This is a genomic window from Desulfomonile tiedjei (genome assembly GCA_016212925.1).
GTDB lineage: Bacteria > Desulfobacterota > Desulfomonilia > Desulfomonilales > Desulfomonilaceae > JACRDF01.
On sequence record JACRDF010000006.1, the window covers coordinates 1 to 57671 of the forward strand.

52 protein-coding genes (1 of these 52 running past the window's edge) are annotated in these 57671 nt (G+C 54.0%); 28 read left to right on the forward strand and 24 right to left on the reverse strand.

All coding sequences use genetic code 11. The annotated features are described in order from the left end of the window. Positions 1–583: 583 nt before the first annotated feature. Positions 584–1771, forward strand: coding sequence for a restriction endonuclease (locus HY913_02570; GenBank protein MBI4962137.1), 1188 nt, complete (start codon positions 584–586; stop codon positions 1769–1771). 427 nt (positions 1772–2198) lie between these two features. Here the strand turns inward: HY913_02570 and HY913_02575 are convergent, their stop codons facing one another. After that, the gene (locus HY913_02575; protein ID MBI4962138.1) at positions 2199–2702 is read right to left on the reverse strand and encodes a response regulator; all 504 of its coding nucleotides are present in this window, start codon (positions 2700–2702) and stop codon (positions 2199–2201) included. Positions 2703–3774: 1072 nt separating this feature from the next. Between HY913_02575 and HY913_02580 the strand changes: the two genes are divergently transcribed. Next, positions 3775–4509 (forward strand): hypothetical protein, encoded by a 735-nt coding sequence (locus tag HY913_02580; protein ID MBI4962139.1) that lies wholly within the window; start codon positions 3775–3777, stop codon positions 4507–4509. 315 nt (positions 4510–4824) lie between these two features. Here HY913_02580 and HY913_02585 read toward each other — a convergent pair whose 3' ends face one another. From HY913_02585 to HY913_02600, 4 genes are all read right to left on the reverse strand, one after another. After that, on the reverse strand, positions 4825–5382 hold the full coding sequence (locus tag HY913_02585) for a transposase (protein ID MBI4962140.1): 558 nt from the start codon (positions 5380–5382) through the stop codon (positions 4825–4827). A gap of 161 nt (positions 5383–5543) precedes the next feature. After that, the gene (locus HY913_02590) at positions 5544–6737 is read right to left on the reverse strand and encodes an ABC transporter substrate-binding protein (protein MBI4962141.1); all 1194 of its coding nucleotides are present in this window, start codon (positions 6735–6737) and stop codon (positions 5544–5546) included. A 220-nt stretch (positions 6738–6957) separates the two neighbouring features. Next, complete coding sequence (locus HY913_02595; protein MBI4962142.1) at positions 6958–8475, reverse strand: aromatic ring hydroxylase; 1518 nt, start codon at positions 8473–8475, stop codon at positions 6958–6960. 362 nt (positions 8476–8837) lie between these two features. Then, positions 8838–10058 (reverse strand): ABC transporter substrate-binding protein, encoded by a 1221-nt coding sequence (locus HY913_02600; GenBank protein MBI4962143.1) that lies wholly within the window; start codon positions 10056–10058, stop codon positions 8838–8840. A 236-nt stretch (positions 10059–10294) separates the two neighbouring features. Here HY913_02600 and HY913_02605 point away from each other — a divergent pair, with 236 nt between their 5' ends. After that, positions 10295–10828, forward strand: coding sequence for a PilZ domain-containing protein (locus tag HY913_02605; protein MBI4962144.1), 534 nt, complete (start codon positions 10295–10297; stop codon positions 10826–10828). A 66-nt stretch (positions 10829–10894) separates the two neighbouring features. On the opposite strand, the gene HY913_02610 is transcribed toward HY913_02605, so the two are convergent. Further along, positions 10895–11491: a PAS domain-containing protein gene (locus tag HY913_02610; protein ID MBI4962145.1), complete on the reverse strand. Its 597-nt coding sequence runs from the start codon at positions 11489–11491 to the stop codon at positions 10895–10897. A 579-nt stretch (positions 11492–12070) separates the two neighbouring features. Between HY913_02610 and HY913_02615 the strand changes: the two genes are divergently transcribed. The 4 genes from HY913_02615 (at position 12071) to hslU (ending at position 15940) form a co-directional block, all read left to right on the forward strand. Then, on the forward strand, positions 12071–12769 hold the full coding sequence (locus HY913_02615) for a hypothetical protein (GenBank protein ID MBI4962146.1): 699 nt from the start codon (positions 12071–12073) through the stop codon (positions 12767–12769). A gap of 197 nt (positions 12770–12966) precedes the next feature. Continuing rightward, complete coding sequence (locus HY913_02620) at positions 12967–13863, forward strand: tyrosine recombinase XerC (GenBank protein ID MBI4962147.1); 897 nt, start codon at positions 12967–12969, stop codon at positions 13861–13863. A gap of 151 nt (positions 13864–14014) precedes the next feature. Then, positions 14015–14557, forward strand: a complete 543-nt coding sequence (gene hslV, locus HY913_02625) for an ATP-dependent protease subunit HslV (GenBank protein ID MBI4962148.1) — start codon at positions 14015–14017, stop codon at positions 14555–14557. Between the two features lie 12 nt (positions 14558–14569). After that, the gene (hslU, locus tag HY913_02630) at positions 14570–15940 is read left to right on the forward strand and encodes an ATP-dependent protease ATPase subunit HslU (GenBank protein MBI4962149.1); all 1371 of its coding nucleotides are present in this window, start codon (positions 14570–14572) and stop codon (positions 15938–15940) included. Positions 15941–16366: 426 nt separating this feature from the next. Here hslU and HY913_02635 read toward each other — a convergent pair whose 3' ends face one another. The 3 genes from HY913_02635 to HY913_02645 all read right to left on the reverse strand — a co-directional run bounded on the left by HY913_02635 (position 16367) and on the right by HY913_02645 (position 20304). Next, positions 16367–16651, reverse strand: coding sequence for a hypothetical protein (locus HY913_02635; protein ID MBI4962150.1), 285 nt, complete (start codon positions 16649–16651; stop codon positions 16367–16369). Between the two features lie 310 nt (positions 16652–16961). Beyond that, positions 16962–17396, reverse strand: coding sequence for a hypothetical protein (locus HY913_02640; protein MBI4962151.1), 435 nt, complete (start codon positions 17394–17396; stop codon positions 16962–16964). Between the two features lie 106 nt (positions 17397–17502). Beyond that, the gene (locus tag HY913_02645) at positions 17503–20304 is read right to left on the reverse strand and encodes a hypothetical protein (GenBank protein ID MBI4962152.1); all 2802 of its coding nucleotides are present in this window, start codon (positions 20302–20304) and stop codon (positions 17503–17505) included. A gap of 45 nt (positions 20305–20349) precedes the next feature. On the opposite strand from HY913_02645, the gene HY913_02650 reads away from it, so the two are divergent. After that, positions 20350–21561, forward strand: coding sequence for an acetate kinase (locus HY913_02650; protein MBI4962153.1), 1212 nt, complete (start codon positions 20350–20352; stop codon positions 21559–21561). Positions 21562–21591: 30 nt separating this feature from the next. Here the strand turns inward: HY913_02650 and HY913_02655 are convergent, their stop codons facing one another. From HY913_02655 to HY913_02680, 6 genes are all read right to left on the reverse strand, one after another. Continuing rightward, complete coding sequence (locus HY913_02655) at positions 21592–22503, reverse strand: pyruvate synthase subunit beta (protein ID MBI4962154.1); 912 nt, start codon at positions 22501–22503, stop codon at positions 21592–21594. Between the two features lie 46 nt (positions 22504–22549). Further along, on the reverse strand, positions 22550–23737 hold the full coding sequence (locus HY913_02660) for a pyruvate ferredoxin oxidoreductase (GenBank protein MBI4962155.1): 1188 nt from the start codon (positions 23735–23737) through the stop codon (positions 22550–22552). Positions 23738–23949: 212 nt separating this feature from the next. After that, the gene (locus HY913_02665; protein MBI4962156.1) at positions 23950–24249 is read right to left on the reverse strand and encodes a 4Fe-4S binding protein; all 300 of its coding nucleotides are present in this window, start codon (positions 24247–24249) and stop codon (positions 23950–23952) included. 113 nt (positions 24250–24362) lie between these two features. Next, a complete protein-coding gene (locus tag HY913_02670) occupies positions 24363–24962 on the reverse strand; it encodes a 2-oxoacid:acceptor oxidoreductase family protein (GenBank protein ID MBI4962157.1) in 600 nt (199 codons plus the stop codon). Positions 24963–25127: 165 nt separating this feature from the next. Then, positions 25128–26009, reverse strand: coding sequence for a site-specific DNA-methyltransferase (locus HY913_02675; protein MBI4962158.1), 882 nt, complete (start codon positions 26007–26009; stop codon positions 25128–25130). 1006 nt (positions 26010–27015) lie between these two features. Continuing rightward, positions 27016–27216, reverse strand: a complete 201-nt coding sequence (locus HY913_02680; protein ID MBI4962159.1) for a 30S ribosomal protein S21 — start codon at positions 27214–27216, stop codon at positions 27016–27018. A 627-nt stretch (positions 27217–27843) separates the two neighbouring features. On the opposite strand from HY913_02680, the gene HY913_02685 reads away from it, so the two are divergent. After that, positions 27844–28026, forward strand: coding sequence for a hypothetical protein (locus HY913_02685; GenBank protein MBI4962160.1), 183 nt, complete (start codon positions 27844–27846; stop codon positions 28024–28026). Positions 28027–28205: 179 nt separating this feature from the next. Here the strand turns inward: HY913_02685 and HY913_02690 are convergent, their stop codons facing one another. Then, the gene (locus HY913_02690; protein ID MBI4962161.1) at positions 28206–28979 is read right to left on the reverse strand and encodes a 4Fe-4S binding protein; all 774 of its coding nucleotides are present in this window, start codon (positions 28977–28979) and stop codon (positions 28206–28208) included. Positions 28980–29159: 180 nt separating this feature from the next. Continuing rightward, positions 29160–29477 carry a hypothetical protein gene (locus HY913_02695; GenBank protein ID MBI4962162.1) on the reverse strand — a complete coding sequence of 106 codons (318 nt, stop codon included), beginning with the start codon at positions 29475–29477 and terminating at the stop codon, positions 29160–29162. Positions 29478–29772: 295 nt separating this feature from the next. Here HY913_02695 and gmk point away from each other — a divergent pair, with 295 nt between their 5' ends. Continuing rightward, on the forward strand, positions 29773–30339 hold the full coding sequence (gene gmk / locus HY913_02700; protein MBI4962163.1) for a guanylate kinase: 567 nt from the start codon (positions 29773–29775) through the stop codon (positions 30337–30339). A 9-nt stretch (positions 30340–30348) separates the two neighbouring features. Here gmk and HY913_02705 read toward each other — a convergent pair whose 3' ends face one another. The 5 genes from HY913_02705 to HY913_02725 all read right to left on the reverse strand — a co-directional run bounded on the left by HY913_02705 (position 30349) and on the right by HY913_02725 (position 35385). Beyond that, the gene (locus tag HY913_02705; protein MBI4962164.1) at positions 30349–31458 is read right to left on the reverse strand and encodes a trypsin-like peptidase domain-containing protein; all 1110 of its coding nucleotides are present in this window, start codon (positions 31456–31458) and stop codon (positions 30349–30351) included. Between the two features lie 106 nt (positions 31459–31564). Further along, on the reverse strand, positions 31565–32416 hold the full coding sequence (gene speB / locus HY913_02710; protein MBI4962165.1) for an agmatinase: 852 nt from the start codon (positions 32414–32416) through the stop codon (positions 31565–31567). A gap of 79 nt (positions 32417–32495) precedes the next feature. Next, positions 32496–33362 (reverse strand): polyamine aminopropyltransferase, encoded by an 867-nt coding sequence (speE, locus tag HY913_02715; protein MBI4962166.1) that lies wholly within the window; start codon positions 33360–33362, stop codon positions 32496–32498. Continuing rightward, entirely contained in the window at positions 33353–33826 is a 474-nt protein-coding gene (locus HY913_02720; protein ID MBI4962167.1) for an arginine decarboxylase, pyruvoyl-dependent, read from the reverse strand. The genes speE and HY913_02720 overlap by 10 nt, the downstream gene beginning before the upstream one ends. 299 nt (positions 33827–34125) lie before the next feature. After that, positions 34126–35385 (reverse strand): hypothetical protein, encoded by a 1260-nt coding sequence (locus tag HY913_02725; protein MBI4962168.1) that lies wholly within the window; start codon positions 35383–35385, stop codon positions 34126–34128. Between the two features lie 172 nt (positions 35386–35557). On the opposite strand from HY913_02725, the gene HY913_02730 reads away from it, so the two are divergent. The 7 genes from HY913_02730 to HY913_02760 all read left to right on the forward strand — a co-directional run bounded on the left by HY913_02730 (position 35558) and on the right by HY913_02760 (position 44463). Then, positions 35558–36742 carry a pyridoxal phosphate-dependent aminotransferase gene (locus tag HY913_02730; GenBank protein ID MBI4962169.1) on the forward strand — a complete coding sequence of 395 codons (1185 nt, stop codon included), beginning with the start codon at positions 35558–35560 and terminating at the stop codon, positions 36740–36742. Further along, positions 36739–37494 carry a 16S rRNA (uracil(1498)-N(3))-methyltransferase gene (locus HY913_02735; protein ID MBI4962170.1) on the forward strand — a complete coding sequence of 252 codons (756 nt, stop codon included), beginning with the start codon at positions 36739–36741 and terminating at the stop codon, positions 37492–37494. Before HY913_02730 ends, HY913_02735 begins: the two co-directional genes overlap by 4 nt. Before the next feature lie 274 nt (positions 37495–37768). Beyond that, a complete protein-coding gene (locus HY913_02740; protein ID MBI4962171.1) occupies positions 37769–39115 on the forward strand; it encodes a tetratricopeptide repeat protein in 1347 nt (448 codons plus the stop codon). A gap of 369 nt (positions 39116–39484) precedes the next feature. Then, positions 39485–41659, forward strand: coding sequence for a protein kinase (locus tag HY913_02745; protein MBI4962172.1), 2175 nt, complete (start codon positions 39485–39487; stop codon positions 41657–41659). 242 nt (positions 41660–41901) lie between these two features. Continuing rightward, the gene (locus HY913_02750) at positions 41902–43104 is read left to right on the forward strand and encodes a DNA cytosine methyltransferase (protein ID MBI4962173.1); all 1203 of its coding nucleotides are present in this window, start codon (positions 41902–41904) and stop codon (positions 43102–43104) included. Positions 43105–43112: 8 nt separating this feature from the next. Beyond that, positions 43113–44015 carry a hypothetical protein gene (locus HY913_02755; GenBank protein MBI4962174.1) on the forward strand — a complete coding sequence of 301 codons (903 nt, stop codon included), beginning with the start codon at positions 43113–43115 and terminating at the stop codon, positions 44013–44015. 1 nt (position 44016) lies between these two features. Further along, positions 44017–44463 (forward strand): very short patch repair endonuclease, encoded by a 447-nt coding sequence (locus HY913_02760; GenBank protein MBI4962175.1) that lies wholly within the window; start codon positions 44017–44019, stop codon positions 44461–44463. Positions 44464–44686: 223 nt separating this feature from the next. On the opposite strand, the gene HY913_02765 is transcribed toward HY913_02760, so the two are convergent. After that, entirely contained in the window at positions 44687–46669 is a 1983-nt protein-coding gene (locus HY913_02765; protein MBI4962176.1) for an ABC-F family ATP-binding cassette domain-containing protein, read from the reverse strand. Between the two features lie 114 nt (positions 46670–46783). Here HY913_02765 and HY913_02770 point away from each other — a divergent pair, with 114 nt between their 5' ends. The 6 genes from HY913_02770 to HY913_02795 all read left to right on the forward strand — a co-directional run bounded on the left by HY913_02770 (position 46784) and on the right by HY913_02795 (position 52042). Further along, on the forward strand, positions 46784–47575 hold the full coding sequence (locus tag HY913_02770; GenBank protein MBI4962177.1) for a tRNA 2-thiocytidine(32) synthetase TtcA: 792 nt from the start codon (positions 46784–46786) through the stop codon (positions 47573–47575). A 98-nt stretch (positions 47576–47673) separates the two neighbouring features. Further along, on the forward strand, positions 47674–48312 hold the full coding sequence (locus HY913_02775) for a riboflavin synthase (protein MBI4962178.1): 639 nt from the start codon (positions 47674–47676) through the stop codon (positions 48310–48312). 18 nt (positions 48313–48330) lie between these two features. Next, positions 48331–49545 (forward strand): bifunctional 3,4-dihydroxy-2-butanone-4-phosphate synthase/GTP cyclohydrolase II, encoded by a 1215-nt coding sequence (locus tag HY913_02780; protein MBI4962179.1) that lies wholly within the window; start codon positions 48331–48333, stop codon positions 49543–49545. Between the two features lie 110 nt (positions 49546–49655). Continuing rightward, positions 49656–50120, forward strand: a complete 465-nt coding sequence (locus tag HY913_02785; GenBank protein ID MBI4962180.1) for a 6,7-dimethyl-8-ribityllumazine synthase — start codon at positions 49656–49658, stop codon at positions 50118–50120. Between the two features lie 53 nt (positions 50121–50173). After that, positions 50174–50668, forward strand: coding sequence for a transcription antitermination factor NusB (nusB, locus tag HY913_02790; protein MBI4962181.1), 495 nt, complete (start codon positions 50174–50176; stop codon positions 50666–50668). A 42-nt stretch (positions 50669–50710) separates the two neighbouring features. Continuing rightward, positions 50711–52042, forward strand: a complete 1332-nt coding sequence (locus HY913_02795) for a hypothetical protein (protein ID MBI4962182.1) — start codon at positions 50711–50713, stop codon at positions 52040–52042. Here HY913_02795 and mtaB read toward each other — a convergent pair. Next, entirely contained in the window at positions 51993–53375 is a 1383-nt protein-coding gene (gene mtaB / locus HY913_02800; protein MBI4962183.1) for a tRNA (N(6)-L-threonylcarbamoyladenosine(37)-C(2))-methylthiotransferase MtaB, read from the reverse strand. The genes HY913_02795 and mtaB overlap by 50 nt on opposite strands. 163 nt (positions 53376–53538) lie before the next feature. On the opposite strand from mtaB, the gene HY913_02805 reads away from it, so the two are divergent. The 5 genes from HY913_02805 to HY913_02825 form a co-directional block, all read left to right on the forward strand. After that, positions 53539–54060 carry a hypothetical protein gene (locus tag HY913_02805; GenBank protein MBI4962184.1) on the forward strand — a complete coding sequence of 174 codons (522 nt, stop codon included), beginning with the start codon at positions 53539–53541 and terminating at the stop codon, positions 54058–54060. Between the two features lie 14 nt (positions 54061–54074). Further along, on the forward strand, positions 54075–55505 hold the full coding sequence (locus tag HY913_02810; protein ID MBI4962185.1) for an L-seryl-tRNA(Sec) selenium transferase: 1431 nt from the start codon (positions 54075–54077) through the stop codon (positions 55503–55505). A 127-nt stretch (positions 55506–55632) separates the two neighbouring features. Then, positions 55633–55776 (forward strand): hypothetical protein, encoded by a 144-nt coding sequence (locus HY913_02815; protein ID MBI4962186.1) that lies wholly within the window; start codon positions 55633–55635, stop codon positions 55774–55776. Positions 55777–55802: 26 nt separating this feature from the next. Then, positions 55803–56447, forward strand: a complete 645-nt coding sequence (cas5, locus tag HY913_02820) for a CRISPR-associated protein Cas5 (protein ID MBI4962187.1) — start codon at positions 55803–55805, stop codon at positions 56445–56447. Beyond that, positions 56437–57671: the 5' portion of a hypothetical protein gene (locus HY913_02825; protein MBI4962188.1), read on the forward strand. Its footprint extends 889 nt past the window's final position; the window shows 1235 of its 2124 coding nt (coding positions 1–1235); the start codon lies at positions 56437–56439; the stop codon falls past the right edge of the window. The genes cas5 and HY913_02825 overlap by 11 nt, the downstream gene beginning before the upstream one ends.

The following is a 57671-nucleotide window of genomic DNA, read 5'->3' on the forward strand; positions in this document are numbered from 1 at the left end:
GGTGACTGGTGCGGTGAGGACATCTACCGACACCACCCGAGAGAAATACCGGCAAAGGTGAAGAGCAGGCACTGACGGAGGCTGTACGCAACACGGCCGTACCCTCAGCAAGGAAACGATCCTTTCCTTGCAACAGGAGAGTTTTTTCCCTTGACAGAGGGCCTTTTAATGGGTGACCCCTTGGTCCTCCTGGATCATCCGGCGGACTTGCCACTGCGGAGGGCTTGGCGGATGCTCCGAAATCGGGGACACATTACCTAATGAGAGTTACGATCGGCAAATTGAGTAAGGTGTCCCCTGAATTCGCCGCCTTTTGAAGAAATGCTCGCCAAAGTCTGACATTCCAAGTTATTGATAGACCTTACAACCCACCAATTCTTCTATCGGCCGTCTTTCCCCTTTCGCTCTGGTTCCCAAAACCGAGAGGGTTGCGCTATGCCCGAAATCATTCCAGAGACTGTGCCCGCCGGCAAACCATGTGACTCCGGGAGGCGATTCGCTAGTTTCCCCAAAAAGAAGAATTCATGTTAAAGTAGGCCCATAAACAATCCCAAAGCGTCGGCCAAGTTGTTGGAGCGATCTAATGATAGATTTCACCGAGATTGACGCAAGGCAGGGTATACGTTTTGAACAGTTTGTCCAGGCCCTTCTCCGCGCGCTGGGCTGGACCATTGATACGGGCGCTGGCGTAGGGCCGGATGGTGGGCGGGACATAATTGCTACCCAGAATGAATCAACGGCAACAGGACGAAGCCGCAGCCTGCGGTTTGTAGTTCAGGGCAAGCACTACGCGGCAGGTGGACGAGCCGTGTCGCCGACTGAAATTGACCATTTTGACCTCATGCCGGCGAGGCATAACTGCGATGGCTGGCTTTTGGTCACTTCAACGCATTTGACTCGCAACGCGGTTGATCTCATTGAAGCGGCAAGAATAAATGATCCCAGACACGATTTCGACTATTGGGATAGTGGACACCTTCGACAGTTCCTGATGCGCGAAGAGTGTCACGGAGTGTTTGCCGAGTATCTACCCGCTAGCTATGCACGTTTTGCTCATATTCTCAGCCCGTCACCTGCGGAGATTAGATCACTCGCCAGTGAATGGCTCGCGGCTCGCAACGATCGAGGTGACTCATTTTCTTTCGACAATGACTCCGATAACTCGCTACTCGGCTTAGTGCTCAAACATGGACAAACACTACACGATCTTCGATCCCTTCTGGCGGACGAACCGCTGTCCGAAGAGTTTATGGCGGTATGGCAATCGATTCTTCGCCGTGGAACGGATAGGGCCCCGGGTGTGGTTCTTCTCAACGGGCTGCGCAGGCTTCAGCAATTGAGACAGAAAGGACTTCCTGAGCGTGCGCGTCATTGTCTAGTTTCTGCCGAAATCTCAATGATGTCTGAGCATCGTCATTACAAGCGACGTTACTGGGGCGAATTCGTGGTTTATAATGGCACTGCCCCGGAATGGACAGCGGTCCAGGCCACGACTGGGAATGCCTACATGCCGCCCCTTCAGCTTTGCGGAGCCCTGTTTGCCTTCTTCTGTGCCGAACCTGGCCAAGCTGCGTCGGGTCTTGTGCGCAGGGGGACTGTGTCGAGCATACCCTTCATGGGGAGCTTCTCTATCGAGTCGACAATTCCGCTGGAGGGCGCTTTCATGCCTCCACTAGACTTCGAAGTCATGACCGATCCGGGTAGCGACCCTGTAGTCATCGCGTGTTTCGGATTCAGTGAATTTCCGGGTCAATGGAACATGCTGGCCTAGGCAATTGATTCCAGAGACCTCTTTCTTCGGAGTGGCAGGGAAAACGAGGGCAGGGGTCAGATCTGCTCTTGGCTCATGTACATGGCCGGGCCATCACGCTACAGCTCAATGGGAGCCAAGAGCTGACCTGATAACCATAAGAAGGCGCCTCTGAGTCGGGGGATGTGCTATCCCCGACTTGCCGTTGACCAAAGCAGGCGCCCGATGGAAGTATATGCAGCGATTGATCTTCATTCAAACAACAGTCTCCGTGCGGTGGTGGACGAAGGCTTTCGGTGACTTTTTTGCGGAAGAGGTATCGAATGTGAGATGCGCACTTACGCGAAGAGCCTTTCTTCTGCTCGGATTATTGCCCGAGCTTCAGCACCGCACAGACCTACGGGACCGACCTGGCAGCTTACCCAATGTGCCAAATCGACAGCGTCGATTACAGGCCCGAGTATTCCTTGAGGAACTTTTTCCAGAACTCTTGCTCCTTTTTCTGCCAGTCTGTGCCGACGAACCTCTTGTCGTAGAAACCGCCCAAACGTTCAGTCCACCTCACCCACGGGTTCTTCTTGCTTTCTGACGCTTGGAGCACGTCCGCGACGAAGAGATCTATCTGGTGCATGAGTTCCTTTGGCGCAAAATAGGAGGCGCCTTCTCGGGCTGATCTGTCGAGGCTCTCTTCGGTCAAGGCGTGCGCGGTAAGCATAAGGGCAGGGATGCCCCTCTTTTTTGCTATCTCCAGCAATTCGAACCCTTTCACACCCATGATGTCGAGTACTGCGCAGTCATAGTCAATGGCCTCAAGCAACTTCTTTCCGTCTTCAAAGGTAGTAGCAGTGTCGATTTTGCACATTTCGAGCATTTCGGTCAGCACTTGCAGGACATCGGGCTCATCATCGACGATGAGTAACTTTTTGCCATAGAGAATCTTCTTGGTATCCATCGTTTCAGTCTCCTTAACAGGCCAAATTCAGCCTCGAAGAACTTATATTTCTATATAATAATCCACCCTGGCCTCCCCAGGGATTATGTACCACTTGTTATAGCAGTTCTCAAAAGTAATCGCGAAAATATGTATTGCACAAATTTTTCCCCTGAAAGGGGATTACCTTGAGTAGCCACGGGTGAAACCCGTGGTACGCAACCCCCACAACTAATTTCATACGGCCCTGGAGGGGCCGACCCCTCCGGGGCCGGAACCATGATTGCGGGGGCTCTTTCCCTGGGTTTCACCCAGGGCTACCCACGGCATTCCCCTTCGGGGAATCTTGGACAAAGGAGCAGCTTGCCGGAAGCAGCGTCCTGTTGACTGGCGCGTGGCACTGTCGCACAAGCCGATCCGGTCTGGCCGAACAACCACAAGTGAATCCGCGATTACCTTCGAGAACTACTGTAAGTTAGAGGTAAAGGGTAGGGGGCAGAGCTGCTCTTGGCCCATGTGTATGCCCGCACCGGCACTCGGCAGCTCAAGATGAGCCAAGAGCAACCCTGACCGCCTTTCCCAGGGAAAGACTATTCAAGGGTCTTCGCTGGGAAAAGCCATACCCCTTTGGGGACTAGGGCACCGGCGGTTCATGTTCCTGGCAAAATGGCATTGCCCCAGCCACGGGCGTTCCACAGACCTTGCAAAGTCCCCTCCTGACTGGATCGTCAATTCTGTTGCATTGCGCATATAACTCTTCGGCTTTTCTGGCTTCCGAGTCTGCTGTCTTTTTCGGTTCTTCCGTTATGTCGGCCATGCCTGCACCTCCATTGAATGGTCCTACCCTTTGGACGACGAAAACAAGCAAAAGGATTCCGATTTAGGCACGGTATTTTCGGAACCATTAGAAGTGGCGGCGGCCTTGCGGAAAACACTGCAATTCCCAATCAGAACGTGCTACAGAATTGTATGAGCGGACCCTTCATGTCCTAGGCGGTAGCTGAAGATGAGTCAAGAGCAGAGCTGACCCCATTCCTTTCGGTATTTTCCTTTAGAGTGGCTCAGCCCGACTGAAGGACTACGGATGTAGCACATGACTGAAGAAATCTTCTCCGATACGCTGGACGTAATTTTCAGTTCCTTTCTGCGACGATATTACACTTTGGCCGCTTTCAAAGGCGAATACTCGGAATATCAGGACCAGATTGCTGAAAGAGCGTACAAAGAATCTCTGAGATTAAGGGAGAAACCAGACCCCGAGGATTTCTTGAAACGTCATAAACACAAATTTAACCTGGCGAAGCCAATGTTTGTGGCAGAATTCCCGCCTCTCCTGTGGCGCTCAACTCTCATAATCTGCGTCTCTTGTTTTGAATTCTTTCTAGTAGACAGCATTCGTGCGGTGCTGCGCTACCAGCCCGATTCCATCAAAAATAATTGTAAGTCAGCGATAGATCCGGTTGAGTGTCAAATTTCCAAGGTGGATACTTTCCACAAGAGATTCGAGTTAATCACAAAGATGCCGTTCAATATTCAACTGCACTTCCCTGAGACTGAGCCGCCAGAGCCTTCCAAAGAGGATCAATTATACGAAATCCATGCCACAAGAAACCTCCTGGTGCACAACATGGGCATAGTGAGTCAGCGCTATTACAACGCAAGAGGATTCAGATGTTATGAAGTGGGTCAAGAGCGCCCGATTGATAATGACTATGTAAATACCTCACTGAACACACTTTACAATGTTGCTGGTCGCGTTTGGCTTGGACTTAGGGAACGATTCGCACCTGAACAGTTAAACAACGAAATCCGGCAACACCATGCATAATTAGAGTTACGATCCGGGAATTAAGTGAGATGTCCTCCGAATTAGCCCCCAATGGGGCACGCGACCTCTCCGATAATTTTCTGTTTGCGGAGGATTGGGTCTTTCGTAGGGGCGGTTCGCGAACCGCCCCTTGCGTGCCGCATACGTAGCCGTTTGTGAACCGCCCGCTGCACACCGCAGCCGCAGCCGTTTGTGAACTGCCGGAAATCAGGGCGCTTCTCGAAGCGCCCCTACAGTGGCCTCCTGTACCTCATGGTTCTGAGACAGCCTCCGCGAATGGCCCACACCAATTATGATCCGGGGCCTGCACCTCTGTTACCCGACACCATCCGGGTTCTCCGGGTCGTCTTGCCAGTGGAATGGATTTGCCTCGATATATTCTCGGATAGCGTTCAGCGATTTCTCGCTGCGGATGACGTGCTCGTAGTAGTTGCGCTGCCAGAGGCCCATACCAGGGCTTTTCCGGATTTCATTTATCTGCTTCGTGGAAACTGTCTTGAATGACCCGATCAAACGGCCCAGAGGTTTGCGCCGGGCCGCTGTAGGGGCGGTTCGTGAACCGCCCGGAATCAGGGCGCTTCCCGAAGCGCCCCTACACAGGCTGTCTCCGATCACGACAATGGCGTGCAGGTGGTTAGGCATCACCAACCATTCATCCAATTCCAGGTATTCATAATGTCGTTCGAGCCATTGCCATGTTTCAGCAACGATCTCTCCCAATTCATTCAATGAAACCTGCCCGTCCGATATTTCGCCCAAAACGGAGGCCCGGTCCGTCGTGCAAATCGTGACAAAATAGGCACCGGATTGCGAATAGTCGTAATCCATCAAGCGAATCGAGCGCCGATTGTGCCTTTCCGAATCATATTTCATTTGCGGTCGCTTTGGACAGTTCGTGGGGCCGTCGTCGCACCTGGTACGGCGCGGTTCGCGAACCGCGCCGTACACCGGTCTCCCGCACCTCAAGGTTCTGAGACAGCCTCCGCGAACCGCGCCGTACTTGAATCTTCAAGAAAACAAGCGCCGCGCCCAGGCTAGAACAGCGGCTTGAATAGTACGAACTTCTCCAGGGGCACGTGCTTGCCCTTTTCCGCTCTGCCTATCCTGACGGCGTTCTGGCCGTGGCGGCGTTCAGGACCGTATGTTATCGGAGCGCCTCCACCTTCGGGTGTGAAATCCTTGATCTTCTCCATGCCCTTGATAAAACCTTCCACGGTGAGATCTCGGCCCGCGTTTTTCAGACCTTCCACGAGCTGCATCATGGAAGTGGCCCCAAAAAGGCCCAGGTATTCCTTGCCTTTGATCTTCGGATCGTATTTCACGAGGATTTCAGCCACCTTGTCAGCTTCGGGCTCCACCCCCGGCATGCTCACGTTACCCGGAAGCGAAATATAGCTCCCTTCCCAAACATCACCCGCGAAAGTGTACATGATCGGATCACCCAGAGGGAACGAGAACAGGATCTTCGGCCGGTAATCGATCTTGGCGATCTCTTTGAGTATGAGCGCTCCATGGGTGGGCGTGGGATAGATCACCAGGGTGTCTGCACCTGATTCCTTGAGCTTCATCGCGTGTACCGCCAGGGCCCTTTCGCCCATCTCAAACGGGACGGTGGTGACGACTTCCGCCTTGCCGGGCATTGCGGCAAGGGCATCATTGAGGCCCTGCATAGCATTCTTGCCATAGTCGTCGTTCTGATAGAACAGGGCAATCTTCTTGGTTCCCAGCTTTTCCACCGCGTACTTGGTAAGGTGCACGGCCTCTTCCCGGTAGTCCGGGTATGAGATGAAAATGTACTTCCTCTTTTCCGCGGGCAGTTCCGGCCAAATCCGGACGTTGGCGTACGCTGTGACCAAAGGAATCTTGTTGTCAGCGAAGAAGTCCTTGGCCGCATGACACGCGGCTGTGCCGAGCACTCCGCAGAACGCGAAGACCTGCCCCTTCATCTCCTGGAGATTGGCCAGACCTCGCGTGGGGTTGTAGGCGTCATCCTTGATGATCAGCTTGATTTTGCGGCCATGGACCCCTCCCTGGTCGTTGACGTGGTCCGCCCACGCTTTCATCCCCAGACCGGTTACTCCCCAGAGCGCCGCAGGTCCTGACAAGGGAGTTGTCACGCCCAGCACAACCTCTTTGTCGGTCACTCCCGGGACATCCGCAGCAAATGCCGGACAGGTGAAGGCCAGGCAGATCATCCCAACCACGAAGAACTTCATTTGCAAACGCATCTTTTTATCCCCCTTCCTCTAGAATACCTTTGTTTGGTCTCCTATCGACGGAGAGGTTACATCCTGAATTGTGCGGCGGTGTGCCGGAATATTGTTTCACCGCAGAGATCGCAGAGATCGCGGAGTATATTTTCGCACGCACGCGTGCAAAAATATCTCTTCTCTGCGCCCTCAGCGTCCTCTGCGGTGAATGACCTTCTTGTCTGTGTGTCAAGCGTCCCTACACATCTCGATAAATCCGTAGGTGTTCCTTGAATCTTTCCAGGTTTTTCTTTTCGCCGTTGAAGATCTCCGACCCATCCTCTCCCGATCGCTCTATGCCTGCCAGATATTTGGCAATTTCCGCCTTCTCCTTCAGGTTGTAGTTTGACAATATCGCGATGGTTTCCATGATAGGCGAGCCTCCTCCGTGGACGCCTCCGATCTGCCAGACCGCGCCGAACCCCGAGCACGTCAGGTCACTAATGCTCCTGAAGCAGCGATGAATGTCTTCCGAAGAAATCCCCTTCTTTCTGCTCAGGTATTTCCTGAGAAAGGGCGCGGTCTCCTCGTTGATGAATTCGTCTTCAAAGGGAAGGGTGGCCGGGAGGCCGCCAGCAATGGCAACAAGGACATTGTGTTCGTGATAAATATTTTCACCCGCGAGTCTTCTCCCGACGTTGGAATAAATCGGATCGGGAATCATCACACCGGACGATGACTTCGTGGCATTGACCGAGCTTGCTATCCCAGCGGCATAAATCAACTCCGCGACAGCGATTAGGTCTGCAAGCTCGTGCCTCACGTGCTGGGCTTTTTCGATTCCGCTGTACTCCGCGACAAGCTCGGTGAATCCCATGATTACGTCCGTCACTCCAGGTTTGCACCCGCAGTACGCATGCCTGTGATAGTTGGCGAAAAGGAGCGCCAGACGGCCTGCCTCGGCATACTCTCCGCACATGAAGACTCGCTCCCAGGGCACGAACACATTATCGAAAACGGTGAGAGCGTCGGAGCTGCCGTATTGCGTCATGGGAGCGGTGAAGCGTTTTCGGGACCTCGGAGCGGAAGCTCGGTTGAGGAAATAGAGGCCGTCAATATCGGCCGGGACAGCGAATGCGACAGCGTAGTCCTTTTCTTCTTCTCTCATCGTTCTCGTGGGGAGCACAATAACTTCGTCCGAATAGACGCCCATGGTGATATGAAGCTTTGCGCCCTTCACCACTATCCCGTCCTTGTTTTTCTCCACGACCCTGAGGTACATGTCCGGATCGTCCTGATCCGCTGGCCTCTTTGTGCGGTCGCCTTTAGGGTCGGTCTGAGCGAGGGCCGAGGTGATATCGTTCTTTTGAAAGTACCTGAGATACTCCTGATACCTTTGGTGGTAATCGGAGTTATATTTTTCGTCCAGCTCTTTAGTGACTATGCAAAGCGCATTGAGTCCGTCGTTGCCCATGCATCGTTGCATGCAGAACCCGCAGTTGTGAATGCCGCACCTGGTGGATTTCTGTTTTGTGAGCAGATCCTCAACGGTCAAGTGCAGATTGCACCAGCGGTTGATTTCACTGCCGTCCAGGTGGGAAGTTGCTGTGCAAATACCCTTGTACTTGGGATTCATAGCCATGTCGTACGTCATGGCTATGACGTTTCTTCCCGGCACGATGAGAGGATGATCCCTGCCGACCAGCTCGCCTCCCATGTAGATGTTCTTTTTCAGCCTGAGCTGTCTTTGTACCCACTCTTCCGATGAAATGAGCATTGGCTGCCTCCGTGTAAGGACGAGCTTCCGGGGGAGGCCCTTTTTGCAAAAACTGCTGCGCGCAGGGCGATAACCCGCCTTTGTGCCGCTGAGGCCTCCACAGATTGAGGAGTTGATCGAAGGTAGATGTGGCCCCACGCCGAGTGGCCCAGGACCCCTCCCCAAAAACTCCCATGACTTTGCGCCATTGTCACCAAACGCGACAATGGTGTGCTGTAGGCAAGTCCGAGGTATCCTTTTCGCTGCGAGGTTTTGAAACCGCTTCTAAGTTTTTCTCATTGATGACCAATATGATCTTCTCGGCGGGACCGGCGTGTCGCCGGTCCCCCCCGCGGTCGCGTTGGGTGGCACATGTCGGTCGGTCACGGATTTCTGTTCACCTTCTTGAGTTCTTCAGGGGTGCGGCATATCTGTTCGCCCTGTATGGACTGGATATTCGTGAGCACAGCGAAGCCGTACTTTTCATTGAACATGGTTTCACCCCACACAACGTCTTCTACCACCTGATGGTCATGTGGCCGCATGATCTTCCAGCCCTCCGGGGTCAGCCAGGCGAGGGGCTCTGTTTCAACTGCCTTGATTATCGCCTCAGGATCCGTGGTCCCCGCACGCTCCACGGCTGCCTTAATAAAGTACACTCCTGCGTAAGTCTCTTCAGCCATGTAGTCAGGGTACTCTTTATATTTCTCGTGGTATTTCTTTACGAATGCCCGGTTCTCCTCAGAGTCGGGAGTTGTGAAAAAATACCGTGACGCCATGAACAGTCCGGCCGGGGTCTCTTTGCCAAGCGGGACTAGCGTCTCCAGAGCTGCCCCCACAGGAAAGGCGAACTTGATCCCCTCGAACAGCTTGGCTTGCTTGGCCTGCTTGATGAAGTCCACCGCGTCTTGACCCCACAAGGGGCACCAGACGGCATCCGGCTTTGCTTTGATGATCTGTTCTATGTGCGCGGAGTAATCCTTGGCCATCAGCTTTGGAAACGTCTCGCCCACGATTTCTACCTCAGGTTTTAGCTCCTGGAGTTTTTCCCTGAACAGACGCCAGGATTCGTGGCCATAGTTGTAGTCGGGTCCGATGCACATCCACTTCTTGAAGGGTTTTGAAGCCATGTAATACGCGCCTGCGCGGGAATGCATCATTACGTTGCTTAGGGTACTAAAAAGGTAAGGATTGAACTTGGCTCCCGTCACGGTGTCGGTGGCGGCTTGCGTCACAATGAGGATCTTCTTGTGCTTTCGGGCAATTTCTGACAGAGACAGCGCTACGGCGCTGGAGGTCGGTCCCATAAGAAAGTCCACTTTCTCCTCGCCGATGAATTTCTCAGCGAGTTCCCCCGCAACCTCCGGTTTCAATCTAGTGTCTCCGAATAATGCCACAAGCTTCCTACCCAGAACTCCACCTGTCCCATTGATCTCTTCTGCAGCCATATCTATGGCGCGCTGGGCATTAATGCCATAACCTCCGAGCGGACCGGAGCTTATGAACATCGCTCCCAGTTTGATCGGTTTGTCGTCCCCCTGAGCTGGACTGAGAAGAGTTACCGCAAGGCACAAACTCAAAGAAACAAGAAACAGTCTCTTCATCGGCGACCCCCTGCAAGAATGATTGTGCAAAACAGTTGTAGTTAAATAACCCAATTGTGTCCCGGTTTTCCAAACGTAACTCCTCCATTCTGCTTCGGTCAATGGAAATCTTTACTATCGTCCCTTTCCCAAGGACAGCCTGCGCGACTCTATTGGTATGCTGCCGGAAATAAGCTAAAATGTGAAACAGGGCTCAAGTCCCGCCGAAATCAAGTTGTCATCGGAATATAAGCTCAATGTCACCCAAGAAAACTATTCAAGCCAGAGACATTGTCATTGACATTCGCGGCGGCATGACGGACGCGGAACTAATGGAAAAATACGGTCTTTCGGCAAAGGGACTGGCAAGCGCTTTCGAGAAGCTGGTCAACAGCAGGATCATGACGGTGGAAGAAGTCTATGGCCAATGTCGTTCCGGAAGCGACACGGTAATCATTGATGACGTGCGGTCGTGCCCGAGACATTTGTTGACGGTTGCGGTCCCCATCTATGAATCTGAAAAGCCGCAAAAAAAAGGGAAACTGCGCGACATTACGGAACGAGGCCTCGGGATCATCGGCCTTGAATCCAGGATCGGCGAGGTCAAAGGGCTGGTGATCCCGTGTCGGGGATTTCTCGATGCAGACCATATTTGGTTCGAAGCTGAATGCATGTGGGCCGAGGCCGGAAAGACACCCGAAGAATGGGCCGGCGGCTTTCAGATAACCAAGATATCAAAGGAAGACTTGAAGCGCCTACGAGAATTGATTCGATTTCTGACACTCGGGTGAATTTCGACGATGCCGCAGGTGTGTGATCAAACCGGGTCATGTGGCTGACCCAACAGTCTGCCCAGGCTATCTGGGTTTGAACAAATCCGTGTACAATTTCCGAGCACAATCGGGACAGAGCCCGTGGCTGAGATCCACGTCCAGATGCTCCTTCAAGTAGTTCTCCACATTCTCCCAATACTCATCTTCATTTCGGATTTTTTTGCAGTTTGAGCAGATGGGGAGAATCGCCCTGAGTTCCGTTAGTTCACTAATATCTTCAAGCACAAGTACCACGAGTTTTTCACCTTGATAGTCCAAAGGCGCTGCTGTGACCAGGAGATGAATGATTGACACGCCGTCGGCTGTCACCCGTTCCATAGTAGCCCTGTTCCGAATCACTTGGCGACCGTTCAGAGAGAGGTGCACCGAATTCCTGACTATGCACTCCCGGCACTTTTCCGCTCTGCCACAACCTTCAATAGAATCCGTGGAGTGGACGCAACCCAGGACCTCGCCTGCTCGGGTACGAATCACCAGTGCCGGGTCATCGGACAACATCCGGGCGGCTGACTCGTTCGCTGCCATTATCCTGAGATCGTCGTCAACGATGAATATAGGCGAGGGCATCGCGTCCAAGACACTCTTGACAAAATCGCCGATTTCCAAAGCGCCGTGCACCATTGAAGTCCCACTCCTTGCTCCCGGAAAGGATTTTAGGCTCGATGGCTAGTCCGGATCCGTTCCTTGAGTGAAATTCAGTAGAATCAGACCATACAGCAGGTCACCTGTCAAGCAGTTGGCGGGCCTTATGGTGTCCGTTAAGTTACGCGGGGAGGTTGCGGAAGCTCAGTTCACTGCACGGTTCGCAGAGAGCCGGGGAAAAGGTCTCGAGACATCGCATAATGCCTTGCTCAGGCACGTACGCCGTCGCTGCGGTGCGACCTCCCGACCCCCAAAAAAGAAAAGCCCCCGGCAAGACCGGTGGGCTTGCACTCATCGATCTTGGAGGTGATACGACGAGGCGATGAATTGAACGCTGTAAGGGTATCAGACTGGCCGCCTTTATGGCAACCATTATTTGACGGAACAAGCGACTATTCACCTGCGCGAAGAGTTTGCAGAAGACCGTTTCACCTCATCGACCCCCGGACTAAAGTCCAAATAGGCACCGTCAACGTTGTTGGTTATTTCGCGGACACCTCCGCCTTTGATGTGAAGAAATGATATAATCCCCCAATTCATGCACAGGAAGGTTTCCAGATGCCTCACCAAGACGAAATGATACGCGAAATCCTCAATGACGTCCGATTGGGCATGGAGGACAGCGCGATAATGGAAAAATACCGACTGTCCTCCTTGGAGCTGGAGGAGGTCATCCAGAAATTGGTCGAAGCAGGGCTTCTGAGGAGAGAGAATGGACCTGGTTCTCCTCGATCCAAGCGAACAATCAACGCAAAGGCGATGGTAGGCGACATTCAGTCGGGGATGAGCAAAGACGACCTCATGGCAAAATACCATCTCTCGCCAAAGATGCTGGAATACGTGTGCAAGAAGCTCTTGGATGCCAGGGCCATTGAACAGCACCACCTTAACGCCTCGTCATTACAGGCTACGGTTGTGGAAGATATCATACGCGGACTCCAGCGGTATTACCTTGATTTCGACGTCGCGGTGTACGAAGACGGCCATCCGGAAATTCAGGGCCGACTCCGGGACGTCACCGAACAGGGAGTGGGACTGGAAGGGATCGAATCCGCAGTCGATTCCACGCAGAAGTTTGTCGTCCTCGGTGATTTGTTCGGCGAAATAGCCCCTTTCGAATTCCAGGCCCGCTGCAAGTGGTTCAAGCCAGACGGGCCGGATGATCCGTGTGGAGGCGGATTCGAAATCACCGGGATTTCCGATAAGGACCTGCGGGAGTTGAGAAAATTGATAGATCTGGTCACGTTGAGGGGCTAGAAAGTGCTACAGGGGCGGTGTCAGTCATAGATCACCTCGGTTCGCCGCATGACAAAATCAATCTTTACATCATATAATTGTACTAATATGCTATTATTTATGGTATTTATTTGGATAGCTTTGAGCCCGGTCGTAGGCGGATTGAGAAGCGGTTCATAGCTAAGGAGTGAATCGTGAACTTTGTTGAAGCAACGACGCTGTTCATTCGGCATCTGGAAACTGAGAAACTCCGCTCCAAGGAAACCGTTCGCGCTTACACGGCCGATCTCGAGGATTTCAAGGCCTATCTGGCTTCCTGTCATGGCCGGGAACTTTCACATGTGGAAAGTATCGACACTTTTCACATCAGAGGATTCCTGGCAGCTCGCTTCGGCAAGATCAAGAAGGTCAGCCTTGGACGGAAGCTCGCCGGAGTGAGGACGTTCTTCCGATTTCTCGTGCGAGAAGGTATCGTGCCCAAGAACCCCGCGGTCGGCATCCGCGCGCCGAAGCGCGAAAAACCCTTGCCCAAGGCCTTGAGCGTCGATGATGTCGATCGTTTTTTCTCCCGCAATTCTGACATGGCGAAGCGGGACCTTGCCATATTTGAGCTTCTTTATTCCTCCGGTCTGCGCGTCGGAGAACTGACGTCGCTGAGGGTCCAAGATTTGGATTTAAGCAACGGATGGGTTCGCGTAATAGGAAAGGGGAACAAAGAGCGATACGTGCCGGTGGGATCTCGTGCCGTGGCTGCTGTCCAGGATTACTTACCGTGTCGCGCGGTGTTGGAGAAAAAAAGCTGTATTCTTACCACCGATCGCGCTTTGTTTCTTAATTCCCGCGGAGGACCGTTGTCTTCACGTAGCATTAGACGTATACTCAAGGTGTCCCTGAACTCGGCATGTCTGGCAAGAGATGCTTCACCGCATACTTTTCGCCATTCGTTTGCTACACATCTGCTTAATGCCGGCGCGGATTTGCGTTCAATCCAGGAATTAATGGGCCACGCGAGTCTGTCCACCACGCAGCGTTACACAAAAGTGGATCTGGGACGGTTGATGGAGGTTTACGACAAAGCGCACCCCCGCAGCGGTTCAGTGAAGAAAGAGAAATAAAGACAAACTTCGGGTTATGGGAGAAAAGGCAGCCCGGACTCGGGATGCCCTGCTTGTGCAGATGGTGACCGTCTAACCTAGATTTTCAAAAGGCGTCCCGGTACCCGGGGGAAGCCTGAAACTCTCATCCAGCGGTTGAGGACAATACATAATGAGCAAACAGCAAATTCGCGGCACGACCATCTTGTGCGTCCGTCGCGGAAACACGGTTGTGATGGCCGGCGATGGGCAAGTATCTCTCGGCGAAACCGTGGTAAAACACTCCGCGCGGAAAGTGCGTCGTCTGGGGAAAGGCGACGGTGTCCTTGCGGGATTTGCCGGCTCCACTGCCGATGCTTTGACGCTGTTGGAAAAATTCGAACAGATGCTCGAAAAATACGCCAATAACCTTACGCGGGCAGCGGTGGAACTCGCTAAAGAGTGGCGAACGGACCGGATGCTGAGACGCCTGGAGGCGCTGCTCATTGTGGCCGATGCAGAGAAGACCCTGCTCTTGTCCGGCACCGGAGACGTGGTAGAGCCGGACGACGGGATCATAGCCATCGGTTCCGGCGGAAATTTCGCGCTGGCCGCTGCTCGGGCGCTGGTCCAGCACACGGACCTTCCGCCGGTTGAGATAGCGCGTGTGGCCATGGCCATTGCCGCGGAAATATGCGTATATACAAATGAAAAAATAGTGATGGAAGAACTTTAGACAAGAGGAAAAATGGATACTTTCACGCCTCGAAACATAGTTGCCGAACTGGACAAATACATCATAGGACAGCATACGGCCAAAAGGATGGTGGCGATAGCCCTCCGGAACCGCTGGCGACGCACACAGGTCCCGGAAGAGCTGCGCGAAGAAATAGCACCCAAAAACATAATCATGATTGGACCCACCGGTGTCGGCAAGACCGAGATTGCTCGCAGGTTGGCAAAACTGGCGCAGTCACCCTTCCTAAAGGTTGAGGCTTCCAAATTTACAGAGGTCGGTTATGTGGGGCGAGATGTCGAATCCATGATCAGGGACCTGGTGGAAATAGGGATTACCCTGGTCAAAGAGGAAGAGTATGAAATGCTCCGCCCCAAAGCCGAAGAACTGGCCGAGGACAGGCTGCTCGACATACTCCTGCCCGTAAGGTCCGTCCGAAAACCTCGAAGGGCTCAATTGGCTCCGGCCCAACAGGAGCAAAGCGAAGACCTGGAGGTTGCCCAACGCACCCGCGAGAAATTCAGAAAGATGATCCGAAACGGCAGGCTCAACGACCGAGAAGTGGAGATCGAAACTCAGACCAGCGCTATCCCGGTTGTCGAGGTTTTTTCACCTGCGGGCATGGAGGAGATGGATATTAATCTCAAGGACATGTTCTCCAACATATTCCCGTCGAAGACCAAGCGCCGGAGAGTGAAAGTGCCCGAAGCGCTCCAGATGCTGGTCCAGGAGGAGCTGAGCAGGCTTATCGACACGGAAAAAGTTACCAAAATGGCCAAGGAGAGGGTGGAGCAAACCGGGATCGTGTTCATCGACGAGTTGGATAAGGTTGCGGGATCACACTCGTCCATGCACGGGCCGGACATCTCCCGTGAGGGTGTCCAGCGGGACCTGTTGCCCATAATAGAGGGCTCCACCGTGAACACAAAACATGGGGTGGTGCGGACGGATCATATACTTTTCATAGCAGCCGGTGCGTTCCACGTTTCCAAGCCGTCGGACTTGATCCCGGAAATTCAGGGTCGATTTCCCCTGCGCGCGGAACTGTCCGCTCTGACACGAGAAGACTTCGTTCGCATTCTCACCGAACCGAAGAACGCTCTTGTAAGGCAGTATCAGGAACTCCTCAAGACCGAAGGAGTCGCCTTGGACTTTCAGGAGGACGCGGTCCAGGAGATAGCCAGCTTAGCCGAGGAGGTAAACGACCGCGCGGAAAACATCGGCGCCAGACGTCTGCACACCATAATGGAAAAGCTGCTTGAGGAAGTGTCGTTCGAAGCCCCGGACATGAATGGTGTCAGCGTTACCGTGACAGCGCAAATGGTTCGGGAAAAGCTCCAAGACATAGTCAAAAGCCAAGACTTGAGCCGCTACATACTGTGAGAAAGATGGCAGGGAGAACCTTTTTGTAAAAAGGTTCCTCCCCGCACCCCTCTCCAAAAACTTCTATATCATAATGGCCTGTAGGCTTCCGCTGCTGCGTAAGCCTACAGGCCATTAATATAGAGCTCTTGTGAAGCCGGCACGGGAAATGGGATCACTGCAATAGCCGCCAGAAATCACGGGTTCACTTCCGGGTGTCCGGCCAACGCGGGACTGGCTTGTCCGGCAGTGCGACCCCATTCGGGAAACCTTTGGAGAATCCTTATAGAGAGTAAGTTTGCCCTGAATATTCCGACCGCACAGCAATTCCGTTGGCGAGTGGGCGGACTAATTCCGTTGGGCCGCGAGGTCGACGCGGCTTGCCGGTTCAGGGTCAATTGGTATGCTTACGGGCAAAAAAACGTAGCTTGCCGTTGACGGCCCTTGTCACTTGCCGGAAGCTGCTCGCTTTGACGCCTTGAGCGGATTGATTTTTAGGTTCTGTTCGACGACTTTGCGTTCCAGGTGGGTGGCGAAATTGCATTTTCCGCGTGCCCACTTTGTGGCGGGTGCTGGGGCGACCGTGCAGAAGATACCTTCTGTCGCGGTCAAGGTGCGGGAACAACCCTCGCACTGGTCGACGACCGCATGGCAACGGCCGCCGTTGAAATTGCACCCTTTATTTGTCATGAATGCGCACTCTACGCCCTGTTTCAAGGTTATGCACTGCATTGTATTCCTCCGTGGGATAGTCAGCCGGGGCAGGACGCCCCGCCGTCGGTGTTTAACTTCTTATTATGGCTTGCCGAAAAAATAAGTCAACCGAAAACACCTCAATTCACAAAAAATATTAACCCCCCATATCTCAGTGCGCATTCGAGTTCCCTTCTTGGTGCCACGGATGTGCCGCCAGGCTCATCCGTGACCACTCAACGCCTTACGGCATCAGAGGAATCTTCGTTGTACCTCAATCCTTCAATGTCCAAGCCCACTACCGCGGCCAAGGCGAGCCCACTTGTACCCTCAACGGATCAGGTTCGCGTCATGGTCTGGGCACGACGCTTACCTTCATCGTCACCTGTCCGTACCCGGAGCATTCCACCCCGGAGTCGGGGCATCGCACGTTACGCATGAAGTGGAACTGATTGGGATCAAGGCCTTCGCTGAGGCGTTCGTTAATCAGGGCCACAGGGACCACCAGTTGCGATATGAGGTAAATGCACATCCTTTTGGGACAGAGTTTGTTGATGAAATTGCCGTCCACATCCAAGACGAATCTATCCCCTTGTCTGTGACCCGAATTGCAGTGGCTCGATCCCACGACTTCCGCCAGGATCGAGTAGTTGGCCGCGGCCTGCGAAAGCCGTTCGATATGCCTCGCACGCGGGTCATCCTTCTCGAAATGATTCAAATCCGCCGGTCCGTACCCGACCCGTTCCGCGTACCTGTCCAAGACCTGTTTCCTTTTGTCGTCCATTTAGCCCTCCTGATAAACAGATGTAATCGCTTTGCGCTGCGAACTTCGCTCAAGCACTGCGTGTCGAGCACTGTACGAACCAGGCCACAAGGTGTTGCTACATCCACTACAACTTTCCTTCGTCGAGCGACGGGTCCTGGTCGTGCACAGCCTGGCGGTTCTCCGCCTGACTCCGCGACGCATAGGCCAGGGCCAGGAGAATTGAGTTGAACTTGGTCTGGGCCGTATCGCCTCTTGATGTCAGGACAATGGGAACCGTGCCCGGGCCCGCGGTGATTATCCCGCCGTTGTCCACCATGAGCCCTAAGCTCCCCATGGTCTTGGAGAGCATCTTGTACAGCACATTCGCGGTGTTGATGTCCGTTCCCACAAGGCAGTTCGCGTCGCCCATAATTCGGCCGGAATAGTGCTTTTCTTCCGCGACTTCGGGGACCGTCGCCAGGTCAAAGGATAGCGGCCCTTCAACGATGAGGGGGCCGTATCGACCTTCCAGATCGCCGGACCTCTGTTCCGTCTGGGCGGCGAGTAAAGTCGAGGGAATGGCCGCTGTCTCTTTCTCCACAGCTGTTATTATGGCCACTTTCAGCACCTGCCTTGCATCCACGACTTTTCTGACCACGTCTATCTGGTTTTCGATCGCATGGAGCAAGGCATCCGCGTTCCTGAATCCCGGATTCACAGCGGCGTCCGACAGGGCTAAAAAACGTCCGTCCGGGAGCACGAACAGAGCGGTATGGGATGCGAGCCTTCTTACCGGGGCCTTGCCGGAGGCCGAATCGGCCGGATCGGATTTATAGATAGACAAGGCTTCGCGTAATATGCCCGCGGTGTCCAAGCTCCCCTTCATCACTATATGGTCGGAATTCTCTTGGAGGAATTTCCGAAACACATCCGCCATGGAGCGCTTTTTGCTCTCGTAATCCACGGCAAGCGGATCGATAGGTATGATTTGCACGGAGGCATTCAGGTTCGGGGAAAGAGCGACCTTGGAACGGTCCACTGCTTCAGCGATCTCGCGTGGGTCCCCAATTAGTGCGACTTTGTCCAGCAGGCCGTAGTCCTTGGCGTTTGATACCGCTACAAGCGCGTCTTCGTTGTCAGCGCCCACGAGGACAAGATTGACAGGGCTGAACCTTCCGCTAGCTATTGAGTCCTTAACTTCATCCAGCAGAGTGGAAAACGAGAATTGCTCCAGGCCGGCAACCGTCGAGCCCAGGACCTGGATCGCATGTTTCATGCTGCGAGTCTCTACTGTGTAGTGAAGCCGCCTGTCTCCTTGTGCAGGGTTGACGTACATCTCGAACAGGTGGTTCGCGATCAAATATTCGTGTTCCAGGGAATCGAGGCACATCATGGGCGTGAACGGGTTATCTATCATTTCCCGAATCTTGAGGAACAGCTCCTGAAAATACGGATCAAGGGCCATCATGCTGGTAATCACTATAAAATGGGGCCGCTCGGCCGGCTTGCCCGCGGAAGCCATTTCCAGGATCATTGCCACCTGCTTGGCGTACGTGTCTACTACGGTCATCATGGCGTTGGACAGGTGGGAAGAGATCTTGCCGGAATGCACAATCATCAGTAGTTCGCAGATTTCTTTCACGCCGGTGCCAATTTCGCGCGAGGCCAGACGGAAACTCGGTGGTATGGTGAAATTCTCCTGCTTGAGGGAATCCACTATCTTACCGAAATCAAATTCGATTAGAGACCGGTTTGCGTCCTGAGCGGCCAATTCTCTGATGATCTGTGGTCCTGTCTTCCTGACCACCGACGCGAAAAGCTCGTCCAGAGACATCACAAGAAGATTGAGTTGTTCCGGGTTGATCCGCTGAATCTCGGACAGTAGGGCGGCTATGGACTTCAGCGGAGTGACCTTCACATAGCCTCTGAGGCTCTGCCTCAGTTCCCTGGAGTCGGCCCTGAACAAGGAATACATGTCATGTGTTCTTAGCGTGGAAAATGACAGGGGACTACAAACCGAGGCGTTCACCCTTTCCTGATCGCCCTGGCGTCTGAGGAGTTCTTTAAGTTCCCAGCCCACCAGGGCTCCACGGTTCAACGAGCTGTTGTGGAGTCTTTTCCATGACTCGTCTCGAACCTGCTCCGTGAGGACGTAGATGCCGTCCGGGACCGTTCCCAGGTCTCCGCCGCCGCATACCACGTCGGTAACGTCCGAGAGTTTTATGCCGTGCTTAAGGAGCTGGTTGGTTATCTGCAAAGCCAAGGCTTCCGGGGAAGTGCCGAACGTGCGGAACTCGATCTCGCTGCGAAATAGAACTCTGAACCCTCGAGTTGCCAGAACATACACGGCGTATCGCTTGGAAATCAGAGCTATGGTAACGGTGTCCTGCAGATGACCAAAAGACGCTTGAAGCCTCGTCTGGTCTGTTTCGATGGCCTTGCGTCTCGAAATGTTCCGCAGGATCATTTGAATGATCGGGCTTTCACGTCCGGGGGCGCCACACCGGTAGATCGTCAGAATATAAACTGAGAGGATTTCGCCATAAACCTGAATAAAGGCTCGTTCGCCCTTGAACGGCTCCGACGCGACCAGCAGACCCTCCATCAGGGACCGGAGTTCCTCGAATACCTCCGGCTCGTGGCTGTGACGTTCGATGTCCAGGATCTGGTTGATAACGTGCCTGTGGATAAAGGTCGAGGCTTTAGCCAATTGTTCCTGAGCCTTTTTCCCGGCGCTCATATATTCGGCCACTTTTGTCCCGACCTTGTGGGTCGATGGGGCCGCGTTCTCGCTATTCGTGAAGAAAGCGGAGGAAAAGTAATCGGATTCGATCAATGCCTGCCGAATGCCTTCGATTCTCTTGGTTATGTTGATGTCAATTCTCATGGTGCTGTGAATGTCTCGCATTGCCTGTAGGGCTAGTATCATATAGTTATTTACAGTCACAGTCTCATATGAGCAAGTGAATGAAAACGCCGGCGAGGGATAATTTTGAAAATACTCGTTATTAACAGTGGCAGCTCATCGTTGAAATACACGCTTTTTGAAATGAACGATGAAAGCGTTCTTTTTTCCGGAACCATAGATCGGATCGGTCTTGGAAATGCGAGCCATTCTTTCAGCGAAGCAGCCCGAGAAACTACCACAGAAGAAAAGGAAATTGCAGATCAAGGGGCCGCACTGGACGAAATGCTGAAGACTCTTGCGTCCGCGGGTCCGGTGGGACCTCTCGACGAGCTTTCCGCTGTAGCTCACAGGGTGGGGCACGGCGGGAAATATAGAGACGCGGTGCGCATCACTCCCGACGTGATTGCCGAGATCACGCGAATGACCCCGATGATTCCTCTTCATCATCCCGCCATGATCCGGGAGATCGAAGAGTGCCATGCTCGAATGCCCAAAGCGATCCATTGCGCGGTTTTTGACACCTGGTTTCACTGGAGTATTCCCGATGAGGCCGCGATTTATGGGCTTCCTTACAGGTATTTTGAGAAAGGATACCGCCGGACGGGCTTTCATGGCAATTCCCACGCGTATGTCTCGGGCAAAGCCGCGGAGTTTCTCGGGCAGCCTATAGAAGAATTACGAATAATCAGTTGCCACCTGGGGAACGGAGCGAGCGTCTGCGCGATAGACCGCGGCAGATCAATAGATACGAGTCTCGGGATGACCGCGGTAGAAGGGTTGATGATGGGAACGCGCTCGGGTGACGTTGATCCGGGCCTTCTGCCGGTCATCATGCAGGAGGATTCTCTCTCGCCCGGCCGGATGACCGATATGCTATTCAAGGACTCCGGGCTGCTGGGCATAAGCGGTGTCAGCCGGGACATGCGCGAGGTGGAGGCCGCCGCGGCTCGGGGAAACCCTCGGGCTTCCTTGGCGCTTAACGCCTTCTGCTACAAGGTGAAGAGATACATCGGAGCAATGCTCATGGTTCTCGGCGGGTGCGATGTGCTGATATTTACCGGGGGAATCGGCCTGAACAGCCCCACCGTGAGGTCGAAGTCTCTCGAAGGAGCTGCGGGCCTTGGATTCGTGATAGACGAGGAGGCGAACCTCAGAGCGACGACCGAGGCCCAGAATCTTGTGACGGATATCTCCGCCGCGTCATCGAAGGTGAAGATCCTTGTAGCAAGAACCTTCGAGGAACTGATGATGGCCCGCCAGTGCGCGGCTGTTGTGGAAAGAGAACTTGCGAGGTGAAGCCCTTTGTGAAGAGGCTTCCCCCGATTGTTATCGGCGTTTCTCGTGCCGCACGAGGAATTCTTCCCAGCGCCGGTCAGTCCATTCCTGAAGCGCCCGGATTTGTTCGCCCGAGATCTTTTTGAAACGTGTCTGGCCTTTGACGTAATCAGCGACTGTTTTCTTCCTGCCCTTCTCAGCTAAAGCCAACGATCGGGAGGTGAGCTTGAAATTGCCATCCCTGATCTCGAATAGGACGTGAATGCCTGTCTCTACCGCGAGTTTTCCCATTTTGATGAGGTCCTTGTTCGGGAATCCCCAGCCGGGAGGGCAGGGTGCGTGGACTTCTATGTAACGCGAGCCGGTAATGTCTTTGGCCGCACGGAACTTGTCGTACAGGTCCAGAGGAAATGCAGGCGACGCTGTGGCAACATAGGGAATGCCGTGAGCCTCCACGATTCCAATCATGTCCTTCTTCTGCTGTAGCTTGGCCAATATCGGCGTGGTGGAGGTGATGGCCCCTGTCGGGCTGGCGCTGGAGCGCTGCGTTCCGGTATTCATGTACCCTTCGTTGTCGTAACAGACGTAGATGAAATTAGTGCCGCGCTCGAAGGCCCCCGAAAGTGCCTGTATGCCGATATCGTACGTTCCGCCGTCTCCCGCGAATGCCACAACGGTGTAGTCCTCTTTACCTACGGCCCTCAAACCGGCAACCAGTCCGGAGGCCGAGGCCCCCGTGGCCGCAAATGGGTTGTTTATGCAGATGACCTTTACGGGAGTAATGGGATAGACCCCGTGGAGGACCGTCATGCAGCTCGCCGGGACAGCGACGATCGTCTTCTTGTGGTTCAGAGCTTTCAATGCGTGGCGATAAGTCAACATCAATCCGCAAGCCGCGCAGGAACGTGTGCCCGGCATAATGAATTCTTCTCTGGGTAGTTCTCTGACTGCCTTGGTGGCCATTGATTCACTCATCCTTATACAAAAGCTGGAAGAGAGACGGGCGCTCTCACCCATGAACGTCTATCCAACCCCGTCCCGGAGTCCCCGTAATAATCTCCATTGCCGCTTGGACCAACTGTTCGGGTCTGACGTCGCGTCCGCCCAGTCCTGCAACGTAGCTGTGGAACCGGGGACGCAGACCTTTGTCGAACAGGGTCGCCTTCAGGTCCGTTGCGAGCGCACCGCTGTAACCGTAGCTCACATCCTTCTCAAAGACCGTTGCCGTCGCCACTCCGGAGAGTGCTCTCGCCAAGGCCTCAGATGGGAAAGGCCGATACGCTCTCACTCCCACAACGCCGGTTCTCAGGCCTTGTTTCCTCATCTCGTCCGCGGCGAGCGTGGACTCCGAGGCCAGCGAGCCCATGCTGACCAAAGCGTGTTCCGCGTCATCCATACGGTACTCCCAGATGAGGCCTCCCCATCCCCGGCCCACGATCGACTCGAATTCCCTGTCCGTGGCTTGTATTGTCTCCATGGCGGCAAGCAAATCCTCCTGCAAGCGATATCGCAGGTCCATGTATCCCGGTTTCAGATGGCCTTCCGAGTCCTGGCGCGGTTCGCTCAATATCAGGGGATTGAGGTTCATGAAGTCCCCCTCCGAGATTCCCATAGCTGTCGAGTAGGGCGGCAGCAGTCGATCCACTTCTTCCTGTGAAGGTATCTCTACCGGGGTGCTCGCATGTGAAAGAACGAATCCGTCGTAGCAAACCATAACAGGTAGAAGCGATCGCTCTGCTATCCTGAAAGCCTGGACAAGGGTATCCAGGACCTCCTGGCTGTTCCGGCAGTATAGCTGAATCCAACCGGTGTCCCGCTGAGATATCGAGTCTTGCTGATCGTTCAGGATCGTCCACGGAGCCCCGACTCCCCGGTTAACGCAGGCCATGACCACCGGGACACGGCTTCCCGCTGCCCAGTGAAGCATTTCGTGCATGTACAGAAGACCATTGGCACTCGTTGCGGTGAAAACTCTGGCCCCCACTTGTGACGCCGCGATGACGGAGGCCATCGCTGAATGCTCACTTTCTACGGTCAGGTACTCCGCTTTGAGTTCTCCCTTTTCCACCATTTCGGCCAACTCTTCTGTGACCGGCGTCTGCGGTGTAATCGGGTAGGCAGCTATCACCTGCACGCGGCACAGGGCTGCGGCAATTGCCGCAGCAGTATTGGCCGTAATGATTCTGACATTATTCATGAGAAATCCTCGGACATGCTAATACGAAGGCATTTTGCGATGAATTCATCTTGATGGGATCCCGCATCCCGTCCGTGCCCTCCTCAAAAAAAACCTCTGTTACTCGCTTGTCGGCTTCCGATGGCATCCGAGGCTGACAAGCCAGCAGAATAAAGAAGTTTTTGGAGAGGGGTGCGGGGAGGCCCTTTTTACAAAAAGGGTCTCCCCGCAATTTACTCTTTCCGTTCTTTTCCGCCCGGGCTTCTTCCCTCGACCATCTCGATGGCCTGGCGCGGACACTCTTCCGCACAAACCCCGCACCCTTTGCAGTACTCCAGGTCTATCTCAAGAGGGAATTCCCGTGTAATCACCCCGTCGGGGCAGTAAAGCCAGCAGAGCAGACATGAATCCTTTTGCGAACACTTTTCCTGGTCGATGATGGGAGTCTGAGATCGCCAATCGCCCGTTCTCCCTGCTTCGCCTGCCGCGGGTTGGGACGCGGCGACGGTGGTTTTTTCAATCTTTTCGGTCATTGAAGCCTCGCGATCATACCTATAGAGCCAGAGAATCGAATACGTGATTCACCATCGTTACAAGCCGGCCACAGGATTTTGAGCGATGAGTGACCACAAGCAGGGCCGGAAAATTACCCACCCGTAGAAGCCCGAGGAAGCTGCGGCTCGAAAATTCGAGTGCCCTCAAAGGCCAGATCGAGTGCCCGGAGGTTCCTTTCGAGTCCGCGGCCCTGGAAGTTCTTCTCTATTGCTCGGCGAATGTTCTCCACGGAGACCAGATCCAATGCCGCAGCAAAAGGGCCCAGTATGGACGTGGAAATCAAGACGTTGCCTTCAACAATGAGCCCCGCGGTTTCGGAAGAACGGAACGCGTCCGCGACCGCTATTGTAAAGGGACCTTGAATCCCAAGTTCCTGCGGCGTCCGGGAGGAATTTATGATCAAAAAACCGCCTTCTTTAAGGTTAGCGGTAACATTGACCATGTCCAACAGGTTGTCGTCCAGCACCACGGCCACGTCGGGTGAAACCACATTCGAAAACGTGCGGACCGGCTCCCGGGAAATCCTGGTGTGAACGCTTACCGGGGCGCCTCGTCGCTCTGAAAAGTAAGTCGGCTTGGCGCTTACTCCCTTGAAGCCCTGGTAATAGGCCGCCTCAGTAAGTATTTTGGCTGCTGTGACCGCGCCCTGTCCTCCGCGGCCGTGCCAGACTATTTCGTAAGATTCATTCATTGGCCTTCTAATCCTCATCGCTTTTGAACCTTCCTAAATTAATCCAGTTCGGGGCGTTCGTCAACACGGAAAGCTGTGAGAGGCATCTGTAAGGTTACGCGGGGCCGGGGAGGTTATTGACAGGAATTTAACCGCAGAGAACGCTGAGACCGCAGAGACGACGATTCAAGCGGAAAGGAATCGGCCGGTGAGGCCGGCTAGACGTTCCATGCAAAGGGAGAGGTAGGTAGGGTCAATCTCGTACCCGACAAAACGGCGGCAGCAATTCACCGCGGCAATCGCGGTAGAGCCGCTTCCCATGAACGGGTCGAGCACAACATCACCCTCGAAGGAGTAAAGGTGCACGAGACGTTCCACCAGGGCCACTGGAAACGGGGCAGGATGCCCCACACGTCGAGCCGACTCCGGGGGGATATGCCATACGCTGGTGGTAGCGGACATGAATTCGTCACGAGAAATGGTCGATTGTCCTTTGTCCGGCCGATCGAACCGTTGCTTCGAGAAGATCAGGATATACTCGTGCAGGTCCCTTAGGGTCGGATTACCCGCGGACATCCACGAGCCCCATGCGCAAGATCCGCCTGCGCCTTTGCCTTTTATCCAGATAATCTCGCCTCGCATGAGAAAGCCCAAATCGCAGGCCATCCTGGCAATGTGAGCATTCATAGGGACATACGGTTTCCGGCCCAGGTTGGCCACATTGAAAGCGACCCTGCCACCCGGCAGCAGCACCCTGAAGGTTTCGGCAAGGACCTTGTGGAGAAATTCGAGGTATTCATCGAGCGTCAAATCAAGGTCGTAGTCCTTACCCACATTGTACGGCGGTGAGGTGACCATTAGCGCCACAGAGTCGTCCGGCAGCTCCGGCATGTACTCCGAGGAGTGCTGGAAAACTCGATCCAAGTGCTCTGGAGGTATTTCGCTGGAAGGGAGCGGTTGCCCCCTATCGGCCACAGGAGCGAACAGTTTTCTCGCGTAGAACGCGGATGAGTCGTGTGCTTCGCGTTTTCCGGTGCCGAAAGAGCGTGTGGATGTTCTGGAGTTCAATCTTAGTCCCGAGCATACCGGCAGATTGTGAAGGAGTTGGGCCGGGATGACGAGACAGGAATAGCATCCTAAACGATTGATGTCAACTAAAAAGCCTTAATAAACAAATGGTAATATACATTATTTAAAGTAATAAATGTAGTGTAAGGATAACATCTGGATATTACCAGATTAGCGTGGCAAGGCAGCGTGTACACCCACAACACCGGTAGATTTTTCAGACCCTTCAAGGACCCTCCGGCCAACCTGGGACGTCACCCTGGCGAGGGCCATGGGCTTCAACTTTAGTTCCTAATCTCCTTCGTCCCAGAGGGACGAGACGAAGGTAGCCCGGCGATTCAGAGACTGTCTCAAAAGCCCGACAATGGAGAGGTTCTCCTGTAGGGGCGCTTCGAGAAGCGCCCTGATTTCAGGCGGTTCACGAACCGCCCCTACCGACGGCGCGCTGAAATCTTTGGTTTTGAGCCAGTTTCTTCATCGCCGGGACTAACTGGTTGATGTGTATATGAAAAACGTGCCGGCACGGAGGCCGCGACGTACCAATTTCCAAGGAGCGCTTTTCGTAATCGGACACTATCTTGGACACTTGCCATAAGTTAGCCCCTATGGGCGAAGGCCTGGGTCCATACCGCGTTCCCGCGGGACTGGATTCCGGTTTTCGACGGAATGACGGTAGCCGCGTGCTCTACGTGTGGGTGGTTACTCATGTCGCGGACTTAGTTTTTCGGCACGGGACATGTAGGTTTGCTGGCGATGGGAATTCCGGCCCAATTTCCGTCAAAGAGGTATGATTAGGCTCAGTAAGTATTGGTCGGTTTTTTTGGCTAGTATTGCAGTCGAATCAGCAGGGTAAGGAAGTGACGGCGGAGGCCGCCCCAAAGGACGGCAGCGCTTGGTTCGTGAGGCAATCCATTAAAACGGGCAGCGATTTTATCTCAAAGTTAGTAAGACGCGGAGGGCCTCAAAGATGAAACCCTCCGCGCCCGGATTTGCGAGCAACTCGATCTTATTTGTTGCGCATTCTTCTCAGCTTTTTGAGCAGGCGTTTTCTGGCCGCCATCGCCTTTCGCTTCTTTTTGACGCTCGGTTTTTCATAAGCACGGCGCTTCTTTGTCTCTGTCAGCACGCCGGACTTTTGTACCTGTTTCTTGAATCTTCTCAGTGCATTTTCAAAAGGTTCGTCTTCCTTGACATAGATTCCCGGCATTCCGGTCGCTCTCCTTTCAGAACGGTCTTGTACGGGGATTCTTCAGCGCATCTTTTGGGGCGGATATGCATCATTCCGCAAACGCATTTATCCGCGGCGCTCCCCTGTACGCGTCTATGGTGGCTCTCATAGCGCGAGCCATATGTTCTAAAGCAATTGGCCGCACCCGTTATCAGTGGTAACAGGTGCTCATTGAATATGTGATATCGAATAGGTTGGTCTTACGTGGAGGTATCAAATCCCTTCTACCAAGCGTCTCCTGGCCGGATCGCCATTTTCACGGGGAAACGCTCGTCAGAATTGGTCCGGAACGAGACTTTCGGTTCCGCTCAAGAGCGCGGGAGCCTTAGTCTCATTCCAATCCCTTATTATAAACATAGAGTCCGGCGGGTCAAGAGAAATTCGGTGCTCTTCATAAAAGGCTTGCGTTCGCGATGCCCCCGTGCTATAAAAGAAAGTTCAGATATTTCGGAACCGCCTTATTCCCCCCACCCAATCGGACGCCAGGCAATCGTCTGAGATCAGCGTTTCCTAACACGCGTGGGGTTCCCACACCGCGTAAGTGCGCGGGCCCGCCGCCGGCTCAATCGGCGACATAAATCTTAGAACTGAGGAGTAGTTGACTCCATGACTATCCAATATTTTGCGAATCTTCGTGACCTTAACCGCTTCCTCAAAACCACGCCTGTGGACCTTCCCCCCTCCCGATTAAACGAAATAAAGACTCGAGCCAAAAAGAAGAAAGCTTCCAGCTTCATGGTGTGGGTCAATCCTTCCGGCCATGTGATCGACCTGTCCATGCGAGTTTGACGCACTACCGGCCCTGAAGGCGCGGTGTGGCCCGCTCCTTGATGCCCATTCGTTGCCGTAGAAGTGAGCAAGGCGGGCTACCAAGCCTCAGCCCCCTGCGCATCAGAGTGGGGATCTGGGCCCTTGCCGCCGGTGGATTATGCTCCGCGTTCGGTTGCGAATCGGTGTGAGGATATCTTCTAGCCCCATAGGCGTATGGCCTCAGTCGGGCATTTTTTGTGGCATTCCAGGCAGGAAATGCATTCTTCCGCGCGTTTGTCGTACACGCCGAATTGCTCCGTGCCGCGTTGCGTCTCCATTGGGCAGACCTTGTGGCAAGTCCCGCAATCTATACAGTCGGATGTCCGTTCGGGGAAGACCGCGGCAAAGCGGTTGAAAACCGACAGACAAGCGCCAAGAGGGCAAATTACCTTGCAAAAGAAACGCCGATGCCCCATGGCCATTATGACGATCGCAAACAATATGGCCAGACGCACGGAAAGGGAGACCACGTCCGCGGAGCCTCTCATAACCGCCCAGGGTATGGCGGATTCAATGGTTGCCACCGGGCACAGGCGGCAGAAATAGATGGGTGATTCCGGCGCCCAAAAAACAGGAACAGCTACCACCAGCCCCACGAACACACCGTACTTGATGAACCTGGTCCAGCGCGGAACCGAGAACCTTACATAGGGGACCTTGTACAAAAGCTCCTGCACAAAGCCGAAAGGGCAGGCCCATCCGCACAGAAGCCGGCCTGCAAGGAGCCCTGCCAAAGCTATCCCGCCTATGACGCTGAGAGGAACGATGCCCACTGACGCACACTGACCTATCACGCCGAGAGGACACGCGAAAATTGACACAGGACATGAGTGGCAATTCAGCACCGGGAAACAGATGAAATGCCACTTCACCAAGCCTATGTTGAACAAGGCCGCCATGGCAAGTTGAACTTTTAGTCTGAGCTTTTCCAACACATGTTCCTTTGATGAGGAAATCGCATGGGCCATCCTCTTGTGAAAACCCCGCCGGACCTGGGGTCCCCGCGTCCAGCGAGCTGTTCAGAAGAGGATTTCCTCGTAGGTCCCTTGTTCAAAAGCTTCGGCAACGGATTTTCTGCTCACGGACCCGCAAACTGCGGTTCGAGGCTAGAGTCACGTCGGACAAGGAAGACGACCCTTCAAGGAATTGAGATCCGGGTAATTGGAAATCAGACGACCGTCCTTGTACCTGCTGATCCCCGAAAACGTCTGGGCATTGACGACTTCCGGCTCTGTGAATTGCTGTGATTGAACCGTCAACTGTCCCTGTTGCTGATCATATCCCGGTATTTTAATTGCGATTCCCACATCCTTCAACTTGTCGAACTTCTCCAGGTTGTCATAAACCACGAACTTGCGGAAAAAACCGCCGTACACAATTGCGGCTAAACTCATGGCGAGCAGTATTCCGAACAGGATTTTGCGGACCATAATGAACCGTCTCTCACGTCAAGGCGACTTGCGCCCGGATCTGCGTTCCATCCACTGCCAACGGATAGAATCGGTTTCTTCGACCTCTTTGCTAACAAATTATATACCAATTTACGTTGACTAGCTACGGCAGTCCATGTCATCACAACCAGCGGATGCGCGGGTCCCATGCTCATGCCCGGAATCGCGGTGGGGGACTCGCCGGGAGATAGTGTGTTATCGGAAAAGCAAGCGGTCGTCAACCGCTGAGCATTCCAGTGGGAAGCGTTTTTCCTCTTGTTAAGGATCGGCGTCAATGAAAGAAGGCAGACTTTTCGTAATTTCAGCCCCTTCGGGGGCCGGCAAATCCACCCTGATCGAAAGGCTGAGGGCACTTTCCCCTGACCTGGCATATTCGATCTCATGCACCACCCGCCAACCGCGAGGAGACGAGAAGGACGGCATCCATTATTACTTCCTGTCTCGAGACAGGTTCGAGACGATGATAAGAAATGACGAGTTTCTGGAGTTCAAAGAAGTGCACGGCAATTTCTACGGTACGCCTGCCGAGCCGGTGGCCGAGGTGCTGAAACGCGGAGGGAGCATCATCCTGGACATTGACGTGATGGGTGCATTAGAGGTTTTCAAGCGAGTCCGAAACGCGGTCGGCGTTTTCATTAGTGCGCCTGACATGGAGGCCCTGGAGAAGAGGCTCCGCGCGAGGGGCACGGATTCGGAAGCATCCATACAGACTCGCATGAGAAATGCCGTCCGGGAAATAGAAATTGGAAGCAGCTTTCAGTACCAAATAGTCAACGATGATTTGGAGAGGGCGGTCAAGGACCTGGCTTCGATTATCCGAAAAGAATCCGGTCTTTCTTAGGCGAGAACTCTACTCAGGGGACCTTCCGATAATTACGTCCACGGTGCTGGTCTTGCTTCCCCGCAAAACCGTCATTTTCAGGAGGTCTCCAGGTTTGGCTCCGGCAATTATCCTGGACAAATGACGCCCATTGCGGACGACAACTCCATCAGCGTCCAATATGAGGTCACCCTTTTTCAGCCCCGCGTTGGACGCTGGAGTCGCTGCCAACACTTCGTCCACATATGTGCCGCGAGGCGGCTCCAATCCAAGCCTCAAAGCCTGCTGGGGGGTCACGTCTTCAACGTATATGCCCAGCCACCCGCGAAGAGAGGCCTCCGCGTTCTTGGGCCCGTTGATCAGTTCGGTGAGATAATTGGAAGGAATGGAAAACCCTATACCTTTTCCTGCCGCGATGATTGCCGTATTGACGCCGATGACTTCTCCGGCCATGTTGAAGAGCGGGCCTCCAGAGTTGCCCGGATTTATGGCCGCGTCAGTTTGTATGAAGTTGTCGTCCGGACCGAGGCCAAGGAATCGGCTCTTACCGCTGATGATGCCCTGGCTCCAACTAGCCCCGAGTCCGTACGGGTTTCCGACGGCCAAGACCCATTCTCCCACTTTGACCGCGGAAGAATCCGCTACTCGGGCCTTTTGCACCTGATGCGGCGGAGTGATCTTGAGCATAGCCAGGTCCATCTTGGGATGGATAGCGACTATCTTTGCCGCAACGACCTTGCCGGAGGAAAGGGTCACGAGTATTTTGCTGGCCCCTTCCACGACGTGCGCATTGGTTACAACGCTTCCTGCCGTGTCACAGAAGAAACCGCTGCCCACACTGTCCGATTGGAGCCTATCTTTCGGCCTGGACTGATCTTCGAAATATCCCGGTCGGGATCGGAACAGAGGAGGGGGCTCAGTGGAGCTATTCTGAAGGATATGCCTTTCGATGGAGATGTTGACAACGACAGGGGTCAGTTCCTTTATTAGCTCAGGAAGGTCAGGCCATCCGCCGCGTGGCGGAGGATTCCTGGGACTGACCGCATCCGCGGCAAAGCCGAGGGTGCACCCCGCGAGGATACACACAAATGCGGTGAAAAGAGCGACAACTTTTGGACATAGGCTCTCAGGCCTGTTCATGCCGATCGCCCCCGATTATTTGGATGATTCTGTCTCTATCAAGATGGCTCTTGCGTGTCAACTTGAAGTCTTATAATCGGGGCCGGTTTTTTTTCCAAAACGCCCGTCAGATGTTCTTGCGAAGGACCAGCAGCAGTTCCCGGACAATTCTGGCCGCGGTTATAGTTCCGACCTCCGAGGGATCCAGACTGGGGTTGAGTTCGACCACATCCGCTCCCAACAGGTTTTGACCCGAGAGGACGGTGAATAGACGCTCCAGGTCGTCATAAAACCAGCCGCCTGGTTCCGGATTTCCTGTCGCGGGCATGCACGACGGATCGAGCACATCGAGATCGAGTGTCAGATAAACCGGTCGGTCGACAATGCGCTTGAGCAATAATTTCTCGGCCCCCGCGCCCCATTGGAGCAGGGTCCTGTTCTCACGCATCCACGAGAACTCTTGCTTTGTGCCTGAGCGTATTCCGAGCTGGACGAGACGGCGCGGCCCCACGATCTCTTCCACTCTTTGGATAACCGTAGCGTGATTGACAAGGCTGCCTTCGTAATCATGCCGGAGGTCCGAATGCGCGTCCGCGTGAATCACCACGAAATCGTTACGGATTCCATTTAGGGCCTTAATGATGGGCAGCGTGATTGTGTGCTCGCCCCCGATACAGAAAGGCAGCGCGGACTCGCTCAATACTTCGGAGACCCGTGCCTCGATCTTATTCAAGGCGGCATCCAGACCATGATCGGACAGATTGAGATCGCCCGAGTCGGAGAAGAAGAAGTCCGTGATGTCACGGCCGAAAAAAGGCGAATAGGTCTCAATGGACTCCGACGCGTCTCTAATGGCTTGAGGGGCCTTGTCCGATCCCTTGCGGTAGGTCGAAGTCATGTCCAACGGGCACCCTATTATGGCAGGACATCCTGTACGCGGCTCCTGCGAAACGCACCCGAGAAAAAGCTTTTCGCTCATTCGTCAGAATACTCCCGAGATCAATGGCATCTGTCCCTAGAAGATTAGCTGAGAGCCAAGGGTTTCTTAAGAATTGAATTCAGGATCGCGACTCATCAACCAGTTTGGTTACAAAAGCGGGCAGGGCGAAGGCCGCTCGATGAACCTCGGCGCTGTAGTATTTGAGAGACTTTCGGACCTCCGGAGCCACGTCTCCAAGGGCCTGGGCAACTGGGTCCAGGTCCTTCGAGCAAAAAGTGAAAGACCACAGGCCACCGGGATAAGACGGCACGGTGGCAAGATACGGTCTGATCCTGTCGTGGCCGAAAACTCCACCCAGATCTCTCTGGGCCATCGAAAACACATCTTCCATGAAAAGCGGGCTCTCAGTCTGAAACACGGCCGCACCGCCCGGTTTAAGCGCCCTTCTTATTGATTCATAAAAGGATATTTCATAAAGGGCCTTTCCCGGTCCCACAGGATCGGTGGAATCCACGAGGATGATGTCGAATTCTTCCTCGAAGTTCTTCACGTAAGCGGCACCGTCTTCATTCACCACTGTAACCCGAGGGTCGTCCAAACCTGCCGAAATTTCGGGAAAAAACCTGCGGCATGCACTTACGACCTGCGGGTCAATCTCGCAAAGGGTCACGGATTCCACCGCGGGGTATTTCACCGCCTCAGTTACTGCGCCGCCGTCACCACCACCGATGATCAAGATCCGTCGCGCGGCCGAAACAAGGGCCATTGCCGGATGAAGAAGCATTTCATGGTAAATGAATGAATCCTTGTCCGTGACCATGAAGCACCCGGCCAGGACAAGCACGCGGCCCATAAAATCGGAATCGAAGACCTCGATCCTTTGGAATGAGCTGACTTCGTCAAGGAGTTTATTCGAATAGCGAACGGAAAAGGCCGTCCGATTCTCAAATGCTTCAGTAAACCATTCAGATTGATTCAGGGACATAATACCACCGCCGCGAACACCGCACCCACCCTTCGAACGGTCAGGGTTGCCGAAATGCTTTTTATCTGTTTGATACGAGTACCTCTTATGACTTCCATTCCTTCCCTCACCATGGCTTGCACCGCTTCTTCACAGGGTCCGGGCTCCCCGATTCGCGAACATTCCATAATGAGTCCTGCGGCAGCAGGATCCTCAGGGATGCCGACAGCCACCGCGGCCGAAATCGTAATGCCCTGCTCGGACGAAACCCGTTCCCCATAGGCCAGGGGCACCAAAGATCCCTTGGGTAGAGGAAAAGGCTCGACCTCCTCAGCCCCGGGTGGAAGGATGCTGCTAAGCTTTATCAGATTGGTGTCCCCGATGCCGGCCTGCAGCAGCGCCGCGTCAAACGCGTTCAGGTCGGTCGATGCTTCCCCGAAACCGGAAGTCAAAAAGAACCTCTTCGGAAGATTTCCAAACAACATCAAACAGCTCCTCAAAGCAACTTATGCCAACGCGCGGTCAACGGAGTAACGACGGAGGAATCCGGTCTTGCGGGTCTCCGTAGCGAACCCGGCCACGCCTCGGCGTCCGCCGCGGAGAAGGTCCCTAATGCAGGCAAGACCACAAGGTCGCCATATTACTAGTATCAAAGCGCATAGGTATATTTCGATGGCGCTTGCACAAACGAAATACCGGTGCAGCCAAAAAGAGTTAGGTTATCACATTTGAGTGGGCGTCGTGAAGACAATATTTGTGGGAAGCCAGGTAAGAACGAAAGGCATCATGACTCTGACGAGGGCTTGGTCTCGCACTGTTTGAGTATCTCCGTCTTAATCTCGTCCAATTCCTCTCGAATCGCTTCGCGACTTCCATGAATGAACATCTCATTCTTGGCCAGCCGGTCTTCCAGGACCTGGATCTTCGGGAGCATAAAGAAAATCCCGTAGGCTCCTAGGCAGACAAGAAGCGCCAAGTTAACGATCTGAAATATCCACAAGCCTAGTCCCCCATCGCTCCTTGCGGCCTGGGCCGCCGGCGGCTCCGACCGGGTTGGCGATGGGCTGGACTGACCGTTTTCCGGCCGAGGCTGCGGAGGTGTCTCAGGTCTTGAGGGAGGCTTGGGATCTTCCTGGTATTGCGCCACGCGAAGATCAGGTGAGGTTTTGATCGGAACCCTTATGGTATCCTTGATTGTGTTGCCCTGGTAAACCTTGACCAGAATCTCCTTCCCGTTCAAACGGCCCAGCAGAGCCGGATCGGGCTCGGGGATAAGTACCACCAAGACCCCTGAATCCGCCCCCAGAGTGAAACGATCCCAGTTCTCACGAGGAACCTGGCTCTGCTCAAACTTTTTGATAATTTTCTGAAAATACAGCAGGCTCTTTTCAGGGAGTTCGATACCGATCACCTGATCCATGCCGGACCGGTTGTCCACATCAAGTATCTCACCCTTCTTGAGGTTGCTTTCGTTGAATTCAATAGCGGTCTTGTTCACGCTGATGGAGACGTCTCGACCGGTGCCAAGTTGCACAGTGCGGTCTTTCTCGGACGCGGTCTCAGAGGAGACCAGCGGCTGTTCGTTTACGGAGATTGACAGCAGATCCTCAATCGGTTTGCCCGCGAACAGGTCTAATTTCGTCTTTTCGACGATTTTCAACGCGACGGATTTGCCCATCGAGTCTTGAAAGACCTTGCTGAGCGGGTTGTAGTGTGGTCCGGACAGCGGCATGGGCTTGCCCGCCACATTATCTGCGTTTATCCACTCCACGTGCAGCAGACCGGCATTGCGACTAACGTTTCGGTTCTTCAGGGTGATGGCAATGACGCGGAATGATTGTTGGGGATCGGTTTTTCGTATTAGGATTTCCTTCTTCCCGACGGTTACGGTAACCTTGGGGACGAAGACCCCCTTGGGGTCCTTGATTCCGTAGGTTTCAGCGATGCCGCTGCCGGGAAGCAGGAGGCCCAAGCTGAGAATGAGGCACGAAAAGATGCCCTGATAGACCAAATGGCAGAGGATGTCTGATCTCGCTTGTCGCATCGTGCCCCTTATAAATCAAGCCGGTGCCAAAAAGGCAAGGCTTTTCTTACATTTGCGCTATTCTAACAGGCACATAGAGGAAAATCAATGAATAAGTTTGAAGCAACGGCTCTGTTTCAAATATAATACTCGTGATTCATATCGCAAACCAAGGCAATGGAGATATTCTTTCATGGATTATCCACAGATTCCCACCTCAAGGCGATCCGAAGAGATCCCTCCGTTTCTCGTAATGGACGTGCTGGAGAAGGCCATGGAAATGGCCGAAAGCGGAACTGACGTCATACATTTGGAAGTCGGCGAGCCGGATTTCGATACCCCCGCGAATATCGTCCAGGCAGGCATCCGGGCGATGCAGGCCGGGAAAACCCACTACACGCCAAGCATGGGAATACCGGAACTCAGGAGGGCCGTGGCCGAACACTACGAGAGGACATACGGCGCGACCGTGGACCCTCAATGTGTGATCATAACTTCCGGATCGTCGCCGGCCATTCTTTTGGCCCTCTCGGCACTGCTGGACCCGGGCTGCGAGGTCATACTCTCCAACCCTCATTATGCGTGCTATCCCAATTTCATACGTTTCCTGGGCGGAGTACCCGTTTACGTTACTATTAGGGCTGAGGACGGCTTTCAGATTGATCCTGACGAAGTGGCAAAGGCTGTAACGGATAAAACACGGGCAATCTTAATCAATTCCCCTTCCAATCCGACCGGAATAGTCATGGACCCCGAGCGGATGAGACGTTTGGCTGAACTGAAGGTACCCATCATATCCGATGAGATTTATCATGGGCTGGTTTATGAGGGTCAGGAGCATTCGATCCTTGAATTCACCCGGAACGCCTTTGTGCTTAACGGGTTCTCCAAGCTTTACGCCATGACCGGCTGGAGATTGGGCTATGTCATTACTCCCAAGGAGCAGGTGCGCCCTATTCAGAAAATGACGCAGAATTTCTTTATCAGTCCTGCGGACTTCGTTCAATGGGCCGGTTTGGAGGCGCTGACCAATTCGTCCACGGAAACCGCTCGGATGAAGGCCGTTTTCAACCAGAGGCGGGTGGCCATGATCTCGAAGCTGAAGCAGATCGGATTTGAAATAAGAGTGGACCCCACCGCGGCTTTTTACATTCTGGCCGATGCCAAGCGTTTCTCGAAGGACTCGTACCGTTTTGCCTTCGAAATACTGGAGGAGGCAGGGGTAGGCGTGGCGCCGGGCATAGACTTTGGAAGCAATGCTGAAGGCTTTCTCCGTTTCTCTTACACCAATTCCCTTGAAAACATTCACGCGGGTCTGGACAGATTAGACCTCTACCTGAAGCAGAGGTTCGGCGCAGTCAAGGCGGAGAGCCGGTGACTCAAAGACGAATATTCCTGAGCCCGGAAAGCCTTTGCAGAGAAGGGATTGTTTTTCCGCGCAAGACAGCCCATTATCTTCGAAACGTCCTACGGCTGCGATCCGGAGATTGCGTGGAGGTTTTCGCTGGCGAGCGGCAATGCATCATCCGGTTGGCCGCCTCACCCGGAGGCGAGCTTCGCGGGGAAATAGTCGAATCCAAACCGACAGATCCGTGCTCAGCCGAAGAACTTGTTTTGGCATTTTCCTGCGTTCGCCCCGGGCCTGTGGAGGAAATACTGAGACACGGGACCGAACTGGGCGTGACGCGGTTCGTGCCTATCCTCAGCACGCGGGCAAACCGCCGTCCCCCGGAGATCAAGCCGCGCTGGGAGTCCATTGTAGCTGCTGCAGCCGCTCAGTCGCGGCGCGGCCAAACGCCGTTGCTGAGTTCTCCGTCAAGTTTCGATGATTTCATCCAGGGCGCTTCGGCATCGGGCACGCGAATCCTCCTATCGACGGATTTGGACGCGGAACCGCTCCTGGCTTTTCTGGAGAAGCACGCGCCATGTGAGATAGCCATATTGGTGGGGCCGGAAGGCGGCTTGGAGACGGGTGAAGAGATGAAGGCCGTCGAGGCTGGGTTTCACCCGGTGAGCCTGGGAGCGGGCGTGTTACGAACCGAAACAGCGGCAGTGGTCGCGGCCGCTACCGTGACGATGTGGAGGCATTGGTCGGAATCGCGAGGGCGAAAAACTCAAACAGGGCTCTAGACGGCGCAGGGTGCTGGCAATGGCTTGACGGCCTTCCTGGTTCACCTAATTGACGTGGACAACCCTTCATGCTATTCTATTTTTGACGGCGACCGGGCTATCGAAGGCAATGCCAATGGCCGTATGTTTGGGATTTTCCTTTTCTCAAATTTCAGTATGGGTGCCGGTCCCCCGGTGGTTTTGAGCACGGGGCCCAGGTTAAGGGGTTGGTGGGGATCCTCAGGGCTCTAAAGCAAATTCCCCGGGCGACTAATTTGATATTTCGAGGTTATGGATGGCGAGCAGATGTCTGGAGGAAAGTTATTTTTCGGCGGAATACCCTCTAGCTTTCCCTGAAACCTTTCTGCCCTCTTTTCCCGATGAAGAGCTTGTGCAAGATGCCCTGCCCGAAATCCTGCCTGTGGCAAGCCGCCTAGGTAAGGCCGGATTTCTCAACTGGATTGACTTCACCCTGGAGAATCCGGACCAGATTTGGGAAACCGAAGCCCCTGACGGCGATAATTTCTACCATTACCTCAACTTTGTGGAAGAGGGCGGTGACCCGCCGGTCTTCGTTGTGGAAGTTCGCTACTGCGACGACCTGATGGAGGTCAACAATTACTGCCTGCTGGTGAAAGAATCCGAGTTGGCCAGGCTGCGCAAAGGCAAGAAGGTGTTTTGCCGGGCCAGCGATTGGGAAAAAGAGAAGCTGATCCGCGAACTTAACGACACGGCCCTTTCAAAATACGATCAGGACTGCCTCGAAGAAGCGAGACAACTCATAGACGTTGCTATCAGCCTCAGCGGCGCCGGTTGCGCCTATCTTTTCAACAATCGGGGTTTGATCTGCTGGAAAATGGGCAAAACGGATCAGGCCAAACGCGATTTCCTGCAATCCATAAGCCTTGACGAGCAAAATGGAGACCCTTATTTCAACATCGGCTTGATATATTTTGATGAGTTGGATTACAGCAAGGCCTTGAGGTACTTGCGCAGGGCGGTCGAGATTAACCCCACCGACAGCCAGTTCCTCACCGAGCTGGGACATCTTTACCTGGAGATCGAGCGAGAGCCGGAGGCTTTGAGGCTGTTCAAGAAGGCCCTGGAGAATAACCCCAAGGACGCTCAAGTCGATTTTCACCTGGGATATTATTTTCTGTATAAAAAGCGCGAACCTCGTCACGCGCTTAAACACTACCACCAAGGCTTGAAAAAGGACCCGCAGGACCAGTTCGCATTGGCCGACGTTGCCATAGCGCACTGGGCCCTCGGAAACAAGCGCAAGAGCCTGGAAATTCACAGAAACCTCCAACACAGCCCTTGTCTAATGCCTTACACCATAAGTAGGCTGGTCTATCTTAACGTGGAGATGGGAGATTACGAAAGTGCGCTGAAGTACTATCGTCAGGCCTTAAGCCAGAAAGAGCCGTTTGAACCCGAATGGCTCCATTACCACGCAGCCCTGGTGTATGCGAATACAGGCCGACTGAAACAGGCGCTTGATATACTGAATCTGGCTGTGAAGGCCGGTGGCGAAGCAGTGATAAAGCGTGCAATGTCGGACAAAGCCCTCCGCACACTAAAGCAAATTCCGGATTTCAAGAAGCTGATCAAGCTTACGGGGAAGAGGCGCACTCGATAAATTCTCGGCCGCGAACTGAACGTGTCCCGCCTGTGCGCTCGCGTTCGGACCACGATTTGGGGATCGGGACCCAGCGTAGGCTTGGTTTGACGGTCCAGGCCGAGAAGAAAACCGGCAAGGCCGCCCTGGCCGAAATTCGTCCTGCCAGATCCATTACAATCCATGCTGGTTGCCATGAATTCTGTTCGGTTTGCCCACCGTTATGAATAGCTGTCGTTGCCTCGTCGTTTTTCTCCGGCGCAATGACAGGGCGCTGACAATTCTCTGCGTAAGTGAAAGGTTGCGCCGAAAACTTACATGACTCTTGCAACCGCGAGCGCAGAGGTTATATATTGCGCCTAACAAAGAGTCCGAAGGATTTCACTGATCATGGAAAGGGACAGTCAAGCCCTGCGTGAGGATCTTTACCGCGTTGTGCAGCACTACGCGGAATTGAGCCGTTTGGCCAAAAAGGGCGCGGTGGACCCTGTCGGCGAGATCGGTAAGATCCTAAAAAGGACCGCGCCTTATCTGCTCCTTGTGATTCGTGACCTGCTCCCGCCTCTTGAACGAGGAGAGATGACGTATCACGAGGCCATCTTTCATATCATCCGGGCCGCGCAACAGTTTCCCGAACACCAGATACTCATAGACAGCCGAAACGAAATCCAAAAAGTTGAAGAGGCCGGGCGAGTCTTCTTTTTTGCGGTGAAATGGCTGGACTCCCCGTCCAACCAGAGGCCGTCTCCCCAAGAATTGGAGTTGGTGCGCAAGAAACTTGCCGATCTTAATGAGAAGTGCAGACAACGCTACGCCCCCGCGGATCAGGAAAGCACCGCGTTGATCCCGAGCAGTTTTGTTCGACAGGAATCCGAATCCTACGAGACAACGGTCGCACGGATGGCGGACCTTGTTCGGAGGGCTATTCTTGAGCTTCATCATTTGATGGTGGAGTACGAACCGGAAAAGGCCTTTCTATTCTTCAGCAGGAACTCGCGTAAGGAGATCGAAGACGACATAATGCACTTGGCCTGGTTCCTGTTCCGGTGCGGCTACACCGTGGACAGGATCGCTTCCGGGTATTTCAAGGAACTCCTCGCCGACTTCCTCAATCAGAAGCTCCTGGACTTCCTGATCAATACGCAGAAGGATCTGGATGCCCTTCAGGGTGTTTCCAATCATCTGGCAACTATTTCGTTAATTGATTTTGGGAGCTTTTTCGAAATCCCCAGCGATTATTGCGATGTGGACGACTCGGCTGACGTGGCGGCCAACGTCAAACTCATGAGGAGCAAAAACCGGAGAGGGTGGGACCTGCTCAAGAGGATCTCGGATCTGCATAAGCTCTATTCCGCGCATCCTCAAGGTAGAGTAGCGGACGGGCTACTTCTGTACCGCTACTACTCCGCGTTTGGCGACTACCACGGCGAGCATCGCAAGGTCGATCCCAGGGCGGCCCAGGCGGTCAAGTACTATAAGCCGAGGCTCGATAGAGCCAACATGGAAAAACAGGCCGAGGAGGATATTCAACAAAGCGGGCGCAGCTTCAGTTCGAAAACCAGAGAAGAGATGGCCGGGCTGGTGAAGCTGATCATGGACTCGCTCTACGATCCGGCCAAAGTTAAGGGCAAGAAGGTCAAAGTCCTCGGGGACATTTCTTCCGGGGCAATGGGTAAGGTTAGCATCGGGATTTTCAAGGACCGGATCGTGGCATTGAAAAGGGTCAAGGCGCAGATCTCCCCGACACTGGGCGATCCCGCGGCCTTGTTGGAATATGAAGGTGCTCTGCATGCCAGGGTTCAGACTCCGGACCAGCACCCGTATGTAGTCGAATACTATGGCCTGATCGAGCAGAACGGCGACAAGCTGCTCGTCAACGGCTACCACCCCAACGACAACCTTACGCAACTGGTGGAGCGGAATTGGACCGAAAAGTATAAGCCGCCTTTTTCCGCTCAGAGCAAGCTCACGCTGGCGACCATGGAGATCCTGGTAAACCAGTTGTTAGAGTGCCTCAGAGTGTTTCGTCAAAGGGGCGTTGTCCATCGGGACCTCAAGACGGACAACATCCTGTACATGGTCGACGAAAACGAAATGTTAAACCAGATCAAGGTAATCGACTTCGGAGTTGCCTTGGCCATAGGGCCGGGAGCGGTGGAAGACCTCTTCAGAGGCAAGGTCGTCGGGACTTTTGCTTACATGGCCCCGGAACAGGCGAGGGGTCGAAGCGTTTTCCAATCCGACTTGTACAGCGTAGGAGCTATCTTCACGGTTCTTCTTACCGGCAAGCTGCCCATGATTTTCCCCAAGGCCAAAAACCGCCAGGAGTTGGTCAAGCAGATAATGCGTATCGAGCAGGAACCTCGCCCCAAATTGACAACTCTCAACCCCTGGCTGGCAAAAAACACGGTGCTCGAACATATGGCCGCCACGGTAGAGAGCATGTTGGAACTTGACCCCATGACAAGGCCGAATGTGGATGAGGTCCAGTCAGCCTTTGACGGCTTCTTCCAACACGTCGGAAACGAAAAGCACGCTATCAGCGTATTCTACCACAAGGGGTAAACGTTTGCTCCAGTAAGAATTGCGGGTAGAGCTATCTGATCATTTAGGGCCGTAGGAGGAAATTCCGCAGTCACCTGAAAGAGACCCGAGCCAAGTGGTTCGAAAACGAAACCTGTAACAGTTATTGCAGTTGACGGCAAGGGAACCATCATCTAAGTTGCTGCGAGAAAACTGGCACGAATCGCGACATCGCCAACGGAACGTTGTTGGTGGCCTGATATTCCAGCCGGGGTGTTGTGTTTATGGTGGGAGAAGACAAGACAGGGAGATGGACCACAATTGATCTTTTCTGTGGGGCAGGGGGTATCACCGAGGGCTTCCACAAAGCTGGATTTGTGTGCCTTTATGGAAATGATCTGGACAGGTGGGCCATAACTACTTTTCGCGCAAATCATCGACAGGCTCTAGCCGATTGTGGGCGAGTAGAGGAGGTAAACCCGGCACGGATAAGGAGAGAACTGGCTCTGAACCAAGGGGAACTCTCAGTTCTGGTCGGAGGGCCTCCGTGCCAGGGATTTTCTATTAATGCCCCCGAGCGGTTTCTGGATGACCCCAGAAACGCCCTATTCAGGCATTACTTGCGCTTTCTTGATGAATTCAGTCCGTGGACGTTTCTTTTCGAGAACGTCCCTGGAATGCTTTCCCTCGAAAAGGGGAGGGTGTTCCACCAAATTTTGCGGGAGTTTGAGGCGCGAGGGTATCATCTGTCAGCCATGATTCTTCTTGCAGCCCATTATGGAGTCCCGCAAGAGCGCTGGCGACTGATAATTCTAGGGTCTCGAATGGCACCACCGCTCAGCCATCCGGTGCCGACGCACTATGCTGTCGGCAGGGCGAATTTCACGGGGGGCAGGACCATGACATTCCGCCTCAGCCCCATGGATGAGCTTATCTTACAGCCGGCGGTAACTGTCCAAGACGCGATTTCTGACCTGCCGCGCCTGTGCATGGGAGAGGGATCTGAGATTGTAACACACTGCCGGGAGGCGGTTAGCGAATATGCCAGAGCTATGAGAAACGGGGCAAATGAAACGTACAACCATGTTGCAGCCCGGCTGTCCTCGAGAAATGTGGAGCGCCTGAAATATGTTAAGCCCGGTGGGTCGTGGAGAGATATCCCCTTTGAACTCTTGCCCAAAGGCATGCAACGCGCACGGAGGTCTGACCATACCAAACGCTACGGAAGGCTTTCAAACGAAAAACTCGCGGCAACGATCATGACCAAGTGCGATCCGCATTGGGGCCCCGTTTTCCTTCCTGATCAAGACCGTTCACTTACAGTGAGGGAAGCCGCGCGCCTTCAGTCATTTCCCGATTCCTACCGCTTTTTTGGCCCGAGAGTTGCCCAATACGAACAAGTCGGCAATGCTGTGCCGGTTTTGATGGCAAGAGCGATTGCGCATGAGATAGCTCGTCACCTGAACAAGTCTAGAGTGGCCGCATAGAGTCAAGAATGGGTTTAAGGATTTTCGACTTTTTTGGATTCTCGCCTGATGACGCCTCAGCTGAAGCTGTCAGATTCAGAGAAAACCAAGAGTGCCCTTTCATAGGCGGGCCATGCACAAAATTGTTTAGGGATGGACAGCTGGCGGGATCCTGCACTTTCAGGCAGGCTAGTGGTGATGTGGTAATCTCTTGCCCGAATCGCCTCTATGCGGAAAACTATAGAATCCTTTCTGACGTGGCTGAGGCGGCTTTCGGAAAAAGAGTCAAGATGGTGCCCGCGAATGAAGCGGTCGCTAGGAGCCAAGCCGGTGAAGTCTTGGGGGTCTTTGGCAAACGGTGGGGCAGGGAATTGCGGTTGCCAAGCAGAAGTAAGGCGGGGGCAGGCAGGTACTTTGTCGATTGGATACTCGCTCTCGTAATCCATGCCAGGTTAACGGGATTTACTGCCATTGAGGTCCAGGGGATCGATACGACTGGAACGTACCGGGCGGAGCGTGACGCATATCTCCGGCGAGAGCCTTTTACGGGATACAGCGATGCCGGCCTGAACTGGGAAAACGTTTCGAAGAGAATACTCCCGCAGATAATTTACAAGGGGCATGTTCTAAGACGCGAGAGCCTGTGCCAAAAAGGCATGTTTTTCGTCTGCCCTCGTCCGGTTTTTGAGAGGATTTTGGAAAGGCTCGGAGGCTCCTTACTGGATTACACAATGCAGCCTGGCTCATTAACTTTTATGTGGTATGATGTGGATGCCAAGCCGTCAAAGGGCAAGCCTCGACCGCTCAAACTTTGTGGTCAGAAGACGACTACGGTCGACCAAGTCGCGAATGCTTTTACTGCGCCGTCCAATCTGCCATCGGCAGAGGTGTACGCTGAAGCCATTCGCGCTGAATTGGAGCGTTTGCGATAGATTGACCGACATTTTTAGCAAAGCCAAACGAAGCGAGATTATGTCTCGCATCCGCAGCAGTGGCACAAAAATGGAATGCGCCCTTTATAAGATGGTGCGCGAGATATTGGGTCCTCGCCCACGAATACACAGAAATATGCACAAGCTCCCCGGGCGACCGGATATCGTCATTCCATCACTGAAACTTATAATTTTTGCGGATGGCTGTTTTTACCACGTGTGCCCACTTCACGGCCACACCCCGAAATCCAACGCCACTTATTGGGCTCCCAAACTGGAGCGAAATATCAAGCATGATAAACGAAACAGACAACAATTGCGTAAAATGGGTTATTCTGTATGGCGGTTTTGGGAGCATGATTTCCTGACCAAAAATAAAGAAAAGACTTTCTTGAAGCTGCAGAAGCGCTTGCAGTCCCGGCTGACCGACCAACGGTCCCCCAAATAATGGCATCTACAAAAAAGAGAGAAAGAGCGGGGGGCAGAGAGGGGTCAAATGTGCTCTTGGCCCATCTCAGAGCCTCATGACCACGCGCGGCAACTCAGCATCAGCCAAGCCTTCTTCCTTTTCAGATCAGCTCTTCTTCGCTTGTATTTATGGTATGTTACGTCGGGAACGAGAATCACGCTATCAGCGGATGCTGCCACAAGGGCTGAAAGCTGTTTGGACACTACCCGGTCAAGACACTGCTCTCGATTTCCTCCAGCCGGCCGTGCAACTCCTCCCACCGCGATTCCAGCGACCGGATATCCTGGGCCACAACCGGATCTTCTTCGCACAGCGCCTGTATCAGCCCCTTGTTGTCGTAATTTGCAGAATCGGCCATAAGAGCTTCGATTTCTTTCTTGCGGGATTCCTTCGCTGCAAGCTCTTTTTCGATCTTCTCGATCTCTTTTCTGATCGGGGCCTGCTTCTTGTACAAGACTATTCGGTTCTGAGCCTCCCGGCGCTTTCTCTCTTTTTTGGATTCTTTCGCGGGGGATGAATCATCGTCGCGGACGATCGCCACCACTGGTTTGGCAGGCAATTCGGCAACTTCTGCCTCGGCCATGAGCTTCTTTTTGTACTGGTAGTCGTCATAATTGCCGAGGAAATGTTCCGCCTCACCCTGGTCTATCTCCAGGATCGACGTGCAAATCGCGTTCATGAGCCGGCGATCATGAGTTATGAGCACAAGGGTCCCGCTGAATTTCTTGAGGCCCTCTTCAAGCACTTCGCATGAAGGGATGTCCAAATGGTTTGTGGGCTCATCCATGAGCAGCAAATTCGGCGGGGACAGCAGGATTTTGGTCAATGCCAGGCGACTCTTTTCTCCTCCTGAGAGCACCTTGACCTTCTTGTGGACATCGTCGCCTGTGAACAGGAAGGCCCCCAGCAAGCTTCTAACCTCCTGTTCAGGTATACCGGAGACAACCGAAGATGCTTCCTCCAGGACGGTCCTGTCGGAATTCAAGGCTTCGGATTGATGCTGAGCGAAATATCCCGGCTTTACCGAATGGCCGTACTTTACGGAACCCCCTTCGTATGGCAGCACTCCGGCCATGATCTTGAGCAAAGTTGACTTGCCCGCGCCATTGGGACCGACCAGAGCCATGCGCTCTCCGCGATCCACGTTCAAAGAGAGCCCGTCATAAACGGTCAGATCGTCGAAGCGTTTGACAAGATCCGTGATCTCCACGACCCTCCGCCCCGACGACGGCGGCTGAGGGAAGTGAAACTTCACTGTCTTGGGCCGCTGCGGCAGCTCAACCCGATCAAGTTTTTCCAGCATTTTGACGCGGCTTTGAACGCGGCTTGCGGTCCTTGCCTTGACGCGGCTCTGGTCTATGAACTTCTGAATGCGTTTGATTTTTTCCTGCTGGTTCTTGTACGCGGCCAGAGTGATGTCTTCCTGCATCTGCCTGGAGCGGTCATAGTCGTCGTAATTCCCGGTGTAAATAGATACCTTACCCCGATCCACCTCTACCACGCGATTTACGAGCCTGTTCAGAAAGGCCCGATCATGCGACACCAAAACCAGGGCACCTTTGAATCCGCCAAGATATTCCTCCACCCAGAGCAGACTATCCAGATCCAGGTGGTTTGTGGGCTCGTCCAAAAGCAGCGCATCGGGTTCGGCCAGGAGGATCTTCGCCAAGGCCACCCTCATGCGCCATCCGCCGGAGAACTCGCTCCAGCGCCGATACGCGTCACGGGGCTGGAACCCCAATCCTTGCAGCACCTTCAACGCGCGGGCTTCCAGGGTGTACCCGTTGTAACGTTCAAACTCGTGCTGCAAATGGCCGTGTTCTTCCACCAGCGCTTCAGCGTCCGCGCTGTTGTGAGATAGCTGAGCCATTTGATTTTCAAGTTGCTTGAGACGCTCCCGGATGTCCCTGAGCTCGCCGGAAATATTCGTGACTTCTTCAAGGATCGGCCCGTCGTTACCCTGGATGAGTTCCTGATGAAGGACCCCCATGCGGAGCCTCTTTTCTATTGAGACTTCGCCTTCGTCCGGGGTGATTACTCCTTCCATCATCCCGAGGATGGTAGACTTGCCTGCGCCGTTAGGGCCCACTATTCCTATACGATCACCTCGATGAACGCTTATGCTGGCCTCTCCAAAAAGGGGTTTCCCGTTGTAGAACTTTGCAACGTTAGTCAAAAAAATCACTTTGTTTCTCCCATGAAAGCCGTGCTTACCTCCTCGCTCATCTGGACATCAAGGCCGGCAGCTTCTATAAGGAATAAATAATACACCAAAATGGTTTGAACATACCGAAGCCAGATGAAAAACACCGCGCTCAAGCGCCTTACACGCCTTGTCGGCAGAGGCATAGGCGATTTCGGATTGATTCAGGACCAGGACCGCGTTCTGGTGGCCCTGTCGGGCGGTAAGGATTCCTGGTCGCTGTTGTACGCTCTGCGAGATCTCCAGCGCAAGGCTCCCGTAAAGTTCGACCTGGCCGCGGTTACAATACATCCGGGCCAGGTAGAATTTGACTGCCGCCCTCTCAGCGAACGTTTGTCACAGGATGGGATAGCACACTGGGTCGTCCAAGGGAACATCGTCGAGCTTGTGGACGAGAAGCTTACCGAGGGCACCAATCCTTGTTCGTTTTGTTCCCGCTTGCGCCGCGGCATGCTTTATACATTCGCAACGAAAACTGAGTGGAACAAGATCGCATTGGGACACCATACCGACGATTTCGTGGAAACCCTCCTTCTTAACCTTTTCTTCAACGGATCCATAAAAGGCATGAGCCCGAACCTGCTGGCGGACGATGGTCGGAATCGCGTCATACGTCCGATGGTATATGTCAGGGAAGAACTCACCAGGGAGTGCGCGGCTCAGTTGGGAGTGCCGATTCTGGGATGTTACTGCAATTGCAGGGGCATGAAAGGCGCGCGGCGTCAATGGGTGAAGGCGCTGCTCAGCAAAATTGAAAAGGACGTGCCTGGCGTTTACTCCAGTATCCTGGGTTCCATGGCCAGAGTTCACCATCGGCACTTGCTCACGGCATGGAAACAGGCCGCGCGAAATCCGACTTTATTAAATGAAGAGGAAGGTGTAGACTAAGCAGTTGGCCAGACCCGCCATGTGTTCGCGGGTACGGGGAACTCGGCCAGAAGCGGTTCGCGGTCCCCGATCAAGGAATGAATTCAGGGCCGGATGAAATGTTTACGGGCATAATTGAGGCACGTGGCGAGATAATCTCGACGGAACCCAAGGGAGGGTTCGTTTCACTTCGCATAGTATCCGCCCTGGATCTATCCGACGTGAAAGTCGGCGATTCCATCTCCGTTGATGGGGCTTGTCTCACCGCCAATTCGGTTGAAGCCGGCCGGGGGATTTTTTCTGCCGATGTGTCACCCGAGACGCTCGGGGTCACCACTATGGGGGGAATGAGAGCGGGGTCAAAGGTCAATCTTGAAAAAGCAATGCGGCTGGACTCGCGACTCGGCGGACATCTGGTCCTGGGCCATGTGGATTGCATCGGCCAGGTTATGGAGCGCCGTGCCTCGGGAAACGGCTTTCTCATGGGCTTCGCAGTGGATTCCGGCAGGTATTTGATCGAAAAGGGCAGTATAGCTATAGACGGCGTCAGCTTGACGGTGAACACGGTGACCGGAAACCGCTTCCAGGTCATGATCATTCCGCACACGGCGGCGTTGACCGGGTTGACCCAAAAAAAGATCAATGATAAAGTCAATGTGGAGTTTGACCTCATAGGAAAGTATGTTGAAAAGTTCGTCTCCGGGAAGACGGAGTTGGGAATAAGTGAACAAACCCTTAAAGAATATGGATTCATGTGACGAAGGAGGAAGCATTAAATGAGCGTGCTGGTTGATACAGAAGCAGCAATTGAGGAAATTAAGCAAGGCCGAATGGTAATTTTGGTCGATGATGAGGACCGAGAAAACGAGGGCGATCTGACCATGGCCGCGGAAAAGATGACGCCCGAAGCAGTCAATTTTATGACCAAATACGGTAGGGGACTGCTGTGCTTGTCCATGACTCCCGAAAAAATCCAGTCCCTGGAACTCCCTATGATGGTCTCCAACAACCAGTCAAGGTACGGGACTGCTTTCACGGTCTCCATCGAAGCGGCTCGCGGCGTAACAACAGGTATATCAGCCTACGACCGTGCCATCACCATAATTACCGCGGTTGACAGGGATGCTACTCCGAGTGATTTGATTTCTCCGGGCCATATCTTTCCTTTGCGTGCCCGTGGAGGCGGGGTCTTGGTTCGAGCCGGACAGACGGAAGGGAGCGTGGATCTGGCTCGCTTGGCGGGTTTCACCGCCGCGGGAGTGATCTGCGAGGTGATGAATGACGACGGAACCATGGCCCGCTTGCCGGAATTAATTGCAATAGCTGAGAAGCACGATCTCAAAATCTGCACCATCAGGGACTTGATCAAATACCGCATGCGTAACGAGCGTCTGGTTCGCCGCGGAGCGGAGACGATTCTTCCCACGGAATTTGGAGGGGACTTCAGGCTGATCGTTTACGAGAACGACGTGGACAAGCATAACCACGTGGCCTTGGTAAAGGGAGAAATCGATCCTGACGAGGCGGTTCTGGTAAGAGTCCATTCGGAATGCCTTACCGGCGATGTTTTCGGCTCCAGACGTTGCGATTGCGGGCCGCAGCTTGACAGGGCCATGCGGATGGTCGGGGAAGCCGGGAAAGGTGTAATCCTGTACATGCAGCAGGAGGGTCGAGGTATCGGTCTTCTGAACAAAATCAAAGCCTACGAGTTGCAGGATCAGGGCTGCGACACGGTAGAAGCAAACCTGAGGCTGGGATTCAAGCCGGACCTTCGGGATTACGGCATAGGGGCGCAGATGCTGGCAGACCTTGGGGTCCACAAAATGAAACTCATGACCAACAACCCGACCAAAATAGTCGGTTTGGAGGGCTACGGCCTGGAAGTTGTGGAACAGGTGCCTATAGTCATCGAGCCATGTGCAACAAACGAGCGATATCTCAAGACCAAGCGAGATAAAATGGGGCACATGTTCGAGCTCCACATTCCCTGAACCAAGGCAAGCACCTGAACAGGCTTTCATTTAGGATGCCGTGCCCTCGGCCCCGAATCCGGTGGCCGGTTCCTTGACCGAAATAATGAACCAGGAGGTACGGAGGCTCCATGACCACCATCATCGAGGGCGTTCTGGATGCCCGTGGACTAAAGGCGGCTATTGTAGCGAGCCGTTTCAATGACTTCATCGTTTCAAGACTTGTATCCGGGGCAATGGACGCCTTGGTACGGCATGGGGCCTTGGAAACCGATATAACCGTGGTCAAAGTTCCGGGGGCTTTCGAGATTCCCCAGGTGGTGGCGAGTGTTGCCGGAAGCGGGAAGTACGACATGGTGATCGCTGTCGGTGCGGTTATTCGTGGGGCCACCCCTCATTTTGACTACATCGCGGCTGAAGTAGCCAAAGGCATTGCCCAGGTTACTTTGGGGTCGAAAATCGCGGTGAGTTTCGGGGTCCTGACCACCGACACAATAGAACAGGCCATAGAAAGGGCCGGATCCAAAGCGGGAAACAAGGGGGCGGATGCAGCCATGTCCGCCATCGAGATGGCCAATCTCCTCAAGCAGATGTGACGGAAGCGAACGCCCTCAGGGTTTCTTTACTCACATGAGCATCCTTCATTCAAGTGCCTTCCAGACGTAAAACTCGTGAATTTGTGCTTCAGGTGTTGTTCGCCGCGGACGCAAGAAAAGAAGATCCCGCGGATACGTTACAATTCCTCGAAAGCCATTTCAGTTCGGACCCTGAACAGGTCCTGAAGATGCATCGCGTGACGAGTGACTTCGCTCGCGAACTGGTCTCGGCTGTGGCCAAGGACCGCGCGGTCATCGACGCTCTTATTGACAAGCTTTCTCTTAATTGGAAAGTCCACCGCATGAATCGCGTAGACCTCAACATTCTCAGGATGGCTATTGCGGAAATGTTGAATTTCACTGAAACGCCTGATTCGGTAATACTGAACGAAGCGATAGACATTGGAAAGAAATACGGCGCAGAGAATTCCGCGGGTTTTATTAACGGCATTTTGGACCGCATTCATAGGCTCAAATCGCGACCTGCCTCCGCCGAGCAATTCTATGACACTCTGATGTCACTTGACGAATTAGAACCAACAGACTAAAATTATATACCAATTGTTGGAAGGATTCAGGGGGCCGCCCCTATGAAAAATCGCCTATTGGAGCGCTCACAAACACTGGCCCACGCTGCTTCGGCCGTCGCGCGAGCATGCCTTTTCACCTTTCTCGTTACGCTCCTGGCCTTCTTTGCGATTACATTACCCGCCACGGCCCAGAGTTCTGCGGATCAGGCTCAACCGCAAGTCCCGGGCGGGACGACCCAGGGCCAAACTTTTGCTCCAATAGGAGAATCGGGTTACCGCGTTCCGATCCCTGAAATCAAGATGAAAAGCATCGTCGGCGATCGGCCCCCGCAAGAGGCCCCACCGGCCCCTCGGGAGGCCCCGGCGGCCCCTGTAGAGGAGGTAATAAAGCCTCGACCCCCTTCCCCGGAGCCACCAAAAGCCAGGCCAGTGCCCAAAGAACTGCCGGTCCCCCAGGTGCCGAGACTTCCGTTCGAGCCCACGGAACCCGCCCCGAAGGTCGAAGCTCCGCCGGAGCCCCCCGCAAAGAAAGAGATCCGGGAGAAAGAGTACGAGAGCCCGTTGCTCAAAGTGCCTGTGGTGCCGGAGGATATCACCGCGTCTCTTCCTCCGCCGAGGAAGGAAGTTCTGCCCAGAACCGCGGCCCCCGGTCTACCGGCTCTCATGGATGTGGAACCGACAAAAGAGAGCCTGAAAACGGTCCCGCTGGACCGAGCCGAGATCGACGACATGGCGGACCCCAGACTATGGATCAGACTAGATCCCCGACGTGGAACGGAAAACATCACGGTGGAACCGGAGCCGGAACCGACACGGCATATCCCGAAAGAGGAGACACTCCCGAGACCTTCTCCTCAGGAACCGTCCCCCGTGGAGTCCATCCATCGACCGATGGGGCCGGGTGTTCCAGTTGAGGAAGAACCCGCGTCGCCCGAAAAAGAAGAGCCCACTCCGCTAAAGGAGTCAATTGTTTCACCGTTCGGCCGTGAAGCTGCCGCGGATCCAGAGGTGGGCTCTTATCTGAAAGCTACCGCACCCATACTGGAGGAGCTGTCGCTTGTCATGGCCAGGACCCCGTCGTTAACCGTCGCGGACTACGATCCTTCAGAGGCTAACGCTCCTGTTTTCCCCAAGGAACTGGTTTTGAAGCTGGATGCTCTCAAAAGAGAGCTGCAAATCCTTGATTCCAAGACATTCGAGATAATTCCCCCGCCCCAATACGCTCCGTTTCATTCACTCATCCGCCAGTCAATAACTCAAACTTATCAGGCTTGTGACGAGATAATAAATTTCTTCAACGAACGAAACGGACAGAGCCTTCAACAAGTCCGCGATCACCTGCTCAAAGCTCGGGAATTGATCCAGAAGACGCGAGAACGAAGCTTAGGGTAGTGCTCCCGAAGACTTCGTCGCCTGCGATTCTTTCCAGGGTTACGTTAAAGGGCCTTCCTTGGACCAGCGATCCAGTTGCATCGAGCTTCACCGGTATGTAATTGTCGGTCCGTGCAATCATGAGCTTGCCGGGCTTGGCCGAGCGCTCCTCCAATACAGCCGGGAAGGTGCGCCCGAGGAAGCGCGCGTAAAAACGCGTTCTTAGCTCCGAAGAGAGGTCTCTCAGCTCCTCCACCCTTTTGCGGGCCGTTTTATCGGGAACTCGCCCGTTGAATGTTGCTGCAAGCGTCCCGGGCCTGGGCGAAAACGGAAACACGTGAAGATACGCCGGAGCCATTTCGCGAATCAAATCTACGGTGCGACGAAAGGAGGCTTCGTCTTCTCCCGGGAACCCCACCATCACGTCCAGGCCTATACAGGCCTCCGGAGAGCTAAAAAGAATCCGGTCCGCCAGTCGTTGAATCAGTTTCGCCGTGTACGGCCGCCCCATCTTCTTGAGGATCCCATTGTCACCGCTCTGCAAAGGAATATGGAAATGCCTGCAAACTCCAGGATGCTTGGTCATAAGGTGGATCAAGCGGGGAGTAATTTCTTGAGGCTCCAGAGAGCTGAGTCTGAAACGCGTGAGTGGACAATGCTCCAGGAGTTGTTCGAGAAGTCTCTCCAATGTGCGGGCGGGAGAAAGGTCCCTTCCATAATGGCCCAGATGGATGCCTGACAAAACGATCTCAGGGAAGCCGGCAGCCTCCATTTGTCGTGCATGCTCCAACACTTTCCGGGGGTCCAGGCTGCGCGACGGGCCGCGAGCCGACGGAACGATACAGTACGTACATCGCTGGGAACAGCCGTCCTGAATTTTCAGAAAACCGCGGGTTCGGTCCGGAAGTCCATGTGCGCCCAGATCTGCAAAGGACTTGCAGAATGCCGCTGTTGGACGCGGCTCGTCGGTCGTAAGTTCATCACTGCTGCGTATTAACTCGTCAAAATGGTCCTTCTCAAAGGTCCCCAGCAGGCCAGCGCCCGGCGAAGTCGCTTGCACGGACGCCGGATTCACCTCGGCCAAACAACCGGTAACTACAAGGCGGGCGCGGGGATACTTCTGAGCTAGCTTGCCGACCATACGCCGCGACTTCCCCTCAGCCCTCTGCGTGACGCAACACGTGTTGACTAGGACAAGATCCGGCTCGGTAGCCGCAGAGTCGATTTCGTATCCGTTCCTTTCAAGTATATCGGCCATGGCTGCGGCTTCGGCCTGATTTACCTTGCAACCGAGGACGCGTATCAACGCCTTTCTTTTTGGTTGAACAGGTTTTGTTTTCATGGTTTTTGACATGGTACTTCATACATGTTAACAATCCACGCATCTGCGGTCAATTTGTGGACAAGGCCGGTTTAGCCAGGGCGACAATGTGGCTCAACGTGGGAAATTGCGAAGAGACTTGGTTCCTCAAAGAGTCCCTTGGTAAGTCCCATGTTGAGGCAGGCGGAGGCAGTTCTTGAGAAATCTGAACCTGACAAAAATAGCGATTCTCGTGGTCGCGGCCACTTTGTTATGTGCGTCCGCCTTTGCCCAGGAAAAGCCTCGGTCTCCGGAATCGAATTTGTCGGAAGAGTCCGCTCGATCTTTTGACATTAAGATTCCGGAGGGGTTCAAGGCGGAGGCCACGGACGAACCCGGAATTCTGAAATGGCGCAAGGGTGACGGCGAGATTTACCTCGCTGTCGGCGAGATCATATTCGAGTCGGGCGAAAAGCTTTTGGAAGCGCTTCACAAGGCGGCGGAAAAGAACAAAGCATTCGAGGAAGTGAAACCGCTACGTCTAAAAGGGGGGCGGGCATTGCTCTACAAAGAGAAGGCCCCTGATGATTCGTCCCGACTCCGAAGCTGGCACATGCTGATTGTCGCAAAAAAGAAGACGATCGCCATTGACTTTACCGCGCCTGCCAAGGATTTCGCGTCGTTTGTTCCAGCCTTCGAAGGGGCTGTCAAATCATTCAAACTCAAGCCTGCACAGTAAGAAGGATCGCGTCTATGGCAGAGACATTGCCCGATTCGCTCTTCCGCAGAATTCCTTCGTTGGACAAATTGCTTGGCGACCCTTTGTTCGGACGAATTCAGGAGCAGTATTCGGAAGAACTCGCCAAAAGCATGGTTCGGCGGGCTTTGGAGGCTCTGCGCGACGATATACGTTCGGGTGTTGCGAAGCCGGAGGATTGCTTGCCCCAGGCTCTGGAACAACGAGCGTGGGCAATAGCGGAAGCGCTTGTGGGACCGAAGCTCACGACCGTGATCAATGCCACGGGAGTCATCGTTCACACGAATTTGGGCCGGTCCCCACTGTCAAAGACTGTGATGGAAAAGATTGCCCGGGCCGCTCTCTCGTACTCGAACCTGGAATATGACCTGGAAAAGGGGCGGCGAGGCGAGCGAAACTCGCACTTGCGGTCTCTCATGCAAGAGCTTACCGGTTCCGAGGCTGCCCTGGCTGTGAACAACAACGCGGCGGCCGTATTGTTGGCCCTATCAAGCCTGGCCCACGGCCAAGAAGTCATTGTTTCCCGCGGTGAACTCATTGAAATCGGAGGCTCTTTCCGAATACCCGACGTCATGGCTCGTTCTGGTGCCATTCTGCGAGAAGTGGGTACCACGAATCGCACTCATCCGAAGGATTACATTCAGGCAATAAACGATAACACAGCTCTGATACTCAAAGTGCATACCAGCAACTACAGGATTGTCGGCTTCACCCGTGAAGTTGACCTGGATGAACTTGTTGCCATCGGCAAAGAGCACCGGGTCCCGACCATGATGGATCTCGGTAGCGGCTGTCTGGTAGACCTCTCTCCGTACGGACTACCAGATGAAATCACTGTGCAGGAGGTCCTTGCCCGAGGAATTGACGTGGTGAGCTTCAGCGGTGACAAGCTCCTCGGAGGACCACAGGCCGGAATATTGGCCGGTCGCCAGGACCTTATAGAGAGGATGCGCACCAATCCGCTGGCTAGGGCCTTGCGCATGGACAAGCTCACCCTGGCAGGCCTGGAAGCCACGCTCCAGGAATACACACGGCCCGACGGGCCCTGGGAAGGCATTCCTACGTTGAGGATGATAAGGAAGTCCGCGGAAGACTTGGAGAGTGCGGCCAAGAAACTCGCCCGAAAACTCCGCGAAACTCTCCGAGGCAAGGCGGAAATAAGCATTGTGCCGGGCGTGGGAAGGGTAGGAGGGGGAGCGCTCCCCCTCGGGGACCTTCCGGGGCCGAGAGTATCCATTCGCCCGGCCCACACCTCAGCCGCCCGGCTGGAACAGGCCTTGCGTGCTGGCAATCCCCCTGTAATCTGCCTGGTCAAAGAAGACGCTGTCCTACTGGACCCCCGAACCCTGCTCGATGACCAACCCGCCTTGATACCAAATCTGGTCGCCCGCGCGTTCGAGCGGCTTGAAAAAGGCGCTTCGGATTGAATTGCTTGGACCTGCCCAATTGTTTTGTAGTATTCTAAACCTCGCGATTTATAAAAGCGTCTGACCCTAATCGATCTACCTCTTACCACCATATTGCCACCATCAGGCCTGAGGGGAGGGATCTCCAATGAGCGGTACCCATCTTGCTCACACGGCCAATCAATTCAACAAAGTTGACTGCCTGCGCGACCATCTGACGAATGTGGCAAATCGTGCGGCAGCATTTGCGGCGGTTTTTGACGCATCTGCTGAGACGAGTAACGAAACGTAATCCTAAGTAGTTTCAGGAGGTCTGCGATGAAGGAATACCTGGTAGCGTTGGAAATCTCAGGACCGACTGCCATGTGGACCAGGCCGGACACGGGAGACGCGCCCGTCAGCTATCCGGTTCCAACGTTTGGAGCGGTCAAAGGCATCTTTGAGTCTGTTTTGTGGAGCCAGTGGGCCGAGGTGGTACCAATTAGAGTCGAGATCTGCAGTCCCATCGTGTATCACCCCTACACCACCAACTATGGCGGGCCACTTCGAAAAAGCGGGATTATGAAGACTGGAGATAGCTTCCAGCTATTAGCCACTGTCCTCACAAATGTTTGCTACCGACTCTATGCGGAAGTAAGCTCAGATCCGAACGGATATATGAAGCACGGAAGGCCGGGAAAGCAGATAGGTGGGACGACAAATGGTGCCCATGCGTACCAAGAGGTTTTCGCCCGCCGTCTGAGACGGGGACAGTTTTTCTCCACTCCGTTCATGGGATGGAAAGAATTTACACCGGACTATATTGGGCCATTCCGAGAAAACACTGACGTTTGCCAAGACATAAATCTAGTAATTCCCAGTATGCTTCGCACTTGCTTTCCAGCTGGAAAACGCTCCGAATATGACCCGTTCTATGATCAAGCGGTAAGAATACAGGGAGGAGTCCTACGCTATGTTAAATGAACTGTTGGAGTTGCATTCCAGTATGGATCTGGCAGGAATCCCCAGAGACTCAGGGCATAGGCATTATCAGCCAGCTCCCGAGACCGTGAATTTCTTTATGTTCATCGCCCCTGGAGGCACCGCATCCGGTTTCGAGCCGATCACAGATATCGAAAAAATTCGCTCAATCAGAAAGTATGGAGTTCCCAATACGGGTGTTTCATTCCCCGCATTTAATATGAAGCCTTTGATGATCGCCAGAAGTAGTCGAGCAAAGGACGCTGTGAAGGACATCAAGAAGATGTTTCAATCAAGGAGCCGCGGCGCTGTCGACAAGGCGGCTCTGCCTTCTCGCATCCACTCATTCTGCGATTTGTGCGAACCTCTCTGGACACAGGGCGAAAAAGACAAGATCAGCAAATGCCTGGCATCTGGCGGTTTGCGGGAACAACTTGGTGCGATCCTCGCGCGTGTTCCCAAAGATTTGTCAGCAATTTCCGAGTTAATGAGACGCTCAGCACAGGTCAGGATCGACAAACTGGAACAGTCCCTCAAATATCTCATTATAGATGGGCTGACCAGAAATCTAGATAACGCTGACAGCTTGCTAAACGCCCTCGTTGCGTCATCAACAAACCACAAAGTTCCTATCTTGCTTGAATTGGCGGATCACTCGTCATTTCCATACCCAGCAAACCACCCAAAGGTAAATTCATGGGTTAATGCAATGCTTATGGAACTTTCGCGGAGATCGAAGGTGAAAGAGGTCTCGCGCAAAGAGGATGCATTCGGCTGGCCCATCGCGGATAAGGATCTGAAAACCAAATCGCATCCGATGAGACTTCCCAAGCTTGGAAACGTAATATTGCGAGCCATGAACGAAGAATCTCCGTGTCAGAAAAGATATGGCCGGATAGGCCCCGAGAGCTTTCCTGCGGGAGAGGAAGTTCAGCAAGTAATGGCCGATGCTCTAACGTGGCTAGCGGAAGGAGAGCGGCGGGGAAAGACATGGCAGGATATTTCTAATGTGAGCGGTTATGGTCGAGCCCTGCTATTTGCCTACCCGTCGATATTGCACAAAGGCCCTCCGGAACTGGCCGGGTGGTTCCAGCCCTCTGACCCCGACGGAGTTCGGTTCGAGGCAGCGGCCGCCCGTGTGATACCGGCCCTCCAAGGGCTCTATAATGAAGCTCCGCAGACTGAAGTGCGGATTTTTGCCCTTGCAAAGGCTGATCAAGCCAGAAC

What these genes read in the sequence shown, in the direction of transcription:
- speB (MBI4962165.1), bottom strand. Translation starts at nt 32,416, where the DNA reads ATGAGCGAAAAGCTTTTTCTCGGGTGCGTTTCGCAGGAGCCGCGTACA.
- HY913_02775 (MBI4962178.1), top strand. Translation starts at nt 47,674, where the DNA reads ATGTTTACGGGCATAATTGAGGCACGTGGCGAGATAATCTCGACGGAA.
- HY913_02785 (MBI4962180.1), top strand. Translation starts at nt 49,656, where the DNA reads ATGACCACCATCATCGAGGGCGTTCTGGATGCCCGTGGACTAAAGGCG.
- HY913_02590 (MBI4962141.1), bottom strand. Translation starts at nt 6,737, where the DNA reads ATGCGTTTGCAAATGAAGTTCTTCGTGGTTGGGATGATCTGCCTGGCC.
- hslU (MBI4962149.1), top strand. Translation starts at nt 14,570, where the DNA reads ATGGATACTTTCACGCCTCGAAACATAGTTGCCGAACTGGACAAATAC.
- HY913_02575 (MBI4962138.1), bottom strand. Translation starts at nt 2,702, where the DNA reads ATGGATACCAAGAAGATTCTCTATGGCAAAAAGTTACTCATCGTCGAT.
- HY913_02725 (MBI4962168.1), bottom strand. Translation starts at nt 35,385, where the DNA reads ATGCGACAAGCGAGATCAGACATCCTCTGCCATTTGGTCTATCAGGGC.
- HY913_02730 (MBI4962169.1), top strand. Translation starts at nt 35,558, where the DNA reads ATGGATTATCCACAGATTCCCACCTCAAGGCGATCCGAAGAGATCCCT.
- HY913_02745 (MBI4962172.1), top strand. Translation starts at nt 39,485, where the DNA reads ATGGAAAGGGACAGTCAAGCCCTGCGTGAGGATCTTTACCGCGTTGTG.
- HY913_02810 (MBI4962185.1), top strand. Translation starts at nt 54,075, where the DNA reads ATGGCAGAGACATTGCCCGATTCGCTCTTCCGCAGAATTCCTTCGTTG.
- HY913_02815 (MBI4962186.1), top strand. Translation starts at nt 55,633, where the DNA reads ATGAGCGGTACCCATCTTGCTCACACGGCCAATCAATTCAACAAAGTT.
- HY913_02720 (MBI4962167.1), bottom strand. Translation starts at nt 33,826, where the DNA reads ATGTTGTTTGGAAATCTTCCGAAGAGGTTCTTTTTGACTTCCGGTTTC.
- HY913_02780 (MBI4962179.1), top strand. Translation starts at nt 48,331, where the DNA reads ATGAGCGTGCTGGTTGATACAGAAGCAGCAATTGAGGAAATTAAGCAA.
- HY913_02795 (MBI4962182.1), top strand. Translation starts at nt 50,711, where the DNA reads ATGAAAAATCGCCTATTGGAGCGCTCACAAACACTGGCCCACGCTGCT.
- HY913_02640 (MBI4962151.1), bottom strand. Translation starts at nt 17,396, where the DNA reads ATGGACGACAAAAGGAAACAGGTCTTGGACAGGTACGCGGAACGGGTC.
- HY913_02670 (MBI4962157.1), bottom strand. Translation starts at nt 24,962, where the DNA reads ATGAATGAATCTTACGAAATAGTCTGGCACGGCCGCGGAGGACAGGGC.
- gmk (MBI4962163.1), top strand. Translation starts at nt 29,773, where the DNA reads ATGAAAGAAGGCAGACTTTTCGTAATTTCAGCCCCTTCGGGGGCCGGC.
- HY913_02695 (MBI4962162.1), bottom strand. Translation starts at nt 29,477, where the DNA reads ATGGTCCGCAAAATCCTGTTCGGAATACTGCTCGCCATGAGTTTAGCC.
- HY913_02750 (MBI4962173.1), top strand. Translation starts at nt 41,902, where the DNA reads ATGGTGGGAGAAGACAAGACAGGGAGATGGACCACAATTGATCTTTTC.
- HY913_02570 (MBI4962137.1), top strand. Translation starts at nt 584, where the DNA reads ATGATAGATTTCACCGAGATTGACGCAAGGCAGGGTATACGTTTTGAA.
- HY913_02635 (MBI4962150.1), bottom strand. Translation starts at nt 16,651, where the DNA reads ATGCAGTGCATAACCTTGAAACAGGGCGTAGAGTGCGCATTCATGACA.
- HY913_02580 (MBI4962139.1), top strand. Translation starts at nt 3,775, where the DNA reads ATGACTGAAGAAATCTTCTCCGATACGCTGGACGTAATTTTCAGTTCC.
- HY913_02600 (MBI4962143.1), bottom strand. Translation starts at nt 10,058, where the DNA reads ATGAAGAGACTGTTTCTTGTTTCTTTGAGTTTGTGCCTTGCGGTAACT.
- HY913_02610 (MBI4962145.1), bottom strand. Translation starts at nt 11,491, where the DNA reads ATGGTGCACGGCGCTTTGGAAATCGGCGATTTTGTCAAGAGTGTCTTG.
- HY913_02755 (MBI4962174.1), top strand. Translation starts at nt 43,113, where the DNA reads ATGGGTTTAAGGATTTTCGACTTTTTTGGATTCTCGCCTGATGACGCC.
- HY913_02655 (MBI4962154.1), bottom strand. Translation starts at nt 22,503, where the DNA reads ATGGCCACCAAGGCAGTCAGAGAACTACCCAGAGAAGAATTCATTATG.
- HY913_02740 (MBI4962171.1), top strand. Translation starts at nt 37,769, where the DNA reads ATGGCGAGCAGATGTCTGGAGGAAAGTTATTTTTCGGCGGAATACCCT.
- HY913_02685 (MBI4962160.1), top strand. Translation starts at nt 27,844, where the DNA reads ATGACTATCCAATATTTTGCGAATCTTCGTGACCTTAACCGCTTCCTC.
- HY913_02585 (MBI4962140.1), bottom strand. Translation starts at nt 5,382, where the DNA reads ATGAAATATGATTCGGAAAGGCACAATCGGCGCTCGATTCGCTTGATG.
- cas5 (MBI4962187.1), top strand. Translation starts at nt 55,803, where the DNA reads ATGAAGGAATACCTGGTAGCGTTGGAAATCTCAGGACCGACTGCCATG.
- HY913_02605 (MBI4962144.1), top strand. Translation starts at nt 10,295, where the DNA reads ATGTCACCCAAGAAAACTATTCAAGCCAGAGACATTGTCATTGACATT.
- HY913_02595 (MBI4962142.1), bottom strand. Translation starts at nt 8,475, where the DNA reads ATGCTCATTTCATCGGAAGAGTGGGTACAAAGACAGCTCAGGCTGAAA.
- HY913_02770 (MBI4962177.1), top strand. Translation starts at nt 46,784, where the DNA reads ATGAAAAACACCGCGCTCAAGCGCCTTACACGCCTTGTCGGCAGAGGC.
- HY913_02665 (MBI4962156.1), bottom strand. Translation starts at nt 24,249, where the DNA reads ATGACCGAAAAGATTGAAAAAACCACCGTCGCCGCGTCCCAACCCGCG.
- HY913_02660 (MBI4962155.1), bottom strand. Translation starts at nt 23,737, where the DNA reads ATGAATAATGTCAGAATCATTACGGCCAATACTGCTGCGGCAATTGCC.
- HY913_02705 (MBI4962164.1), bottom strand. Translation starts at nt 31,458, where the DNA reads ATGAACAGGCCTGAGAGCCTATGTCCAAAAGTTGTCGCTCTTTTCACC.
- HY913_02615 (MBI4962146.1), top strand. Translation starts at nt 12,071, where the DNA reads ATGCCTCACCAAGACGAAATGATACGCGAAATCCTCAATGACGTCCGA.
- hslV (MBI4962148.1), top strand. Translation starts at nt 14,015, where the DNA reads ATGAGCAAACAGCAAATTCGCGGCACGACCATCTTGTGCGTCCGTCGC.
- speE (MBI4962166.1), bottom strand. Translation starts at nt 33,362, where the DNA reads ATGTCCCTGAATCAATCTGAATGGTTTACTGAAGCATTTGAGAATCGG.
- HY913_02680 (MBI4962159.1), bottom strand. Translation starts at nt 27,216, where the DNA reads ATGCCGGGAATCTATGTCAAGGAAGACGAACCTTTTGAAAATGCACTG.
- mtaB (MBI4962183.1), bottom strand. Translation starts at nt 53,375, where the DNA reads ATGTCAAAAACCATGAAAACAAAACCTGTTCAACCAAAAAGAAAGGCG.